This window comes from Candidatus Hydrogenedentota bacterium, from assembly GCA_035450225.1.
In the GTDB taxonomy this organism is placed as follows: domain Bacteria; phylum Hydrogenedentota; class Hydrogenedentia; order Hydrogenedentales; family SLHB01; genus DSVR01.
Genome location: DAOTMJ010000003.1, coordinates 115344 through 173014, shown reverse-complemented (window position 1 = coordinate 173014; position 57671 = coordinate 115344). Strand labels below are relative to the sequence as shown.

Here is a 57671-nt window from a genome sequence, read left to right as displayed (position 1 = left end):
AGTCCCGACATGGAAGAAGCATGAATGGGTGGGACAGGCTGTCCAGCCTGTCCGTCCACGGACACGGCGTGGCATCGGAAAGACAGACTGGACAGTTTGTCCTACGTTTTCCGCGCAAAAGACGCCACGTGCGCGTTCAGAGCCATAATTCGTGACTTTCGAGAAAGTTACAAAGTATTGTCATTCAACCCTTCATCCTAAAAAGGAGTGATTTTTTTCATGAACGACGAAGCGCATCACTCGACCGAACAGGACTTGATTAAGCACCGGCTAAACAAACTGGAACGCATCCGTGGACGCGGCGACGAGCCGTTCAAGTACACGTTTGCGCGTTCCTGCATGATCGCCGAAGCGCGCGCGAAGTATGAGGCCGCGGAAGCCGAAGGGCTGGCGCATGACGCTAACGATATATCGGTTGCGCTGGCGGGGCGCATGACGGCGTTTCGCAGCCACGGCAAGAGCAGCTTTGCCGACCTGCGCGACGAATCCGGACGGATTCAGATCTATCTCAACCAGAAAGCATTAGGCGAAGAGGCGTATGCCGCATTGGATGATCTCGACTTGGGCGATTTCATCGGCGTCCACGGAAAGGTCAAGCGCACACGAACGGGCGAAATCACGGTTTTTGCCGAATCCTATACGATCCTTACGAAGTCGTTGCGCGCGTTGCCGGAAAAGTACCACGGCCTGACGGACATCGAGACGCGCTACCGCCAGCGGTATCTCGACATGGTGTCGAATCCCGAAGTGCTCGACGTGTTCCGCAAACGAATCGGCGTCGTTTCGCATTTGCGCGAATGGCTCACGGCGCGCGGCTTCCTCGAAGTCGAGACGCCCATGCTGCACCCGATTGCCGGCGGCGCCACGGCGCGCCCCTTCATCACCCATCACAACACCTACGACCGCGATCTTTACCTTCGCATCGCGCCGGAACTGTACCTCAAGCGACTGATCGTCGGCGGTTTCGAGCGCGTGTTCGAGATCAATCGCAACTTCCGCAACGAGGGCGTGGACACACGGCACAACCCCGAATTCACGATGATGGAGTTGTACGAGGCCTACCAAGACTACCTTGGCCTGATGGAAGAAACCGAGGAAATGCTGGTTTCCGTCATCGAGAACGTGACGGGCGGATTGTCGTTCGAATACCTGGGCGAAACCATCAACGCACAACGCCCGTGGAAACGTCTCACGCTGCTCGGCGCGATCCGCGAGTTCGCCGGCATTGATCTCGAAAAGACCCGCGACCGCGACGAAGCCGCGGCCATGGCTAAGAGCATAGGCGTTGAGGTTGATTCAACGATGGGCTACGGCAAAATCGTGGACGCCGTCATGAGCGAGAAGGTCCAGCCGAACCTCGTCCAGCCAACCTTCCTTTACGACTATCCGATCGAGATTTCGCCGCTGGCCAAACGCCATCGCAACAATCCGATGCTTACCGAGCGATACCAGGTCTTCATCGGGCGGCTGGAACTGTGCAATGCGTTTTCCGAGTTGAACGACCCGATTGACCAGCGGGAACGCTTCATGGAACAACTCAAGTTGCGCGAACGCGGCGACGACGAAGCGCAACGGCTCGACGAGGATTTCATCACCGCCCTCGAAGTCGGCATGCCGCCAACCGCCGGCCTCGGCGTCGGCATTGATCGCCTCGCAATGCTCCTCACCAACTCCCCAAGTATCCGCGACGTGATCCTGTTTCCGCAGTTGCGCGTTATCTGAAGCGAAGGAATGCGCTTCGGCAAAAAGTGGCATCTCCCCCACTCCGCCGTGATAGACTCGGCGCACATGGAGTACACCGCCAATGGGAGACCACGAACGTCATAACCCGATCATTCCGCCGGAAGGAATGGATAAGGGCGAATTGCTGGAACGCTTGCGCGCCATGGCGGGCGATGACGTCCGATGGCGCGAACATCGCGTGTTTGCGCTCGTTTACGACCTGTCGCCGGAACATTTGGATTTTTTACAGGAAGCCTACGGCCTCTTCTTCGCGACCAACGCCCTGAATCCGATGGCGTTCAAAAGTCTGCGAATCATGGAGCACGAGGTCGTTTCCATGACCGCGAATCTTCTTCACGGCGGCGCGAATGCCGCCGGCGTGATGACCTCGGGCGGAACGGAAAGCCTGCTGTTGCCGGTGCTGGCGTACCGGCAGCGCGCGCGGGCGCGGCGGCCCTGGATTCGCCGCCCCGAAATCCTCGTTCCCGATTCCGCGCATCCCGCCCTCATGAAAGCCGGCGAATATTTCGACGTCCGAATCGTCCGCACGCCGCTTATGCCGGATTTCCGTGTGGATGTGGACGCCATGCGGCGCCGCATCACGTCGAACACGATCGCGATCGTCGGTTCCGCGCCGTGTTATCCCTACGGCGTCATCGATCCGATCGAAGCATTGGCGGATCTCGCGCGCGAACACGGGATAGGCTTGCATGTGGACGCCTGCCTGGGCGGTTTTCTTTTACCATGGGTTGAACGCGCAGGGCATCCGCTTCCGCTGTGGGATTTCCGGGTTCCGGGCGTCACTTCGATTTCCGCCGATGTCCATAAATACGGATACGCGGCGAAAGGCGCATCAGTCATCGTCTACCGCTCGATGGATCTGTTGCGTCATCAGTTTTTCGCGGATGCGGATTGGTGCGGCGGCGTGTACGCGTCCACCTCGCTGCCGGGCACGCGGCCCGGCGGCGCGATTGCGGCGGCATGGGCCTCGCTGATGGCCATCGGGGAAAACGGATTCAAGGACAACGCCCGCCGCATGCTCGCCGTCACCGAACGATTCAAGGAAGGCGTCCAAGGCATTCCGCCGCTCGAAATTTTGGGCCATCCGCCGGTGGGCGTCATGGCCATCGGATCGCATGATCGGAAAATCGGCGCCTTTGCCGTGGCCGATTTTCTCGGCGATCGCGGCTGGCATGTAGACCGGCTACAGCGGCCCGAAAGCATCCATCTCATCCTGAATCCGGGCCACGCGCACATCGCGGAGGACTATTTCAACGATTTGCAGGCGGCGGTCGAATACGTGCGGACGCATCCCGACTCCTCGCTCGAAGGCAGCGCCCCGATGTACGGGCTTGTGGCCAAGGCGCCCATGCGTCGGATGGTCAAGCGCAATGTCCTCCAAGTGCTCGAACGCCTGCATACGAACGACGCTTACACAGACAACGCGACGCACCTCCCCGCCCCCTTGCTGGGCCTGATGCGCCTGCGCGCACGCGTTGCGCGGCTACTGGGCCGTTAGAAAGGATCGCCGCATTGGAAGGCCTCCTTGTCGCGTTTGCGTTCGCGCTCGGCGGATTCGTGCAGACAATCGCCGGGTTCGGCTCGGCGCTTGTGGCGATTCCCCTGGCGACACTCGTTATCAACGTCCGCACGGCGGCTCCGGCCCAAGCGCTTATGGGCTTCGTGGTCACCCTGTCCGTATTGCAACAGAATTGGCGCGGCCTGCGATGGCGCGAAGCGGGGCGCCTGATTGCGGGATCCCTTTTGGGCGTTCCGCTGGGCGCGATCGTGCTGAAATCGTTTCCATCGGGTATTGTGACCGGGTGCATGGGCATCATGCTGATCGGATACGGTCTGTGGCTTGTCCGCGCAAACCTTGACGCCGAAGAAGCATCCCGGACGCAGGAACGGGGTTGGCGCCCCGCGCTATGGGCCGCCACGGTCGGCTGGATCGCAGGTATTCTCGGCGGCGCCTACGCGACGGACGGCCCCCCCCTTATCATGTACGGCACCTACAAGCGCTGGCCGAAGGCCACCTTCAAATCCGTGCTCCAGTGCTGCTTTTTGGTAAACGGCATAAGCATGGTGGTGTGGCACGGAGCCAACGGCCTCATCACGGCCGATGTGGTCCGTGCCGGCATGTTCGCTCTGCCTGGTGCGGTAATCGGCACGATTGCAGGGCGTTACGCGGACCGTTTTATTGACCACGACCGGTTTCAACACCTGCTGCGCGCCTTGATCCTGATACTAGGCATCGTTTTGTTTGCGCAGGCTTTCCGATCTTCTTGATTATTCTTGCGGACTGTCCAGCCAAACCACCGGATTTGGCAATTTTCATTATTTTGTCAGATTGTGGGCCGCAATCCGTTCGTCGGGCTTGCTTTTGGCTTGGAGCAGACTTCGCATGGCTTCCCCTAGAACGTGCTCCGCGCCAAGGGCGCTTCCATTTTGACATGCGACAATGCCTGCGCTAAGCCGGGCCTCGGTCGGAAAATTGGGGTCGGAAAAGGTGGTGGATCCGACCTCGCGCACAATCTTGGTGGCGTATCCCACGGCATCTTCAAGCGGGGAATGGGGCAACACAGCGGCGAAAAGCGTGCCGTCATACCGCCCCAATATGTCGTAGGTGCGCGAATGGTTGCGCAGAGTCATGGCCACTTCCGCCAGCAAATCGTCAAGGGAAACAGGCCCCAGTTCCTCGTCCAGCCCACGAATTTCATCCACATCGAACACGACGCAAGACACTGGGTAATTGTACCGATGGGCCTTTTCCACTTCCTCCTGCAAGCGCTCCAACAGATACCGGCGGTTTCGAAGACCGGTCAGATAATCCGTGTAGGAATTGTCAAGAAAAAAATCATGCTGCGTGCGCAAACGGTCCTGTTGAAGTTTCCGTTGCAGGGCAGCGTCCACGCGAATCATGACCATCGGAAGATTGTAAGGCTTTGTTATATAATCTATTGCGCCAATTTGAAACCCATGGGAAACATCTTCGGGCGCGCCCTTGACCGTTACAAAAATCACCGCGATATCCGCCGTTTTGGGGTCTTCCTTCAACCGTTTGCAGACATCGTAACCACTCATTTTGGGCAGGCAGACGTCAAGCAACATCAAGTCTATTTTTTCCCGTGTACAGACTTCCAGCGCCTCTTCCCCCGTATGCACGGCAAACGCATCGTAGTTGTGCAGTTTCAAACCCTCGCACAACACCGATGCGGTCTCGTAACAATCATCCACAACGCAAACGCGTAATCTCGACACTTCGGACCCTCAACTCCAAATCCGCCTTCCGGTTCGCCTTCCCACTACAGTTTACCTCAAAATGACCTTTTTTCGCAAGTCTTCGATCAAGTCTTTGAATTGTGTGAAATATACGAGTTTCTTGTTGACATTTCAGCGTATATATGGTATGTTCTCCGCCATTCTTGCGGGCGGCTTTTTTCCCGCAATCAGACACGGAAGGCCATGGGATCGAATGAGTACGCAGGATTACAAGAATACGGTCAATCTTCCAGAAACCGCCTTCCCGATGCGCGGCGATCTCGCCAAACGGGAACCGGGCTGGCTGGAATCTTGGGACCGAATGGGGTTATACGAGCGCATTCGCGAGCAGTCCAAGGGACGTCCAAAGTTCGTGCTCCACGATGGTCCGCCCTATGCGAACGGTGAACTCCACGCCGGCACGGCCCTGAACAAGATTTTGAAGGATTTCATTGTCAAGTCGAAGCAAATGAGCGGCTTTGACGCGCCCTATGTGCCGGGTTGGGACTGCCACGGCCTGCCCATCGAATACAAGGTTCTCAGTGATTTGGGCGATGAGGCCAAATCGCTTTCGCAGGTCGAGATACGGCGGCGTTGCCGGGCTTTCGCGTTGAAATACGTGGACATTCATCGCGAGGGATTCAAGCGATTGGGTGTGCTGGGTGACTGGCCGAATCCATATTTGACGCTAAGCCGGGAGTATGTGGCCACCATCATTCGTGTGTTCGGGGAAATGTACCGGACGGGCGCGGTATCGAAAGGCCTCAAGCCCATTTATTGGTGCGCTTCATGTCAGACGGCGCTGGCCGAGGCCGAAGTCGAATACGCAAATCATCGGTCGCCATCCATCTATGTAAAGTTTCCGGCGGTCGCGCCCGTTCCCGGCCTCGACGGTCCCGTGTCCTATGTCATCTGGACCACAACCCCTTGGACGCTTCCGGCGAATCTTGCCATTTGCCTGCATCCCGATTTCGAGTACAGCGCGGTGCGCGCCGGGGATGAAACGCTCATCATGGCGACGTTCCTGGCGCCGGCGGCGCTGGCGGACTGCGGCATCGAGACTTTCGAGACCCTCCGCAAATTCGACGGCAGGGACTTGGAAAATTTGACGTACCGGCACGTGATGTTCCCCGACCGGATCTGTCCGATTATCCTGGGCGATCATGTGACGCTCGATGCGGGGACGGGCTGCGTCCATACCGCGCCGGGGCACGGCCAAGAAGACTATGTCGTCGGCGCGCGTTACGGAATCCCGCCGCTGTCGCCGGTGGACGGCGCGGGAATGTTCACCGCCGAGGCGGGTCCCTATGAGGGATTGAACGTATTCGATGCCAACGCGCGGATCGTTTCCGACTTGCAAGCGTCGGGCGCATTGATGAAGACCGCGTCCATCGATCACAGTTACGCGCATTGCTGGCGGTGCGCGAATCCGGTCATTTATCGCGCGACGCCCCAATGGTTCATTCTGATCGATCACGACAACCTAAGGCAGAGGCTCATCGAAGCCATTGACAAGGTGGAATGGGTGCCGGCTTGGGGCAAGGAACGCATTCGCTCGATGGTCGCGCAACGTCCGGACTGGTGCGTCAGCCGCCAGCGGGCATGGGGCGTGCCGATTCCGGTCTTCTATTGCGAGGCATGCGACGAGGTCTATGCCACGCCGGACAGTTTCGCCAAGATCGAGGCGCTGGCCATGTCGGCGGACGATGGCATTGATCGGTGGTTCGACCGCGAGGCCGCCGAATTGATGCCGGACGGCGCGAAATGCGCCCAGTGCGGCGGCACGCGCTTCCGCAAGGAAACCGATATCCTCGACGTGTGGTTCGATTCCGGCGTGAGCAACCGCGCCGTTTGCGAAAACCGCCCCGATCTGGGTTGGCCGGTGGACATGTATCTCGAAGGCAGCGACCAGCACCGCGGCTGGTTCCAGTCCTCGATTATTCCGGCGGTGGCTGTCAAGGGCGAGCCGCCGTACCGTTCCGTCGTCACCCACGGGTATGTCGTGGACGGCGACGGCAAGAAAATGTCCAAGAAACTGGGCAACACAATGCAGTTGACGGATCTGGTCGGCAAGCTCGGCGCGGACATCGTGCGGCTGTGGGTGGCGAGCGAGGATTACCAGCAGGATATCCGCATCTCGAACGAGATTCTGACACGGCTGCAGGACGCCTATCGTCGCATCCGCAACACGTTCCGCTACATGTTGGCGAACCTGTATGATTTCGGTGCGGAGGACGCCGTGCCGCTTGAACAGTTGGAAGAAGTGGATCGTTGGGCGTTGCACCGGATGCAGTTGTTGCGCGCACGCGTAATCAGGGGATACGAAACCTATGAATTCCACGGGGTTTACCATGCCGTGCATAATTTTTGCGCCGTGGACCTGAGCGCATTCTATTTCGATATTCTCAAGGATCGCCTGTACACGTTCGCGGCCAAGTCGCGCGAACGGCGAGCGGCGCAGACGGCGTTGGCGGACCTGCTCGTTGACCTTCTCAAACTGTTCGCGCCCGTGTTGCCCTATACCTGTGAAGAGGCGTGGCAGCACGTGCCGGCCCATCTCAAAACCACCGACAGCATTCATCTGGAACTCTTCCCGCCGGAAAAACCGCAGCATCTCTTCTCCGGAGAGGCCATCGCCAACTGGGACCGTTTGCTGCGCCTTCGCGCCGTCGTGTCGAAGGAACTTGAGGAGAAGCGCCGGCAGAATCTCATCGGGTCATCTCTTGAGGCTTCCGTGACGTTGTACCCCGGCGATACGCAAACCGAGTCGCTTCTGCGGACCTATGCGGCGCAGTTGCCGTGGGTTTTCATCGTCTCGGCCTGCACAGTAATGCCGGTATCCGATGAAGCGGCCCGGACCGAGGAACGTCTTCTGGCCGTTGCCGAAAAAGCGAAGGGCGCCAAATGCGTCCGTTGCTGGAATTACCGTGAATCGGTGGGCGCCGATGCCGCGCATCCGTCATTGTGCAATCGTTGTGTCGTGCAATTGGGAGAACGATAGGCATGAACAAAAAAGAAGCCAAGAAGTTCGAAAAGTTGTTGCTGGATGATTTGGGTCGCCTAAGCGAGGGCATCCGCAAAATCGAGGAAAGCGCGCTGCACGAATCGGTGCGCGAAACCACCGGCGACCTTTACAGTTACGCGGAAACCGGCACGGACAACTTTGAGCGCGAAACCGCGCTCAACATCGCCACAGGCGAGTCAGAACGCCTCCGTGACGTGACCGACGCGCTCAAGCGCATCGCAAACGGAACGTATGGCGTGTGCGAAGGCTGCGAGGAACAGATTCCCAAGAAACGCCTCGAAGTTTTTCCGGCGGCGCGTTATTGCATCAAGTGCAAGTCGAAACTGGAAAAGGAAGGGACGCTCTAGCCCCGCTTTTCATGAGCCCGAGAAAGAATCAAATCCTTTGGATTTTAACGGTTTTTCTTCTTGTCGTGGTGGTTGACCAGACGACGAAAGCCCTGATTATCGCGTATTATCCCGAAGAAAAAATTCTCCGGATCGGCCCCGAACCGGAATTTTTCCGCATCAGCCACCAGCGCAATCCGGGACTTGTAAACGGGTTGTTCCGGGAAAGTCCGGTAAAGGCGATGGTTGCGCCCATCCTAGCCATGGGCGTTCTGGCTTATCTCTCGTTGCATCTCAACCCGCGATCCAAACTGCAATCCACGGCATTTGGGCTTATCGCGGGCGGCGCCATCGGCAACATGATCGATCGCGTGCGGCTCGGATCCGTAACCGACTTTCTACAGTTTCATTTTTACTTCATCCCGTTCAATTTTCCCTGGAAATATTACCCGGCGTTCAATGTGGCCGATTCCTGCATTTGCACTGGCGTGGTTGTGCTGCTGCTAACATGGTATTTCATCGAGGAACAGCATGTTCCCGACACTGCTTAAAATCGGTCCAATCACCCTGCACTCCTACGGATTGATGATCGCGCTGGGATTTTTGGCCGCCTTATATGGCGCCCAGCGCGACGCACAAAAGCGGGGCATCAATCCGCAGACCATACAGTCAATGGCATTCTGGGCGTTGTTGGCGGGTCTCGCGGGCACCCGGTTGCTTCATATCGCCATGTTTCCGGGCGGCTACTCGTGGCGGGATCCGATCGGCTGGATAGCCATTTGGCGCGGCGGACTGGTATTCCAAGGCGCGCTGCCGGTCGCGGGCATTTACGTCTATCTGGCCTGCCGGCATCACAAAATCCCCTTCTGGCGAGTCGTGGATTGCGTGATGCCCTACATCCCGCTCGCTCACGCCCTGGGCCGGGTAGGCTGCTTTCTCAATGGTTGCTGTTACGGCGCACGAACCAATCTGCCGTGGGGTATTTGTTTTCCACGAGTGCCGTGGAGTTTTTCCGAGCCGGCGAAAGGCAGTCCCGTTTATCTGGATCACTGCCAACGTTACAGCGAATTGTCCATGACGCATGATCACTGGTCTTATCCCGTCCACCCGACCCAACTGTATGGCGTCATTGGGTTGTTGATTCTTTGCGGGATTCTTTTATTCTGGCGCAATCGGCGCCCCTTGTTCGACGGGTTCACCATGCCCGTCTACTTCATGCTGTATGCTGTGGGTCGTTTTCTTGTCGAATTTTTACGCGGAGATCACAATCCGATCGTTTTTAATGCAATCAGCCAGCAGCAATTGTTCAGCATTTTCTATTTCGCCTTTGGCGCCGGACTCCTTTGGGTATTGCATCAACACGAGAAGCGAAAAACCCCTCCCAATAGCTCGCCTGTGCGCCAGTCCAAGTAATTGCCGAAGGTTCCCGGCCGTTGCAGGGTGGAAACGGTCCCCCCCGGACCGAAAACGATTCCACAAGGCGATTCAGCACCTTAAGATCCGGTTTCTATAAAAAAACACAGTGCTGTCCAAAATCATTGCTGTCAAAAAGAATTGTAAAAAAGCATAATACCGCAAGGAGTCACGTTTTACCTCGTTATCCCGATCATTCTGTTCGATATCTGCGTGTATCTGCGTCATCTGCGGATAATCATACGATCCACAGATGACGCAGATACACGCAGATGTAAAACAGGGATGGATGTTCGGGCCAGGCGATGCCAAATTCGAATCCGCATGTCAGTGCTGTCCAAAATAAGTTTGCTCGGGGGAATTTTTTCTTCATTGCGAGAAAGAGGTGTCTTAAGAACGCTATCCCTAAAAAAACAGTTGTCTATTTGTTCAAAATGGCATTCTGCAAGCCGTGATTTGGACACAGATGAAAAAAACAACAAGAAAATCTTGTGCAATGTGTGCAACCGCTAGAAGTTCCATGGTTTAGCGAGTGCGAAAATCGCGGGGTTTTGAGTGCGATGATGATGGCGATGGCGAGCACGATGGCGAGCGCGCGCACGAAGAGCAATTGGGTTGGAGGCGGTACCCACGTCAGGTAAAAATCCACCGGCCCACCTTGTGTACGGCATCCGCACTTTGAGCGATATCCCGACATGCGACGGCCGTTTCCGAATCGTTCAGGAACCGTTTTCCCTTTCGGATTGATTGTCCAAACAGACCGGTTCTTCTTCCCATGCGCCTCGGTGGACAAGGCGGGTGATTTGAAAACCATTTTCGGACACGTCAACACGCGCGAATTCGCCGTGGGTGCCCTTTTCCTGAAACGTGCGCAGAAATGCCCCCAACGACAGATACCGGACATTCGGGTAACGTTCGTCCGTCTCGAAACTGAACCGATGGACGTGACCGCAAATATAGAGGATTTCCCTGTTGGATCGGCCCAGAACCTCGCGGAGGCGTTCGGCGTTTTCAAGACGCCGGAACGGATTCGAGTGATAGCCGCTGGTTGCATGCAGGACAGGATAGTGGGCGGCAACGACCACGCGGGGGCCGCATTCATCGAGCAATTCGGCGACCCGGTCAATTTCCAGGCGCGTAATGCGGCCGCGCGCGGAAAAATGCCGGGGAGCGACAGTCGGCACAAGCAACAGCGGCGTTCCGCCCGGCAACATGGTCAAGGCCGGATATCCCTGAACCGGAATGAACGGGGCGAAAAAATGCTCAAAACGCCGCGTGCGATATGCGCGGAACGTGTATACGTCGTGATTGCCCGGCATCAGATGCACATCCAGTCCGCGCGCATGCAGTTTTTCCACAAATTGAACGGCCATCCGGAATTCGGCGTCCAACGACGTTGAGGAAAAATCCCCCGTGAACACCACGGCGCGCACACCCGTCGCGGCGACGGCATCGGCATAGGCTTCCGCGCGTTCGAGCACGAATTCATGACGCCGGCGCATGACAACGGTGAGATTTCCCCAAAACCGCTTGTTGGCCAAGAGGAACGGGTTGAGTATCACGCGCCAGAAATGAATATCGGCGATATGCGCAAATGCGTCTTTTTTCATCCGCCCGTAATAACCTCATTCAATCGGAAATTTTCAAGGGTTATCGGGGACAACGGTATCAATCCAACCCCGCCAGCATGACTTCAGGCGTCGCCGGTCCGTCAATGACGGATAACGAGGCCGCGTCCACAACCTCATACCGCTGTTGAACGGCTTGGATCATGGATGGGGCCGCGTTGCAGAGAATCATGGGACGCGGCGCGACGAGCGCGGCGGCGGTATGCACGTCTCCAATCGCGCGAATACAAGGCATGTAGTGATGCGTTTCCCACATCGCGTCATCATTGACATCGAACCGGGCGCCGTCAATCACGACACGGCGCACATGGTCGTCAATCGCCGCCGCAAACAGGCTCCAGATTCCGCCTGCATCCAAACCGACGAGATCCACCGTGCCCGACAAATCACGGCGCGACCGCAGATAGGCGAGCGCCGTCAACACGTCCTGCACCCGGCACGCCGTATCCGTGGGCTGGAAGGTGTCGTGGAATTGGCCGGTGACGCGGGGAGGCGTATTTCGGAGAGGCGAAATATGTTCACCCAGCAGGAAGGCATCCATCGTCAGCACCGCCTTGCCCCGGGCGATCAAACCTGATACAAGCGGTCCCGGTCCCCCATTTTCCATGTTCGCAAGGGCGGCTTTGCCCTGCCCGTGAACAATCAGGACCGCATCCTGCACTTCGGGGCCATAGGCCCGATACAACAGCGCGGGCACGGCATCGCCCACCGCCCTGCGCGAGAGAATCCAACGCTCGACCACATATCCGTTTCCGCGCCGTTCCTCAAAACCCGTGCGCTCGCATTCCAGATCATTCACATCGGGAATACGCGCTCCCAGCACCCTCTTGATCGAATCGCCATATTCGGTTTTGAACGCGGCGGTTTCGCTCTTGTTTTTCGGCAGGATCGCATCCCACTTGGCCTTTGTGGACAGGATGGTTTGCGAGACGATCGCCTCGAATGAGGGCAATCCGTCCGGCAGTTTCTTGTCCGGAAACACCCGCAGATCGTCCGTATTCTCGACGGTAAACGCCGGTTCTTCGAATTTCGCGTAGCGTTCCGGTTCGTTCAGCAGCCATTTTCCGAAGAAACGGTACATCGCCTCGCGGCTTTGTTTGTTGTAATTATGATCGGAGTCAATGTGGACGTTTTCGACCCGGTCGCCCGCATCGTACAACGCGTACACGTCACGAATAGAGGGAAACTCGACGCGCGGCGTTTCGCGGGTCCAATCGCCCGTGGCGGACACCATCAACAAGGGGCGCGGCGCGGCCAAGGCGCCGATTTCCATGTTCGAGTTGTCGAAACGGATGATGGGGGCATTCTCGCACAGACAGCCGCCCTGCATGCTATGCGAAATCATGTTGACCGGCGCGGCCACCCTGATGCGCGGATCGACGGCCGTCAGCGCGAATGTCTGCGTGCCGCCGCCGGATGCGCCCGTGCAGCCGATGCGTTCCGGGTCCACATCCGGCAACGATTGCAGGAAGTCCACCGCGCGGATGCCCGACCAGAGTTGGAAGGCAAAGGGATGAATACCCCACAGTTTCCATTCGCGCTTGCCCCAGTTGTGGGCAAACTGCGCGCTGTCGTTGTAGCCGATCATGTCGTGGGAAAACGCGACCATGCCCATCCGCGCGAGGGTGATGCACCGGCCGGGAACGGATCCCCGCGCATCGTCGTTCAGACGGCCATGCTCCCAATGCCCATGAGGATTGACGACGCCGGGGAACGGCCCCGGCTTGCCCAAGGGACGATACAGATTGCCCGTCACAAGGAAGCCGGGCCGGGCCTCGAACCATACCTTTTCCACGCTGTAGTCCCCGCGTTCGATTCGGCCGAAAACGTGCGCGTTCAAAGGCGTCTTTTCCGGCAGGGGAACGAGTCCCGACGACAGCAGAATTCGCTGGCGGATTTCATGCGCGGCGGCTTCCCATTCCTCGCGCGAATGGAACACGGGCATCGTGAAAACGGTATCGGTGTGCCGTTCGCTTTGGGCACGGCGATCATGCACCGAATCGCCGGTGTTCAGGACGCGCATGTCACCCATCGCGGCGCGCGGATCAAACGTTTCCTTTTGGCTCAAGGCGATGCCCGCCACGTTCGGCGCCAATTCAAGCGCCGCCGGGCCGGTCTTCAATTCGACCGCGCCGATCGGAAACCACGCATAGATGGATTTCTTGTCCTTGTCCGCCGGACATTTTCCCTCCAAACGGCGTCCGGCGATGGTAACGCCGGTTTCCTGATTCTCCGGCGCCCAGAGCCATACCTTGTATGTTCCCGCCACGGAAACAGCGATGCCTTCCGCCGGAACGTCGCATGCATTCAACCAAATCACGCCCGATTCTCCCATGGCCGCCATCAGGGCCGCCGCCAGCGCCGTTATCATGAACCCGTTCCTCCTGTTCGATAAAAATCATACGCATCCGGTTCGCGGAAACCAATTTTGCAGGAAAGGGCGATCAGGACTCCCCGGCCCATGCGGAACGCAGTTCGCTGACTTCCAGGCGCACCACCTTGGCCCGGCCATCTCCGCGCAACGCCAGCGAGCGATTGTCCTCCGAAGGGATGACGCCCATCGGCATGTAAATCGCGCCCTCGTTTCCAAACAGTTCAATGGACGTGCGATCCACAAGCAGTTCGAGTTGAATCCGATCGTCTTCCGCCTTCAGCGGGGCCGACTTTTCCGCGCATGCAAGTTCCTGTTTGGCCACATGATGGACGACGGGAATGCCCCGTATGTCGAATGCGATTTCCGACGCGCCGCCCAGTTCGATGTCGGCGACGATATGGAAAAGTTCGCCGCTGAAACCGGCCAACAGATTCGCACCGTCCGAAATGGAACGGTCCGAAAACGTGAAGGTCTCCATGTGCAGGCGTTCAATTTCACGGACGGGACGCGCGAATAAACGCGGGCCTTCGCTCGTGCCGCGCAGGGAGAGTTCGCAGGGAAAGGTCATCATCTGATTGAAGGGCATGCCGGGAATGGCCACCGTTCCCCAGGCGATTTGAATGCGCCGCCCGTCTTCCGGCGGGATATTGTTGAACGTTTGCGATGCGTAAAAACAATTGCCCCAGTTGAAGCGCTGTTTGTAAATTTCCGTCCTGAATTCACGGCCGTCGAATTCGCCGACGCTGTATTCGCCGTTGGCGGCGTACACGACCCATTTTATGCGATCCGTGATGCCGTCCACGGCCATCGGAAAGATTTCCGGACATTCGAAGTATTCCGCGATGCGGCTTTGAAAGGTCCATTGTTTCAGGTCGGGCGACGTATAAAACGCGATCCCGTTTTTCAGGCCCTCCTGTTCGTCATAGACGGCCATGACCCATTGGCCGGTGGGGACATGCCGGATCACTTTGGGGTCGCGGCCTTGGTGCGAAACGACGGGATTGCCCTCGTAATCGGTGAACGTGCGGCCGCGGTCGTTGCTGTATGCGATGCACTCGCCGCGCCCCGTGCTCGTATATATCGCGACTATTACGTCTTCATCGCCATTCTTGAAGCCCGCCGTATTGTCCGCGTCAACAACCGCGCTGCCCGAAAAACACCAGTCGCCGTAGGACTTTGGATACAAGGCTTCCGGCAGTTCCGTCCAGTGGACAAGATCGGCGCTGACGGCGTGTCCCCAGTGCATATTGCCCCAGTTCCACCCATACGGATTATGCTGGTAATAAAGATGATACTCGCCCTTGTGATAGACGAGGCCGTTCGGATCATTGTTCCAGCCCCGGCGCGACGAAAAATGAAATTGCGGCCGCCATTTTTCGCGGTACAGGTTGTCCGCCCCGCGAATAATGTCGTCTTGGACAATCGCATCGAGGGCTTTTGAGTCCTTCGGCATGGCATCCACGTGGATCTCGATTTCATGGCCCGCGAACGGCGCCATGTCGCAGAACACCCAGAAATCCGGCTCCCCTTCGGCAAGTTCGATGTCGAATTCGCGTACAACGCGGTCCGACTGCGCCGTTTCGCCCTTGATCAGGATGCGCATCCGCCGCATTTCGGCGCCGTTTTTGACGGGAAGGTTCAGATATCGCTTTTGCAGTTTCATCCGCATGGCCAACTCCTTTACCGGCGCTTCGTCGCAAAGCATGATGTGGTCCACGTTGATATGGCCCCAGCCGCCCGTGTGGCGATCGATAATTTTCAAGACGGCCCTCTTGCCCGTAAATTCCGAGACGTCCCACGTCTGCCAAGAAAGCCGTTCGCTGCCGCCCGGCTTGTCGTTCGGGCCCGTGGCTGTTCGCACGACCGATCCGTCCACGATCAGATCCATGCAGGTTCGGGCTGGATGTTTGCCGCCACCCATCAAAAAGCACAGCAAGGGGCGCTCGATGACAAAAGGCGGAGAAGTCAACGAGCCGGTCGCGCCGTCGCCCCTGTGATAACTGTTTACCAGCCGTTTGCCCATGTACCCGCCCACGGGCATCTGGCCCGGCAAAGTCCCCTCGGCGGGTCCGGCCCCGAAGGCTTCGCCTTCGACGCGCCAATCCCCATAGGATGCGCTTTCAAAATCGGCGATAAGGATGTCTTCCCTCGGTGCGTCAACCCCGGCGGCAACCAAACACAACGCGCAAATCCCGGCTGCCATCGCCCATCCGGCTCGATTCATTTCGGATCTCCTTGCCGCACGCGCGATCGTTGAGAAGGCCCTCGTGCGGACACCGTGCATGGAACACGGACCCGGCTCAAGCCAACATCTCATCCGCCGGTCCCGGTTTCATCCGATAGTTTTCAGCGTGTAAGCACGGCTTCCCAGACCGATTTCCTCGGCGCACTGGACCTGCAGATACGGATTCTTGCCGTGAATCCGTTCAAAGAGATGATCGCCCTTGCCGAGTTTCATTGATTTCGGCAGCGAACTGGCGATGAAGTCTTCCGTCCGCACAAGGTCAAGACTGGCCTGTTCGACGGCGACAATGTCCGTCGCGGCGAGGATACCGACATCGGGCACGAGCGCGGGCGTCGAAAACCCCCAGCAGTCGCAAAACGGCGTGATGTTGAGCATCACATTGATGAACAACACGCGATTCGGCTCGAACGTGTCGAGAACGGCTTTCGTCGTCAGGGCCATGCCGCGTTGAAAATAATAGGTCCCCTTGCTGTCAATCTTGATCGCGCCCTTCGGACACGCCAATTCGCAGTGGCGGCAGTAGCGGCAATGATGATCGAAGTAGTGCAGATTGCGTGTGGCATCGAAGGTAAGCGTGCCGGGCGACGGACAGTTTTCAATGCAGGCCCGGCAGCGCGTGCACTTGGCCGGATCCCATTTGAATTGCTGGCCCTGAAGGCGGTGAATCTGGGCTCGGCTGTCGCGCGCGACGCAGCCCATCGCAAGGTTTTTGATGGCCGCGCCGAATCCGCTGTTGCCGTGCCCCTTGCCGTGGCTGAGCACGATCATCGCGTCCGCATCAACAATGTTGCCGCACAAGTGGACGCTCTTGAGCGATCGGTAGCCGATCTTGCGCTCATACGAATAGGTGTTCGCGATGCCCGCCGCGGCGATTAGCGGCGCGCCAAGGACTTCCTCGGTGTACCCACGGCCCTTGGCATGGTGCATCGCGCCGGAACCATCCGTGATGAACGGCTTGCCGCCGGCCTTCTTGACGGCTTCGACCACGATGCGAATGAACAGCGGATGGATCGTCGTGAACCCCACATCGGAGCCGACGTGGATCTTGATGGCAACCTGTTTGTCGCGGAACATCTTGTCGAGCGGATATTGCGCAAGTTGTTTTTCGAACTTTACGGGCAGCGTCGCGTGCCTCCGCAGTTCCTTCACCTTACTCGAGGCAAATGTTACAACCGAAGATTTCTTTGCGGGCATTCGATGTCTCCTCACGCACCGGCCTTGGCCTCATCCATGAGCCGGGCGAACCGGTCGAAGAGATAACGGCTGTCATGCGGGCCAGGGGACGCTTCGGGATGGTACTGGACGCTGAAAATGGGATATTCGCGGTGTTCCATGCCTTCGACGGACTGGTCGTTGAGATTCGTGTGCGTAATGCGGACCTTGTCCTGATCGATCGAATTCGGGTCCACGGCAAAACCGTGGTTTTGCGCGCTGATTTCGACCTGTCCGGTGATGTGGTTCAGGACGGGTTGGTTCCCGCCGCGATGACCAAATTTGAGTTTGTACGTCGTGCCGCCGTAGGCGTGGCCGAGGAGTTGGTGGCCCAGACAGATGCCAAAAATAGGCGTCTTTCCAAACAGCCCTTGAATCGTCGGATACAGATACGGCAATGCGGCCGGATCGCCGGGACCGTTCGAGAGGAACACGCCGTCGGGCTTCTGCGCAAGGACTTCGTCGAGACCGGTCGTGGCGGGCATGACGATGACGCGGCAACCGACGGCTTCGAGCCGCCGCATGATGTTGTACTTGATGCCGTAGTCCATGGCGACGACGCGGTACTTGCCGTCGGCGCCGGGATTCCATTCGTATGGCTCGTTGACGCTGACCGCCTTGACGTAATCGCTGCCGGACATGGGCGGCGACGCGAGCGCCTTTTGGACAAGGCTGTCATGATCGAGATCAACGGTGCTGATGACGGAACGCTGCGCGCCTTTGGTCCGCAGGAGCGTCGTAATCTTGCGCGTGTCCACGCCGTCTATCGCGACGACGTTGTGCTTCTTGAGATACTCCGGCAGCGACATCTTCGCCCGCCAGTTGCTCGGCGTCATGCAGCACTCGCGCATGACGAATCCCTCGACAAAGGGCTTGCGCGACTCGACGTCCTCGTCGTTGCAGCCATAGTTGCCGATCAGCGGATAGGTCATCGTGACAATCTGCCCGGCGTATGACGGGTCTGTCAGGATTTCCTGGTAGCCCGTCATGCTGGTGTTGAACACCAGTTCGCCGAAACTCTCGCCTTCCGCGCCAACCGCGTTGCCTTCGAACACGCTCCCGTCTTCGAGCGCCAATACCGCTTTCAAGTGTAATTCCTTCTCTTCAAGCAAGTTGATAAACCACGTTTCCGTCGCACAGGGTCGCCTTGACTTGTCCGCGCAGCGTTTCGCCCGCAAACGGCGTGTTGCGGCTCAACGAAGCAAACACCGCGGGATCCACGGTCCATTCCTTCTTGGGATCAAACACCACGATATCCGCCGGACCGCCTTCCCTCAGCATGCCGATGGGCAGGTTGAGAATGCGGGCAGGAGCGATTGTCATCAATTCGACGGCGCGTTCCAACGAGATTAAATCCGTCTCGACCAGGCCGGTGAGAACCAGGCCAAGCGCGGTTTCAAGCCCGACTATGCCAAACGGCGCGAGATGGAACTCGACGTCCTTGTCGGTGAACGTGTGGGGCGCGTGATCCGTCGCGATGCAGTCTATCGTGCCGTCGGCAATGGCGGCCCGTATGGCCGCCACGTCCGCCGCTTCGCGCAACGGGGGATTCATCTTGGCATTCGTGCTAAACGTCGTTACCGCCTCGTCCGTCAGCATCCAGTAATGCGGCGCGGTCTCGCAGGTCACGCGCACGCCGTTGGCCTTGGCGCGCCGGATAATCTCGACCCCCTCCGCCGTCGTCACATGCTGGATGTGAATCTTCGCGCCGGTCAGGGCGGCAAGCCGGATATTTCGGTCAATGCGGATCTCTTCCATCTCACGCGGCATGCCCGGCAACCCGAGGCGGGTCGAATTATAGCCTTCGTTCATGCAGCCGCCCTCCATGAGCGACGCATCCTCGCAGTGGGCCAGATACGTCAATCCGCACATGTCGGCGTATTCGAGCACGCGGCGCAGAACCCAACTGCTCGCGATGTCCGAACCGTCGTCGGTCACGGCGACCGCGCCGACATCCTTGAGTTCGCCCATCTCGGTCATTTCCTGTCCGGCGCGCTCTTTGGTGGCGCAAGCGCTCGGCCAGATCTTGACACATGCCGTCTCGCGCGCCCGGCGAATCACGAATTCGACCATGCCCGCGTTGTCTATGGGCGGAGCCGTATTCGGCATCGGAACGACGGACGTGTAACCGCCGCGCGCCGCCGCGCGGCTTCCCGACGCAATCGTCTCTTTCGATTCCTGGCCGGGCTCGCGGAAATGGACATGAATATCCACAAATCCGGGGCAAACGACACACCCGGAAGCGTCTATCGTCTTGCCGCCTTTCAGGCCCTTCCCGATGCGCTCGATCCGCGTGCCTTCAATCAGCACGTCGGCCCTCTCGGAACGGGCGGAGGCCGGATCGATTACATGTCCGTTTACGATAACGAGGCTCATGCGCCATCTCCTCCCCGGCCGCTGTTGACGAGCAGGTGCATGATGGCCATGCGCACCGCGACGCCATTCGTCACCTGTCGCAAAATGACACTGCGAGCGCTGTCGGCCACCTCCGCCGCGAGTTCGATGTCACGGTTGATGGGACCGGGGTGCATGACGAGCGCGTGCGGCGGCGCAAGCCGCAGCGACTCCTGATCGACCCGGAACAACCGGATATATTCGCGCACACTTGGAAACAGGCAGTTCTGTTGCCGCTCGAATTGGATGCGCAGCGCATAGATGACATCCGCGTCGCAGATCGCCTCGCGCAAATCGGTCGTCACCACGGCGCCCATTCGCTCGATATGCGGCGGAATCAGCGTGCGCGGACCACACAGCGTAACCTGGGCGCCGAGTTTTGTCAGACACCAGATATTGCTGCGGGCAACGCGACTGTTCGTGATGTCGCCGATGATTGCCACGCGAAGGCCGTCCAGTTGCGCCGCGGGATCCTGCCGCACGGCGCGGATGTGCTCGCGCATCGTAAACGCATCGAGCAGCGCCTGGGTCGGATGCTCGTGACGCCCATCGCCCGCGTTGACGATATGCGATGGATGCCGCTGTGCGAGAATGTGCGGCGCACCCGCGTAACTGTGGCGGATGACGACAATGTCGGTGTGCATGGCCTCGATGTTCGCCAAGGTGTCATGCAGCGTTTCGCCCTTGACCGCGCTCGACGCCGAAGCCGTAATGGACAGGGTGTCCGCGCTCAGGCGCTTGGCGGCCAGTTCGAAGGAGGTCCGGGTCCTGGTGCTGGGTTCGTAAAACCAATTGACCACCAGCCGCCCCTGCAGCAGCGGCACCTTCTTGATGCCGCTTTCGCGCGCCGATACGGCGACGAACTGCGGCGCGGTGTCCAGAATCAGCAGGATTTCTTCCCGCGACAACTCCTCGATGCCGAGAAGATCCTTACGCGTCCATTTTAATCTGGGCGCCTGTGTCACGACCCGCCCTCCCCGTCCGTCAGGGAACGCCGTTCAAGCAACACAATGTCCTGTCCGTCCATTTCCCGCAATCGGACTGAGACCCATTCGTCGGGCCTTGTGGCGACGCTCCATCCAAGGTAATCCGGCTGAATCGGCAACTCGCGCCCGCCGCGATCCACGAGACAGGCCAATTGAATGCGCGCCGGACGGCCGTAATCCATGACTTCATCGAGCGCCGCCCGGATGGTGCGTCCCGCCGCCAGCACATCGTCAACGAGAACGACCGTTTTGCCGTCAATGGGAAAGGCGAAATGCGTCGTGCCGCCGCCAATCTTGACCGTTCCCACGCCCGCCCGCAAATCGTCCCGGTAGAGCGTGGTCGCCAGCGATCCGACCGGCGGAGCCACACCTGTCATTTGATCGATCTGCGCCGCAAGACGCTCCGCCAACGGCCGCCCCCGGCTTAGAATTCCCAAAAAGGCGAGCGAGGACACGTCCTCATTCGCCGCCACGATTTCCTGGGCCATGCGGTGAATCGCGGCGGCCATGGCGATCGCCTCCATCACGACCGTCGTTTCGCACACGGGTCCGTTGTCTGAATTCATGGCCAATCCGCCGTCGTCCGGGCAAAAAAAATCCCAGCCGCATGGCTGAGAACGCTCATTTCATGGCACGCTCCACGGCGTGCGCCCGTCTTACACATGTTGGCACCCACCTTGTCGTTTCCAAGCGATAGGAATTGTATCAGCCCTTTCCGGACAAATCAAAAAACGCCACCTTGTCATCTTCATTCATCCTTGCATGCGGCTCCGCGGTCAAAGCGCCAGGTTCAGCAGGATTCCGGCGGCAAGACTCGCGGTAATCATGACGGCCATGCTCTTGGCAAGGCCGAGGAGGCCGAGTTCGCGGGCAAGAACGATGAACGTGGCGATACACGGAAAGGACATGGCGAGAACGGTCACGCTGATAATCAGTTGTTTCGGCTCGAGGTTCAGCGAACCGAGCATGCCGACGGCGATGTCCTTGCGCAGAAATCCCAGCACCAGCGCGAGCACAGCCTCCTGCGGCAATCCGAATAGCCGCATAACGACGGGACCCAAGGCATCCGCCACGATATCGAACACCCGCACGCGGTTCAGCAGGTTCACGATCAGGACGCCCAAGAGGACAAACGGCACTGCCTCCTTGAAATATTGCTGAATGCGCGTCCACATCTTGAACCCTATCGCACGGGGCGACGGCATACGGTAGGGCGGAATTTCGAGAATGAGTTCCGGACTCATGCCCTTGAGCATCGCGTTCAGAATCCAGCCCAGCACGATCCAGACGAGAAAGAGCGTGCCGTACACGCCCGCAACATACCATGCGCTGTGATGGCCTAGGATGCCCCACATCATGGCCTGGAGACTCGCGCACGGCACCGCAATCGAAACGAGCGTCGCGGCGATCCAGCGTTCGCGGGCGCTTTCGAGGACCCGCGTGGCCATGATACCCGGCACGTTGCAACCCAGCCCCAGCAGCATCGGTATGATCGCCCAGCCGTGCAGCCCCATGCGGTGCATGAGCGTGTCGAGCAGGACGGCCAGGCGCGGAAGATAACCGAAGTCTTCAAGGAGACTAAGCACCAGGTAAAAGGCCAGCACGTAGGGAAACACCATGGTCACCGCAACGTACAGGCCCGTGCTCAACAAACCGAAGGACTGGACGAAATCAATCTCGCCGCCCACGAGTGTGCCGATGAACAGTTCGTGCCAGAATCCAGAAGGATCGAGGCTTGCGCTCAGCCGCACCAGCATCGGTTTCCATAACAAATCGAAGACCGGATCGAAGATGAAAGCGATCAACCCCTCGCCAATCATGCGGATGCCGGCAAAGGCCAGGAAAAGCATGAATGCGGCGATGGGCAGGCCGGTTTCGGTGCGCACGGAAGCGTCGCTCAACAACTCGCCCAAGGTATGATGGCGGTGCGTCAACGTTTGGACTTCGCTGACGATTCGGCCCACCTCGGTCCACCGTTGCTCCTCGGTCATGACGTCATGCACGGGAGTCGGGGCGGCGGCCAGATGTTCCACCAGTTCCTTGATTCCTTCCCCTGTCACGGCCACGGTCGGCACGGCGGGAACGCCGAGGAGTTCCTGCAACTTGCGATGGTCTATTTGTATGCCCTGATGCCGGGCGTCGTCCCATACGTTCAGCGCGACGACCATCGGCAGGCGTTGTTCGAGCAGATGCAGCGTCAGGTGAAGGTTTCGCTCGAGATTCGTCGAATCCACGACATTGATGACCGCATCGGCCTCTTTGAGCATCATGACGGCAATTTCCTCGGCCTTGCAGGCCGCCTCGAGACCGTACACGCCGGGCACGTCTATGAGCAGCGCCTTTTCCGCCCCCAGCATCATGTCGCCTTGGGTGAACTCGACCGTTGTGCCCGGATAGTTGGCCGAGATCGCCCGCACGCCGGTCAGCCGGGAAAAGACGACGCTTTTTCCGACGTTTGGATTGCCCATGAGCAGAATGCGTTTCATTTCGAAATCTCGACGAGAATGTGGTGCGCGACGCCGTGTCCTATGGCCGTTTGCGACCGGCCATGCCGCACGACCACCGGGCCGCTTCCGGCCCGTCCGCTGATCTTCTCGATAAGCACGCCCGGCCGTATGCCAAGCGACTTCAGCCGATGATGAATCTGATGTCCGCCTTCGATGGCCACGACCAGCAACGGCTGGTTGTTTTTCGCCTGATCAAGGGGCACTGGCTTCTCCACGTAAACGACTCGCTTTCTATTGAAGAACAAACCTCGCGGGGCTTGTATTCTCCATGGGTCAATACGGCGGCGCGCCGAACGCGGCAATTGTACTCGCAATCACCGGAAAACTCACGCGCCAGACGCCCGGGCGTCATCCCTCAGAGCTGTTCAAGGAACTCTTCCACGCCAATACCCGCATGGGCAATCAGGGCGCGGAGCGTTCCGACGGAAAGTTCCTTGTGTTGTGGAATTGACAGATTCACGCGCACACCCGGCTTGGTCATGACGAGATGACTCCCCACTTGGCCAACCACATTCCATCCAGCGCGCTGAAAAGCCTTCGCGGCCTGGGAACCGGATATATTGTTCAAGCGCCCCATTCGTTACACGGCCACCATCCGGGGCGGCCCCGACGAGTTCACGGAAAGCGCGGCGGCGGCTTTTTGATCTTCCGCCCAGAGCCACGCCGTGATTGCTTCTCGAATATTGGCCAAGGCCTCTTCTTCCGTTCGGCCCTGTGAAACGCAGCCCGGCAGCGCCGGACATTCCACGACCAGCCATCCGTCTTCCGCTTGTTCGATTTTTACGTGAAAGATCATGGGCAAAGATCCTTTTGTCCTTCGTGCAAACCCATTATAGCATTCATGTGTTCCTTGCCGCCCGCATTCCCTTTGCGCCGAACGCAGCAATTGTACTCGCAATCGCCGGAAAACTCACGCGCCAGACGTCCGCCGGCACATTTTCCGATATCTGAATTTGCAGGCGCCCCGTGCGGCCGCCCTCTTCGAGCAGTTTCTCCGTGCAAAGACGGATGGCGTCCGGTCCCGCGAGATGGACCGATGACGGGAAATTGACGCACAACCGCATCTCCGGCCACTGCGCCACGGCCTCCGCGACGCTTGTGTCGTTGTCCGGCGGCGGCGACATCGAATCGAGGCCGCGCAAAGGCGACTCGGCAATCGCCCGCCATAACGCCTTCAGATCGCCGTCCGCATGAACGAACAGCGGCACGTCGCGTCCGGTTTCCGCGAGCAAGCCGGCCAATTCGTCGTAGGCGCGGACGCAATAGCGGCGGAAATACGTGTCGCCAATGGCGGGCGCCGTAATGTTGTCGGGAAAAACAACGTAAGGTACGGGCGCGCCTGAACGAACCGCTTCGCAAACGACGCGGAATATCCCGTGCTGAACGCGCTCGATTTCAGAAACCACTTCCTGCATCAAATCCGGCCATTCCGCCAGATGGATGCCCAGATCCGCAAGGCAGACCCATTGCACCCATAACTGCTGGTAAGGCGTTCGGGCCACCGACACATGCGGCAAGCCGTCGTCGCCGAGGTCGCGAACGACGCGATAAAGACCTTCGCAATCAAGCCGGACACGCATGTCGCGAAAATACGCCATGAGGATCCGGTAGTCGTCCGGCTCCTTGACGTAGTGGCACGCCGCCGCGGATGTGCCGTATGCCGGTTCGATCAACCGCTCTTCGTAAAGACGGCCTTCGGGCGTAATCAGCGTATTGCGAAAGCCGGGCCGCCCGTCGCGGACAATGTCCTCGCGCACGAAACGGCAGTTGGGCGTGTCGAGGGCATGAACGCACGTCCACACGAGCAGACCCATGTTCCCGCGCCCGATGACGGACCATATCGCCTCGTTCGGCGCGGCGAGTCCGCTGTATTGCACAAACGGGACGCGATCGTGAGGCCGGCCCTGCGCCAGCGCCAGCATCCGTTCCCGCATCGTCATGGCCAATTCGCTCCGATTGGTTCACGGGAAGGAATTGTACATTCCGCGGCAGGCTCATGTCGCGTTTGGGAAATTCCCTTGAATATCACCCTCCTTTGTCGTGTGCCTGATGACTGAACGACGATGGGAATTTGGAACCGGCGGAATGGTACACTTGCGCCCGTGCGGTCGAAACAGACAAAGAAAGGGTTCGACATGGCCAAGGCAGCAGGAAAACGGTTCAAAATTGCGTGTGTGGGCGCGGGGAACGTCGGCGCGTCGGTGGCGCAGTATTGCGCGGAGATGGAATTGGGGGACATCGTCCTCGTGGACGTGGTGGAAGGCCTGCCGCAGGGCAAGGCGCTGGATTTGACGCAGGCGGGTCCCATTCGCGGCTATGACGCCGTTGTGACGGGCAGCAACGATTTCGGCGCCGTGGAAGGCGCGGACGTGGTGGTTGTAACGGCGGGTCTTGCGCGAAAACCCGGCATGACGCGCCTCGATTTGCTCGCGAAAAACGGCGCCATCATCACGGATGTATGCGGCCACATTGCGCGGTGCGCGCCGGAAAGCGTCGTCATCATCGTAACGAATCCGCTCGACGTGATGACGTACGTCGCGTTGCGCAAACTCGGTTTTCCTCCGGAACGGGTGCTCGGCATGGCCGGCTGCCTCGACAGCGCGCGCCTGCGCGCGTTCGTGGCGATGGAACTGGGCGTCAGCGCGAAAAACGTGGACACGATGGTGCTCGGTTCGCATGGTGACGACATGGTGCCGCTGCCGCAATACACGACGGTTTCCGGTATTCCCATCACGCGCCTGCTGCCGCCGGACCGCGTCGAGGCGCTTGTCAAGCGCACCCGCACCGGCGGGGGCGAGATTGTGGCCCTGCTCAAGACCGGCAGCGCCTATTACGCGCCGGGCGCCAGCGCCGCGCGCATGGTGCAGAGCATCGTCCGCGACGAGCGGCAACTCCTACCCTGCGCGGCGTATCTGACCGGCCAATATGGCCTCGAAGACCTCTATATCGGCGTGCCGGTTCGCCTCGGCAAGAACGGCGTCGAGGAAATCGTCGAGTTGGAACTCTCCGAAGACGAGTTGGCCGCCCTGCACCGGTCCGCCGGGGAAGTACGCACCGGTATCAGCGGCCTCAAGGAAGTGGGCGTCTTGTAACGCAGACGCCGAGAGACCGTGGCATGCGTTTCAGGGCCGCCCGAAACCAGGTGAAACGGCCTGCTTGGCCTCATGGTTCCGCGGCGGTTGGGCGGATTCGCATTCGGGTGACGGGCTGCGATAGCCTAGGAACCGATTGGACGTGTGGAGTGGCGCCATGTTCCATCTGGAACGACTGAGACGTCTCCCGTCGAATACGGACGAGTTTGTGGAGGAAATCGCGGACGGAATTTCCGGTCTATATGGTCCGGAATCCGCCGCGTATTATCGCGTGACCGGGCCGAAAATCCTCGGTTCGGCCATTGCCCACAACGGCGTGGATGTTATCGCGGTCACGGACGGCGTCAAGGCCGCGGGCATGCTTATGTCCCATGTGCGTCATCGCACCGGTTATATCTCGTTTCTTCATGTGTTGGGCCGTTACACCGGACGTCATATCGAACGCCGGTTGATTCGGGAAAGCGTGCGCACGCTTCGGGCTCGCGAGGTTGGCGGAATCGTTTACGAAGGTATTGCGTTCGGTTCATTCGATCTGGACGGTGTTTTTTTGCCGCAGGGATTCACCGGCACGGATCGCGCGATTATGATGGCTGCCTTGCGTGACGCCGATTGGAGTCGCCATGCGCCAAAGACGCTCGAGGCGGGACCGGATTCTTTCACCGAGATCGCCCGGACCATCGTGGATGCCTACGAAGACCATCCGGAACAACGGCTGCACGTCGAGGTGCGACGCCCGGCCTTGGCAACCGATTTTCTGCGCCGGGTGGTCGCGGAGGATTACGGTTTCTTCCGGAGCGGTTATTTGCGCGTGGTCCGGAAGGATGAACGATCAGCCGGCGCCAGAACCGTTTCCGGCGTGACCGCCGGCTGCGAGGTCGCTCCCGGACATGGTTTCGTGCTTCAGGTTGCCGTCCGGCGCGACTGTCGGCGCCAAGGGATTGGAACAATGCTGGTGCGCGATTTGATGCACGCGTTCTGGCGGGCGGGCATGCGGCATGCCGCGCTTGGGGTCACGCTCGACAATCCCGCGCGCGCCTTGTATGAAGGGCTGGGATTCCGGATTGTGCGGCCCGTGCGCGTGTACACTTGGTGGCGCCCGGTGCGGAAAAAAGGCGAAGGAAACGAAAACAGATGACGGAAAACGGACCGCTTATCGAATTGCGTGACGTGCACAAGGCCTATCCGGCTGGTCCGGGACCGCTTCCCGTCTTGAAAGGCGTGGATTTCACGCTTTATGCCGGCGAGTGCGCCGCCATAACCGGACCGTCCGGATGCGGCAAGAGCACGCTGCTCAACCTGATGGGGGCGCTCGACGCGCCGACTTCCGGCCAAGTGTTGTTTCGGGGACGAAGCCTCCTGTCGCTCACGCCGATGGAGTCCGCGCAATTCCGAAACCGGGACGTGGGTTTCGTTTTTCAGGCCCACCACCTCCTGCCGCAATGCACGGCGCTTGAAAACGCGATTGTGCCCGCCCTCGTGCATAAAGACGCAAGAAACGCGCGCGAACGCGCCGAAACGCTGCTCGAACGGGTCGGTTTGGCGCACCGAATGGATGCGCGACCGGAACAACTTTCAGGAGGCGAAAGGCAGCGGGTTGCATTCGTGCGCGCCCTGATCAATCGTCCGGCCCTCCTGCTGGCCGACGAGCCAACGGGATCCCTCAACGAGGAAGCGGCGCGCGACATGGCCGATCTGATGCTTGAAATGCAGCGGACGGAACGGATGGCGATCGTTATCGTGACGCATGCCATGCCCATCGCCGAACGGTTCCGGCGCGTTCTCGAACTGAAAGACGGGCGGCTGGTCCCGCAGGGTTGACGCATGACTTTTTTTTCGCTTATCCTGCGCGGCCTTGCCCATCACCGCCGGATGCACGCATCCGTCGCGGCCGGTACGCTGATTGCCTGCGCGGCGCTGTCGGGCGCGCTCCTCGTGGGCGATTCCGTTGACGGGACGCTGCGCGGCATTGCCGTGGCACGGCTCGGGCGCGTGACCTATGCCATAGATTGGGGGCATCGTTTTTTTTCGCAGGATCTGCCGGAAGCCATTCATCGGGAGGAAGGGCGGATTCATGCGGCGGCGGTCCTGGCCCTGCGGGGAATCGCCGCGATTCCCGCCGGATCGAATGTGCCGCCGAATCAAATCAACCAAGCCAACATGATAGGCGTAGGTTCCGAATTCTGGCGCTTTGCCGAGGAAACGCCAGCATTCGGCGCGCTGGGACCACAGGAAGCCGCCATGAACGAGGCGGCCGCACGTCTGCTGGGCGTTGCTGTCGGCGACGACATCGCGCTGCGCATCCCAAAACCTGGACTCATGCCGCGGGATGCACCGCTGGCCGGCAACGAACGCGATGCCTCGATCGCGCTGCTTGTCACCCTCAAAGCCGTATTGACCGATCGCCAGCTGGGCCGGTTCAGCCTTGCGATCAATCAGGCGACTCCCTGCAATGTCTTTCTGGATCGCACATGGCTGCAGGACCAGATGGATCTCGCCGGGCGCGCGAATCTGCTGCTGGCGGACGATGGGGCGGATGCCGAAGCGATCGATGCCGCGCTCGAACGCGCGTGGACCTTGGAGCATATCGGTCTCGCGTTCCGCCGACACCCTTCGGGTTTGGTTCAGCTCGAATCGTCGCGCATTTTCATTGAAGACGAAATCGTCCGCGCCGCCCTCGACGTTCCGGGGACGCGGCCGTCATTGACCTATTTGGCGAATTCCATCTCCAAGGATGGCCGCACGACTCCTTACTCGTTCGTGGCGGCAGGAGGCGTTCCGCCCGATTTGCCCGGAGACGCCGCGATTATCAACTCATGGCTGGCGGAAACAATCGGCGCGGCGGCGGGCGACCGTATCGAAGTTGCCTACATGCAGTTTCAGCCCGACAATGCCTTTGTCGAAAAACGCCGATCGTTCCATGTGTCCAAGGTGGCGTCCATGGACGATTTCGCCATTGAACGGGAACTGGCGCCGCGATTTCCGGGGCTATCCGATGTCGAAAATTGCCGGGATTGGGATATCGGCATGCCGCTTGACGCGGAACGTCTCGACGACGCCGCAAACGAGGCGTATTGGAATACCTATGGACAAACCCCCAAATTGCTGATCCCTTTCGATACCGGGAAGGAACTGTGGGGGACACGATTCGGTTCCGTGATGGCCGTTCGCTTTCCCGCCGCCGCCGGGGACGAAAAAGAACTGGAACGCACGCTGCGCGCGCGCATTGATGAAAAAAAAATCGGGCTGGCATTCGCCGCCGTACGGCAACGCGCACTCGACGGGGTAAATCAGGCCATGGATTTCGGCGGCCTCATGGCGGCCATGAGCGCTTTTCTCATCGGTTCCGCGCTAATCCTGCTGGGATTGCTTTACTCTTTTGGTTTGCAACAGCGCGCCGGGGAAATGGGCACGCTGATGGCCGTGGGATATTCCGCACGACGCATCCGCGCCTTGTTCATGGCCGAAGCCTCTCCGTCGGCCCTGTTTGGCGCGGTCCTCGGCGCGGTCCTCGGCGCGCTTTATGGTATGGGGCTGCTTGTCCTTCTTGTGCGGCTTTGGCCGGATTCCATGGCCGAGACCTCCATCCGTTTTCATGCCCGGGCCGGCACCCTGGTCGAATCGGCCCTCGTCGTGCTGGGATGCACGCTGATCATCCTCTGGTTCGGTGTGAGCCGGGCGGCAAAACATCCTGCCCGCGAACTGCTTTCAAGGGATTACACGGCCATCCCGCCGGCGGCATCCCGAAAACAGAGGCATGGACAGCCCTTTTTCATGGTGTTATGCTTGGCCGGTGCGGCGGCCCTGGGTGCCGCCGCCTTGTCCGGCGCAATAAAAGACCTGCCCGTGGCATTTCTGGGAAGCGGATTTCTTCTTCTGATGGCCGGCCTCGGAGGCCATGCGTGGTTTCTTGGATATCTTGGACATCGCAACACCTTTAGAAATCCCACTTTATGGAAGTTGGCCCTCGCCAATCTCGCACGACGACGCAGCCGGAGCCTTGGGGTTGCCGCGGCAATCGCCTGCGGTTGCTTCCTGGTGTTGTCGGTTTCGGCCATGCGCGAAAACCTCGCCTTGCATGCGGAACGCCGCGATTCCGGCACCGGCGGCTTCCCCATCTATGCCGAAACCAGCATGCCCGTCATGGATGGAGGACGAGCATTCTTGAAAGGCTACATTGGACAGGTGATCCCGCTGCGTGTTCGGGAGGGCGACGACGCCGGATGCCTCAATCTCAACCGGGCGCAAAGTCCACGCCTGTTTGGCGTGAATGCCGAGGTCTTGGGGGCCCTCGATGCGTTCGCGGACAAAAAAACATGGGAGACGCTACTTCATCCATTACAAGATGGACAAATACCCGTAATTGTAGGCGATACAAACACCGCTTTGTGGGGTTTGAATAAAAAAACCGGTCTGGAAGACGGCGAAAATCTGACTATAACGGATGAATCGGGGCAAGAGGTGACCCTGAAACTTGTCGAAAGCCTGCCCATGCGGCTTTCCGTTTTTCAGGGCGCCCTGATTCTTTCCGAATCCGATTTTACGCGTCTCTTTCCGTCCGAAAGCGGACACCGCGCCTTTCTCATCGAAACGCCTCCGGAAAAGGTCCACGAAACGGTATTGCGGCTCAACCGCGAATATAGTCGGATCGGCATGCAGGCCACGAGGACCCTGGATCGCCTGGAAATGTTCTATGGCGTAGAAACCGCCTATCTTGCACTGTTTCTGGTGTTGGGCGGACTCGGCCTGATGCTGGGTGGCGCCGGTGCGGGAATCGTCGCATTGCGCAACCTGCACGAACGCCAATCCGAGATCGCTTTGTTGCACGCCCTTGGATACGATTCCCCTGTCATTTTTCACGTCCTGCTCGTGGAACATGCCGCACTGTGTGGCACGGGCATTTTGATGGGCGCCTGCGCGTCCGCCGCCGCCATCATTCCCATGATCCTCGCAACCCACACGCAAATCTCGCTTTACGCACAGACGGCCGTCTTTGGCGGGATTGCGGCCGTCCATGCCGCCGCCATTTTCGCCGCGCTTCACGGGGTTTTGCGAAAAATACGAAAACCGGACAGTAGGCCCGAAGTGGTCAAATCCTTGGAGAGTTCTTGATGCGCCATCTTGACCGGATACGACGACATCTTCGGGGCAAACTCACCCTTGATCCGTTATCGTATCGGCCCTCTGTCCGTCCAAGCATCTTCCCCAAATAATATTCCGCATCGCACCGGAAAACTACGGTGATCCTGTTCGCGCCTTGGCGGCGCCTGCGCGTTCAAGACCGGCCTTAGCGGGCTCGCACAACGGATTGATTGCGAGCGCCTGGCGAAACAGCCGAATGGCCTCGTCGAATTGGCCGGCCTCGGTTAAAATCGTGCCCAGATTGCAATAGGCGTTTACATATCGCGGGTTGATTTCAATCGCCTTTTGAAAGAACCGCACCCCTTCCTCGATCCGCCCCATGCGCACGAGGGCAAACGCGAGATTGTTCGGGATATCGGCGTTGTGCGGGTCGTTTTCGAGCGCTTCGCGATACTCTTCGACGGCCTCGCTGAAACGTCCCTCGTCCCGCAGCAGATCCCCCATGTTCAGGTGGGCGTTTTTGTCCTTTGGATCGGCGTCAAGGGCACGCTTGTATTGATCCATGGCGCCCTGCTTGTCACCCTGGCGCTCCAACAGCCGCCCGAAATTGTTGCGCGCGAGGGCGAAGACCGGATTGAGGCGCAGCGCTTCCTCGTATTCCTTGCGCGCCGCGGCAAAATCGTTTTTCAAAAAATACTCGTATCCGAGATTGTTGTGTGCGTTGGCATAATCCGGATTGATGCGCAACGCGGTCCGGTACGCCTCGATAGCCTCATCGGAAAGCCCCAGTTGCGACAAGGCCAGCCCCATGTTGTTCGGTATGTCCGCGTTGTTTGGCGCGCGTTCCAAGGCCTTCCGGTAATGCGTGACGGCCTCTTCATATCGCTTCAGGGCAAACAGGGCGTTCCCCCAATTATAATCAGCATTTTTGTCCATCGGATCGGCATTCAGCGCCTCCTGAAAATGCGCAATCGCCTCGCCGGGCCTTCCCTGTTCGATCAACAAATTGCCAAGATTGTTGCGCGCAATGGGCAATCGCGGATTGATGCGCAAAGCCGTTTCGTAACAATGCAACGCCTCCTCGTGCTGTCCTTGCCGGGCGAGTTCATAGCCGAGATTGTTCCATGCAATGTCGTTTTCCGGCTTGAGGCGCAAGGCTTCGCGGTATTCCGCGATTCCCTCCTCGACGCGGCCCAACTTGACCAGCAGGCGTCCGCGCGTCACGTGGCCGTCCGCGTATTTCGGATTGACGGCCAGTTCCTCCGCGTTTGTTTCGAGGGCACGCTCGATTTCACCTTTCTGTTCGTAAGCAATCGCACGCTGGTGATACCAAATGGCGCGATCCGGCTCGTATGAATAGAATTGGATACTGTCCACGCCCCATACGGCCGCACCGGCCGCAATCCAAATTCCCGCCCGGCGGTATTGGCGCGCCCCAAGCATCCGGGCTACGTGCGCCATGCCGAATGCGCCCATCAGCAGCAGGAACGGTATAACCGGAATACGGTAACGTCCCGCCACGAAATAGGGCATGACCGACGCAAAATAGGCCAAGATAAAAAGAAAGATGAGGATATGAAGCGCAAAACGATCGCGCGAAATCCCTTTCCGATTTGCTTTCCATGCCTGGATGGATGCCGCCGTGCCGAGCACAAACACCGCCATAACCGCCGGAAAGCCCGGCATCCACCGCAACAACGGCGAATGACGTTTTTCCCAATGAAGCACCCGATCGTTTGTGGTCTCTGTCGGCCCCCAGAAAATCAGGGCACGCTTCAAGGTCAATTGCAGGGTTTTGAGGGGATGATGGACGATAAAATCCACGGCTTGGTCGTAGAAATAGCGCGATGCCTCCGAAAATTTGATGTTTTCCTTTCCCAGGATTCGTCCGACGCCACGAACGATCGTCGGATAATGAAAGCAGGTCCAGTCCTCGAATCCGGCGATTTCCTTCAGATTGGGAATTTTTGGGGTCACGCAATCGGCGTTGGGATTGTTGCCCGCCCACAGGTTGACGCCGCCATAAGATGACAGAAAGACGAAGTCCCCCGCGACGACGTAGTTGCGAATAATCGGCGGCGCGATCACGCAAACCGTGCCCAAGGTCATCATCAACGACGAGAGGAACCACATGCGCCAGGCTTTTGCCGGCCATAAAAACCACGCGCACCATGCAACGAGAAGCGGTCCGAACAACACGACGTTCGGGCGAAACAACGCGAACGCGCCGAGGGCCAGTCCAACGCCAAGCGCCCTGACGGCGCCGGGCCGGGCGACCCACAAGCGGATTGCATGCATCATAATCAGCGCAATGGCAATGACGAACACGGGATAGGTCAATTCACCCTCGAAATGGATGAAAATCCAGTAGGTGGCCATGAAAGCCGCAGCCACCAGCGCGACCATCCGTCCGAACAACTTGCGTGCAAGGAAAAACATCAGCGCCACATTCACAAGGCCAAGCGTCATCTGCACAATCCGCGGCGCAAGGTAACTCAAGCCGAAGATACGGTAAATGGCCGCCAGAACGTATGGATAGCCGGGTGGGCGCCCATGCGGCGTCGTGCGGATGAGCGGATCGGGATAGCCATCGGGCGGTGTCCAGTTGCCGGTTACCATCCCACGCGCCCAATAATCGTTGAACTGCGGGTCTAGTGCGGGATGATCGAAATCCGGCGATTGCAGTATCAGACCCAGGTAGATCGCGCGCAGCACAAGGCCAATCAGCAGAATCCCCCCAAGCGCCATCCATTCCCGTCGGGACATTGGCCCCGGACCCGACGTCTCCAGAGGGATCGGCGTTGGATCGGAAGGGGCAATGGCTGAACGTTTTGTTTTTCGGGCGGCCTTCATTTTATCCGCCTCCAAGCCGGTCGAGCATATCGCGCGCCAGTTGAAAATCCGGCGCAATGGCCAGTGCGGCCTTGAAATGTTCGATGGCCTTCGCCGTTTGGCCGGCGGCGGCCAGCACAGCCCCGTAATTGTAATGGGCCGCGGCAAATTTCGGATCAAGCGACAACGCCTTTTCAAGGAAGCGAATGCCTTCCTCAATGCGGCCCAGTTTGATCAATGCGCTGGCCAGGCCGTTCGCCGCCATGGCGTTCGACGGATTGATTTCGATCGCTTTTGAATACGCCTCGGCCGCCTCCTGCCAGCGTCCCTGGTTCGAGTAAACGTCCCCCAGATTCGCATTGGCGAACCGGTCGCGCGGATCGATGGCCAGCGCGCGTTGATAGCACCGAATCGCCTCGTCGGGCCGGTTTTGACGATTGTAAAGATTGCCAAGGTTATTCAGGGCAAGCGGATAGTTCGGCGCTATGCGAAGCGCCTCCTCGTACTCCCTTTTCGCCAAATCATCCTTGCCCGCCTGCGCATACAAATAACCCAGGCCGTTGTGTAGGCCGGCGTCTTCGGGCGATATATCCAACCCTTGCCGGTACATGGCGATACCGTCATCGAGCCGGCCCTGGTCCACAAGCATGTTGCCCCAATTGGCATACACCAGGACAAAATCAGGCACAATCCGAAGCGCTTCCCGGTAATGCTTTTCCGCCTCGACATACTCTTTCTTTTCCGCCAACAGCAGTCCGAGATTGTTATGGGCACGGGCATCGTTCGGATCGAGTTCAAGGGCAATCCGATACCGTTCGATGGCCTTTTCCGTGTAGCCGGCATTGGCCAGTTGAACACCAAGGTTATAGTGATAATCCTGTTGCTTCGGGTCATCCTCGACGGCCTTCGCGAAATGCCGGATCGCTTCTTCGTAATGTCCGAGCCGGGCCATCAGATTGCCGAGATTGTTGCGGGCCACCGGCAACGCCGGATCGGACCGCACCGCCTCGCTGTAATGGGCATACGCCTCGTCGAACTTGCCCTGATCCTCGAGAAGAACCCCCAGATTGTTGTGCGCGACCGCATCGTTTGGATTGAGACGCAACGTCTCGTTGTAATGTTCGATCCCTTCCTCGATACGGCCAATCTTGATCAATTCCGCCGCGCCGCTCAACCGGACATCGGGATCGTTTGGATGGCGTTGGAGGGCGGCCATGAGATGCTGGAAAGCCTCGTCCTTGCGGCCCGCCTTCGCGAACAATCGCGCGAGGCGCATGTGCATGTACGATGCCGTTTCGGGCCGGTCGAGAATCGGCCGAGCGGCGGCAATCGCCTCGTCAACCTTGCCCTGGCGCATATACGATTCGGCGCGTTGGTAATGCCACCGCGACAAATCCGGCTCGAAGCCGATATATTGAACGGAAGCCAATCCATACGCCGCGCACAGGGCCGCTGTCCAACCCGCCGCCCTTCGCCGTTCGCCGTTTCTGAAATATTCGCCAATACGGCAAAGGACGTAAGCGCCAAACAAAAACGCAAACGGAATCACCGGAACGCGCGCGCGGCCATTCACGAAAAACGGCAGGAACGACAAGTAATAAGTCAACATGAACAGCAGGATCAATATCGTCAAATCCCGTGCGCGGCTTTCCGCGCCGGGAAGCCCCGTCATAAGCCGTTTTGCGCGCCAATCGAGCGCAAATCGCATCAACCCCACCACCAGCAGCGCCATGACCATCGCGAAACCGGGCAGATACTTCAACGGGGCATAAAAACGCTTTTCATAATGGACCACCTTGTTGCAGGTGATCTCGATGGGTGTCCAGAAAAGAACGGCTTTGACGGCCGCCAGCTTGATGGTGCGCCATGGATGCTCCTTGATGAATTTCAAGGTCTTCCGGACGAAATAGGACGAGGCGCCGGAATGGGTCATATTTTTGATTCCGAGTTCCTTGCCCAAGCCCTTCACCACATTGTTATACACCCACACCGACCAGTTGCCCGTGCCTTCGAGGTCCTGTAAGTACGGCGTCCATGGCGTGACGCCGTCGGAGTCCTCGCCATTCCCGATCAAGAAGTTTTCACCGAAATAGGTGGAGATGGGCACAAATTCGCCCGACACCCGATAGTTGCGGACGGTCACGGGCGCAATACACGCGATTGTCACACATAACAGCGCGGCCCATGAGGCCGGAATGCGCCGCCATTGGCCGCGACGATATGCAACCCATGCCATCCAAAAGGCGATGAACGGCCCGAAAAGCAGAATGTTCGGACGCATCAGCGCATAGCAACCGCAAATCAGCCCCGCCAAGGCGGCCCAACGCGCGCCCAGCCCCCTCCCCCATTCCCACAGCACGTTCATCAGCGCCGCGCCGAGGAAAACAAACAGACAGGGATCGTTCAGTTCGCCTTCCCAGAAAACGAAGACCCAATACGTCGCCATGAAGAATGCGACAATCAGTCCGGCCGTTTCCCCGTGGAGCCGCTTGGCCAAGCGAAACATCAGAAGGATGCTCAAAAGACCAAGGAACATGTTGACAATGCGCGGCGCGAGGTAACTGCACTTCGTGAAGTAATAGATGGCCGCGAGGTAATAGGCGTGCCCCGGAGGACGGAAATACGGCGTCGTCAGCATTTCCGGATCGTTCTCGCCCTCCCGGACTGTCCAGTCACCCGTAACCAACGCGCGGGCATACCAATCCATCACGTCGGGATCCTGCTGTGGCGCGGCGAAATCCGGCGCGTTCAGAATTTCGGCAAGATACCATGCGCGCAGGACAACTCCCACAAGCAGGATTGCCGCGAGAATCCAACGCACAGGCGCCGATCGCGATTCAGACGTCCGTGGGTATGACGCCTCCTTGGACGAAGACGCCACTCGCAATTTATCCTTTTTCTTGCCCATGATCCAAGGCCTTCCTTGCCGCAAGTCCGCATTACAGCATATTTGACGGGACGATACCAACGCCGGCGATCATGCCTCCAAGTCAAAGACCCTGTTCTGGACATTGCAGGGAAGCCGAAAAAGAGGGGGGAATTCCAAACACCGGCTTGCGGCTCTCGACTCTGCCCTTCGGAGCCTCATATCAGATTCAGACTCGCCAACATGCCTGAAAGGCGGCATGGGCGCCGCGTGTGGGGAAGCGACCGTCTGCACGTTTGGGCATGTCGCTCTTGATCGAGCGAGGCGACGGATCAGCGGCAAGATGCCGTTTCTACCATAGGCGCGGCATCCTTGCCACGGTCATTACACGCAGAATTTGGCCTTTCATCCCATACATGCGCTTGGCGTGTTTCACCGGACGATCTTTCCTTTGTTTCTACATCCCATCATTCTTCCCGGCGCTCCTGATAATCCATTGGATGGCCAGCCACGGAAAGAGGAAAAAGGTGATGGCTCCGATTTTGAAGAGTCCCATGAAGCCGTAGACGAGCAGATCGAACTCGTGACGGGTCATGGAAAACCAGCGTGAATGCTGGCCGTACGTAAAATCTCCCGCTGCGACCAGCAAGAGGAACCAGAACAACAACAGCCCCGCGGCCATAACCAGGCAACGCCAAAGCACCGCCGCAATCACACGCAGCGTGCCGATTTGTTCTTTCGTCATCATGGTTGCAGATCCTTTCCGGGGTCCGGCCCGCGTTTGCATCCATGATCCATTATACGTCTTTTCGCGTCGTAATTGTGGTATAATTAGATGAGATTTGAGGGTAAAGCCATGGGTGTCAATGGTGTGGGTCCCGGCAACGGCGCCGTTCAGGCACAGAAGGCGCAACAGGCCCAGCGCGCAACGCGCAGCAAACCGCGTCCCGTTGTGCGCAACACGCAGGATGCGCGCAACGTACAGGATACGCGCAGCACGCAAACCCGCAAGCCGCGTGAGTCCGCGCCTCCGGCCGACCGCGACGTGGGCCGCCGCCTGGATGTGAGGGCTTGAGGGCATGTTCGCGGAAATCGCCATTGGAGCCGTCAATACCGCCATTCAGACGACCCGCGTGCAAAGCGCTTTCCAAGTGGCCGCCGCCCGAAAAAGCATGGATGTCCAACAACTCATTGGACAGGCGGCAATCCAACTCATTCAAAGCGCATCCCTTGATCCCGATATCGGCCGCCATTTGGATGTGTCGGCATAAACCCGGTTCTCCCGCGTCACAATCCAAGCGCCTGTCGCACTTCCTTCGTGAAAGCATCGGCCCGAACCCCTTTTTCCACCATGGCGAGGCACGGCAAATCGGCCACGCGTTCGCGGGATCCGGGCAACGCGAGTTCGGGGTCCAGTTCATACAGCCCCGCAGCAAGAAACGATCGCGCGCGAATGTCGGGGTCCGGTATGCAAAGGTCCTTTTCGGCGACAACCCAATCGTCGAACAACAAAAGGTCAAGATCAATCGTTCGCGCCGCGTAGGGGTCGCCGGAGCGCACGCGCCCCAATTCCGATTCGATGCGGCGAAGGACGTCGAACTTGAGCGGACGCGCTTCCAGATTGGTTTGCGCGCGAATTACGCCGTTCAGATAGGGCGGTTGTTCAGGATGTTTCAGGGGGGGCGTTTGGAGGAATGTTGACACACCGGTGATTCGGACATGGTCCCTCAATCGTTTGATCGCGGATAGAATGTTTATTTCGGGATTGATGTTGGCGCCCACGCCGATATAGGCCGTGCGATCAGCCATGACGCGCGCGGGTAATTTCGACGGCGACGCTCCGCGCAAAGCGCAACGCCCCGGGTTTGTCCACCGAAACGGTCGCGCGCACGACTTTGGGATCTGCAAGGCACAATTCGGCGATGTCTTCCGCGAGGCGCTCGATTAGGAATCGCGACGACGACTCGACCTTTTCGATGATGCGATTCTTGATTCCCTTGTAGTCAACCGTGTCTTCGATGCGGTCCGACCGGCACGCGGCCCGCAAGTCCGATTCCAGGACGATATTGATGATGACGTCCTGCTTGTTTCGGCGCTCCTCGGGATAAATGCCGATGATGCAACGAACGGATAGATCGCGGATATAAATGCGATCCAACGACTCATCAGCAGCCATACATTCCTCCCCGCATATGCCGTCCGCCGTCAACGAAGATCACCTGCCCCGTCACAAAATCGCTGCGCAAAAGATACAAAACGGCCTCGGCCACATCGTCCGGCGATCCATACCGATTCAGCGGATTGGTCGCCGCAAGTTGGGCCAGATATGATTCGTCCTTGCCTTCAGGGGGAAGAATAAGCCCCGGCGCAATGCCGTTTACGCGCACGCACGGCGCAAATTCGACCGCCATCATCCGGGTCAGCGTGAACAACAGACGCTTGCTCAGATGATACGACGCATGCTCCCGATCATAATCCGCGATGCGCGCATCCAGCAGATTCACAATGCCGCCCGGTCGTTTCTGCGCGGCCAGACATCGGCCCAGCAGGAAAGGCGCAAGCGCGTTCAGGTTGACGGCATCGTAGAATGCTTCCGGAGTGACCACGGCCAGCCGATCGGATAGAAACGAGGATGCGCTGTTGATGAGATAATCAATCGGCCCGGCCAGCGCGACGGCCTGCCCGAAGAGATCCGATGCGGTACGCGGATTGCCCAGATCGCCCGGCAAGGTCCATGCACGGACGCCCTGATCGCGCGCGTCCGCCGCGGTTTCCCGCGCCTCCGTCTCGCTTGAGCGATAATGCACAACGACATGCACCCCCTCGCGCGCCAACGTCAGCGCCACCGCGCGTCCAATCCGTTTTCCCGCCCCGGTTATCAGGGCCGTTTTTCCGGCGAGTTCTTCCAGATCAAAATCTCCTTGCCTTAGCCTTCAACCTTATTGCTTTTCCTCCGCAGCCGTTTCAGGCGATAGCGGGGCTTGCGCCGCGGCCTCCTTGATGTCGGCCACCGGAACGACGATAGCCATCATGTTGCCGCTCATTCCGCCCATCATCGCCATTGCCCCCTGTCGCTCGCCCTTGATGGATCGCATGACGAGGACGCCCAGCAGGTTGCCGTCCATGGTGAAAACGGGCGAACCCAAACCGGAATGCGTCGGATCGTTGCCCGGAATGTAGAAGGTCCGCGGCTTGCGCACCACGGCCTGAATGCGTTCGATACTGGCCGAACAGGCCCGGTTGGCGACCTTGCCGAGCCGGTTCAGGGCGATTAGCGGATCAAGTGTCTGCGCTTCGCCGGCGGCCGACAGGTCAACGAATGTCATCGGTTGCGCCGGCGGCGGCGTTGGGCGCACAAACGCCAGATCCAGGTCCTTGTCTCGCAAGACAACCTGCGCGGGAAGTTCCGTGCCGTCGTCAAGCAGCATCTTGACGTCGCCGAGGTTGCTTTCCATCTTGAATTGGTCGCCGATGTCGCCCATGGATGACATCATGTTGTCCAGAAATCCGCCGGGGTCCGTGGACGATAGCGCCAACACGGCCAGTCCGTCCGGCGCGATAACGAATCCCGTCGCTTCTTCCTTGTTCTCGTTTTCCTGCGATCCCATGCCCATCGCGGAAATTTTTTGTTTGATGACCATCTGCACCGTGACCACGGCTTTCTGGTTCTTTTCCAGAATCGCACGGCCCTTGTCCTCGAATTCGCCCGCGATCGCGACCGCTGAAAACGCCACAAACGCCCCTGCCGCCATCCATCCGCCCATTCGTGCAATCCGCCGTTTCATGCGCCATTCCTTTGTTTAGTTGCCATCCCACTTGGGTTCAATTTCAATATAAAGGGTGTAAATACCGCGCACGACGCGCAACACCACCGACTTGGGTTTTTCTTCGGTAATCGCCCTCATTTGCGACCGGAAGGTTTCAACATCGGCCACGGCGGCCCCGTTCATCTCCACGATCAGATCGCCCACGTTCAATCGCCCTAGCGCCGCCCAGCCGCCCGGCTTGACTTCGCTCACCAGGACGCCCTGCTGGTCGTCCTTCCATTGTTCGCGCGCCTTGTCGAAGAAACTGATGTCCCGCACCGATAACTCGAACTGTTCGTCGCGCCATTCCTTCATTTCGCGGACCAGTTTCGGCGCTCTCGGCAACACAACTGGAATCGCCTTTTCCTCCGATCCGCGCAACACGCGCAGCGTCGCCGTGTCGCCGACGCGGTACTGGCGAATCAGCGCCGGCAATTCCTCATAGTGCTCCGGCGCGCTGGCGGTCAGCGGCGTGTCGTCCACGGACGTAATGATATCGCCCACCTGCAATCCCGCCGCCGCCGCTTCGGCGCCCGCATAAACCTGCGTCACACGGAATCCCGTCAATTCCCCACGCCCAATTCGTTCGGCAATGTCGCGGGTCAGAACCTGCGTTTCGCACGGCAGCCACGCCTTCTTGACCTCCAAACCCGGATCCTCGAGATTCTTGATGCCCACCCGCACCACCGTCACATTGCGTTCCGTTTTTCGATCAAACGCGGCCAATACCGGCGTTGGTTCCGTCTTGCCGGCCGTAATTTGTTCCGTCATGGCGATCAATTCGGCCACATTCCGGACCGGTTGGCCGTCCACTTCCACCAGCACATCCTTATCCCGAATCGCCGGTTTGGCATCGCCCGCGCCCCCGCCGGGACGCACCGACCGAATCAACACGCCGTCCCGGTTCTTGCGCTTCATCTCTTTCGCCTGAACCAAGGACAGATCGCTCGCGACAAATCCCCATGCCTTGATTTCGTGATCTTTCAGTTTTGCCGGCTCGCGTTCTTCCGGCGTGACCGTCAATGCAAGTTCCCGCCCTTCCCGCAGGACGACGAGTTCGGCGGGGGCGCCTATCGGCAACGCGGCCACCAGCCGGTTGAAGTCCGGTATCTGTTCCGCAAACCGCACGTTGGTTTCCGCGCCATTCACACGCACAACCAAATCGCCGCTCCGGATGCCGGCCCGCGCCGCAGGCGATTCCTCGATAACCCCTGAAATCAACACGCCGCGATCCGCCGCGGCATGTTTCAGACGGGGCTGCACCGTCACGCCCAGCCACGCGCGAACCACTTTTCCACCGGCGATAATCTGTTCCGAAACATCCTTCACAAGGTTGGACGGAATGGCGCCGCTCAGGCCCATCGAAATCTCGTTGATGCCGATTACCTCACCGGCCGCATTGACCAACGGGCCGCCCGAATTGCCGGGCGCAATGCTTGCGTCGTGGCCGATCCATTTCACCAGCGCGCCGACATCCTCGCCGTCCTCCTTGAACTCGCCCCAGGCACGAAGCCATTCCGGCATAATCATCTCGACATTGCTTACGATGCCCCGTGTCACCGATTGCGATAACGCAAGCGGACTGCCCATCGCAAACACCGTGTCCCCCACCGCCACCCTCGACGAATCCCCGAACGCCGCCATCGGAAATGTCCGGGAAGCGTCCCCGCGCAGCTTGATCACCGAAATGTCCGACAACGGATCCGTGCCCACCAAGTCCGCTTCGATTTCCTCCTTGTCGAGCAACGTGCAAAACAGGCGCGCCGCATGGCCCGCCACATGATGATTCGTCACCACATGCCCCTGGGGCGTGACAATCACCCCGCTGCCCGACGTATCGTATTTCAGTTCGCGCCCTTCCGCGTAATCCGTCCACACGACCTGAATCCGCACCAGTGCCGGCCGCACCCGGTCCATCGCCGCGTACAGCGCCGCATGGTTGCCCTCCTCAATCGCCGTCCCCGATACCTCTTGCGCATGGGCCGCGCACCAAACCATTCCCACCGTTGCAAACAATAAAATCGTCAACCGACGCATGATCAACCTTCCTTGGACATAACTAACCACCGCAAGCATAGCACAGCCGGATGAAAATGCGGAAAATCATCGCGCCCCCCGTACGGAAGCCTGTTTCAGGCATTCAGGACATCTCTTGCGAAACATCCGAGTTACGGGAACAGGCGAATCACCCCGCCGGCGACCACGGCGGAGTGTTCGTCGTAGAGAACCAGGTGCTGGCCGGCGGCGGGAGCGAAAACGGGCGATTCGAATCGCACATCGAGACGGCCCCCCCCGCAACGGACGATTGTGCAGGGTTCCGGTTCGCCGACAGATCGTATTTTGCCGAAAAGGCGGTTGCCGGCATCGAGGCGGCAGGGTTGCAAACAATTAAGCGATTCAGCGGACACCTCGCACACGAAAGCCGCCGCGCGCGGCCCGACGACAACGGTGTTCGTATCCGTCCGAATTTGAAGAACATACAACGGCTCGGAATGGGCGATGCCGAGGCCGCGTCGCTGGCCAACGGTGTAATGGTGCAGGCCGGTGTGCTCGCCCAGCACATGCCCTTCCAAATCAACAATCGGGCCGGGTCGGGCGGTCGTTTCAGCGAACAGGGTCCGGTAATCGCCCTCGTTGGCAAAGCATAATTCCATGCTGTCCGGCTTGCGCGAGGTGCTCAATCCGTGCGCGACGGCGATTTTACGAACCTCCGATTTTGTCATTCCGCCGATCGGCAGGTGCAGGAACGGGATCTTCTCGCGATGGACACCGTACAGGAAATAACTCTGATCGCGGGACCGGTCCACGCCCCGGACCAGGCAATGCGCGCCGTCCCGTTCGACGATTTGCGCATAGTGGCCCGTGGCGAGATTCTGGACGCCGAAAGCGTCGCGGATGGCGTCCCATGCCCACTCGAACTTGACACGCGCGTTGCAATCCACACACGGGCTGGGCGTCTCGCCCCTGAGATACGCCTGCCGGAACGGGCCGATGATCCAGCGATCAAAGGCTTCTTCCACCTCCATGAAATAGTGCGCAATGCCGAGGTCGCGGCACACAAAGGCCGCATCCACGCCGCAGCATGGGCGTCTCCCGCCGCCCTCCGCCAGCCGGGGTATGCGCATGGTGATGCCGAACACCTCGCGTCCAGCTTCGCGCAATGCCAACGCCGCGACGCTGCTGTCCACACCTCCGCTCATCATCACGGCGACGGCGTCGCGGCCCGGTGGTGATGCGTCGCTTCCGGAAGATTGGATAAAAAGTTCGGCGTTCACTGTGTCCGACATGACCTCGCAGTATTTCCCGACGCACTTTTGTTCTTGAGAGCGCCGAGTTCTTGCTTGTATTCACCTGCCCTGAACGCGCCTGGGGAATCTTTAGGGTGCAAAACGTAGGACAGACTGTCCAGTCTGTCTATTCCGAAGACACAACGTCTCCAACGACGGACAGGCTGGACAGCCTGTCTTTTCCGAAGCCACGCCCTGTCCGTATACGGACAGGCTGGACAGCCTGTCCCACGCACTCACCCTTTTTACTGCTCCTGTTGGAACTTCGTATTTAATGCTTCAATACCATTCTGTAATCAGATCAACCGGGAAAACAACCTTTTTCGGATAATTGCAACCTGCAACAAAGTTCGGGCATTCGGTACTCTCATGTTTTGTTATCGCATACCGATCGGGGCCAATGCCATTCGGTCAATGGAAGCCTTTTCGCTATAATGCCTGATGCGGAGACCAATCAAGGAGAATGCGGTGAAACAAGCGGTGCAGTTTGGCGCAGGGAACATCGGGCGCGGATTTCTGGGACAACTTTTCTTTGAGTCCGGGTATCGGACGACGTTCGTTGACGTGGTTCCCGAAGTCGTGGAAGGGCTTCGGGCGCGCGGGGCGTATCCGTTGCGAATCGTTGGGGACGATCCGCGCGAACTGACGATATCGAACGTGACGGCGGTTTCGTCGCTGGATATGAATGCGGTGGCCGAGGCGCTGTCCGAGGCGGATATCGCGGCGACGGCCGTCGGGGTGAACGTGCTGCCACGCATCGCACCCGCGCTGGCGGCGGGGATCGCGCGGCGTTTCGCCCGAACGGACGCCCCACCACTCAATATCATCGTGTGTGAAAATCTCATAGATGCCGGACCTTTCCTGCGCGAACACGTGCGGACGCATCTCGATGCGCGGTTTCACGACGCGCTCGATGAAAAGGTGGGATTCGTCGAGGCATCCATCGGGCGGATGGTTCCCATTATGACGCCGGAACAACGCGCCGAAGACCCGTTGCGGGTATGCGTGGAGGCCTATTGCGACCTGCCGGTGGACGCCAATGGGTTTCGCGGACCGATCCCCCCGCTGGCGCACATGATGCCGCGACCCAATTTCAAGGCTTATGTCGAACGAAAACTCTTTGTGCATAATGCCGGACACGCAACAACGGCTTATCTCGGCTACCTGCGCGGCCACGAGTACATCTGGCAGGCAATTGCCGATCCGCCCATCCGCACGGAAGCGGACGCCGCGATGGCGGAAACGTGCGCGGCCCTGTCCGCGAAACACGGCATGCCGCTTGGGGAATTGCAGGCGCATTGGACGGATCTGATCGAACGGTTTCAAAACAAGGCATTGGGTGATCAAATTCTGCGCGTGGCCGCCGATCCGATCCGGAAATTGGGTCCAAAGGACCGCTTGATTGGTGCGGCGTTGATGTGTTTGGAACAAGGCGTCGAACCGAGCCATGTGGCATTTGCAGCGGCGGCTGCGATGCTGTACGATCCTCCTCACGATGCCGCCGCGTGCCGTTTGCAGGATATTCGTGCTCAGGGCGGTCTCGATGCGGTCCTGAACCAAGTCTGCCAAATCCCCGGGGAATCGCATCTGGCCGGGTTGATCCGGGCGGGCACTGAACGGCTCCGGCAGGAAGGTTGGATCAAATAGGTGTCAGGTTTCGTCCCACAACCCAAGGTCTGTAATTTTACGAGGAATAGTCATGTATGAAGTAAAAATGCCCCAAATGGGTCAAAGCGTTGAAGAAGCATCCATCGTGATGTGGTTCAAAAAAGAAGGCGACCCCGTCAATGCGGGCGAACCCTTGTTTTCGATACAAACGGACAAGGCCGAGGTCGAATGCGAATCCCCCGCAAGCGGCATATTGCGGAAAATCCTCCTCGAACCGGATGTCATGGTTCCGGTGTTGACGGTCGTCGCGTTGATCGGTGAAGCCGACGAACCACTGCCGGAAGAGGGCGGAGGGCGGAGAATGGAGGGCAAAGGAGCACCCGGACCTTCGGTATCCCTCCCCACATCGGGCGTAGCCCGTTTGCAACCTGTCGTCCCCCAACCCCATCCCCCATCCTCCAACCCCAAAGCGGCGTCCCCGCGCGCCAAGGCTCTTGCGGCCGAGCGTGGCGTTGACCTTGGCGGGGTGACCGGCACGGGCGCGGGCGGCCGTATCATGGCGGACGATGTCCTTGCTGCGGCTGTTGATGTCAAGGCGTCACCCGCCGCGCGCCGCCTGGCGGCCAACATGGGCGTCAATCTCGCATCCGTCGAGGGCACGGGGATTGCCGGGAAAATCATGAAAGCCGACGTGACGGCGGCGGCATCGCAACCGAAAGCAACGCCCATCGCCCCCACGCCATCGCCGGGTGGACGCCGCGTGCCGCTGTCGAACATGCGGCGCATCATCGCAAAGCGGATGTGCGAGAGCAAGTTCGCCGCCCCGCATTATTATGTTACCGTCGAGATTGACATGGCCGCCGCCAAGGCGTTCCGGGCATCGCTCAAGGCTTTCAGCGCCTCATTCAACGATTTGGTGCTCTTCGCGACCGTCAAGACGCTGCGCGAATTCCCGAACGTGAACGCCAAGTGGCTCGGCGATGCCATCGAGGAAGTGGCGGACATCAATCTGGGCGTGGCGGTCGCGGTACCGGCCGGTCTTATCGTGCCGGTATTGAAACAAGCACAGAATCTATCGCTCGAAGGCTTGGCATCCGCTTGCAAGGCGCTGATCGAAAAAGCCCGGAACGGCAAACTCTTGCCGGACGACTATATCGGCAACACGTTTACGGTCTCGAACCTGGGTCCATTCGGCGTGGACGATTTCACGGCGATTATCAATCAGCCGGACAGCGCAATCCTGGCGGTGGGCGCGATGAAGGACCGCGTGGTCGCCATTGACGGCGGCATTCATATACGGCCCATCATGAAAATCACGATGTCCAGCGATCACCGCGTCGTGGACGGCGCCGTGGCGGCCCAATTCATGAAACGGTTGAAGGAAATCCTGGAAACGGCGGATTTCTAGGGCTAAAGGCCAAAGGCTTCAGGATATCGGCAAGCGTTTGGCCAATAATCATTCGTGTTTCCCTCTTTTTTAGTGATGGCGGGTTGGAGAAGGAGATTGAAATGCTTTCCTGCGATGTAGTGGTTATAGGCGGCGGTCCGGGCGGGTACGTGGCGGCGATCCGCGCGGCCCAGCGCGGCGCGAAGGTCATTGTCGTCGAGCGGTGGCAATTGGGCGGCGTGTGCCTGAACGCCGGTTGCATTCCAACCAAGACGTTCATCCATACCGCGAACCTCCTTCACAAGGCGCGGCGCGGCGCGGACTTCGGCGTCGAATGCCAGGGCGTTTCCCTGAACATGAAGGCCCTGCTCAAGCACAAGGAGGGGGTAATCAGGCGGAATCGCGCCGGCATCGAAGCCCTTTTCAAATCCCACGGCATCCAAGTCCTCAAGGCCGATGCGCGCGTGATTGCGCCGGGCATTGTGAAAGCGGGTGACGAGGATATCCATGCCCGAAAGATTATTGTGGCCTCCGGGGGACGTCCCGCTCGCCTTCCGGGACTTGAAATTGACGGGAACATGCTGATTGGCAGCACGGAAGCGCTCGACTACGATTTCGTGCCCAAACGTGTCGCGGTCATCGGCGCGGGCGCGATGGGCGCGGAATTCGCCTGCATTTGGAACGCCTTTGGCGCCGAAGTGACGCTGGTCGAGTTGATGCCGAACGTGCTGCCCCGCGCCGACGAGGAACTGACCACGAAACTGGCGGCCTCGTTCAAGAAACGCGGCATTGATGTGCGCACCGGCACCCAAGTCGCCAAGACCGACATTGGGAAAAACACCGTCCGTCTCGAATTGCAAGGCGAAAAACCGGGAGTTGTCGAGGTTGACAAAGTCTTTGTTGGCATAGGGTTGCAATGTAATTCCGAGGCCGTGACCGAAACGCCGGGACTCGGTATCCAGGTAAACAAGCGCGGCGGAATCCCCGTGAACGATCGCATGGAAACCTCCGTGCCGGGTCTGTACGCAATCGGCGACGTCATAGACAAGACATGGCTGGCGCATGGCGCCTCTGCCGAGGGCATCGTGGCGGCGGAAAACGCCACGGGCGGCAACCGGAAAATGGATTATCGCGTCGTGCCGGCCTGCAATTTCACATCACCCGAAGTGGCCTCGGTTGGAATGACCGAGAAAGAAGCGCGGGCGGCGGGCCTTGACGTGAAGACCGGCCGTTTCGCGTTCGTGGCCAGCGGCCGCGCACAGGCCATCGGCGAGACCGACGGCATGGTCAAGATTGTAGGCGACGCCACAACGGACGAAATCGTTGGTGTGCATATCATGGGCCCGGAAGCAGGCGAATTGATCGCCACGGCCGCCGTGGCGATGTCCATGGAAGCCACCGTCGAGGAAATCGTCCATACTATTTTCACGCATCCGACCCTGTCGGAAACCTTGCCGGAAGCCGCCGAAGACTATTTCGGCATGGGCATCCATACGCCCGCCCGGAAACGTTGACGCAGCCGGGGTTATTTTGCCAAGATGACGTAAAAGGCGCGACCGGGCTGCACCATGGCCGCGCCGGAACGGACTGATTCAACAGACGGGAAATGCCATAGTGAACATTCGCTGGCCATCGTGGGATTTTCATATTCCGCGACGATATCGCAAAGCATTTGCGGACGCCGGATGCTTGGCGGCGCTGGCACTGCTGGCGCTGCTGGCGTTTGCCCCCTTGCTGGCCCAGCAAAAAGCGCCGTGCGACACCCGCGCGCTCTTTTTCCAGCCGCCGTGGGAGTCGGCGCGGCCAGAGGGATTGCAACTGCCCGCCGAAACGGACGGTCTGGCCGAAGCCCGTCAATTCGTGCCTTGGCGCATGTTCCTGAATCTGATGGGATTTATCCGGCCATCGCTGATTTGGAGTCCGTTGGAAGGGTGCGGCATGCCCTTTTTCGGACAATGGCGTCCCGCGTGCCTCTCCCCCTTTTCCGTGCCCTTCTATATCTTGCCGTTTGGACTCGCCCTGTATGTGTCGGTCTTCCTCAAACTGATGGTGGCGGGTTGGACAACCTTTTACACGGCGCGCAAACTGGGGTTTGGGCCGCCCGTGGCCATGCTGGCCGCCGTGGCCTACCAGTTCAGTGGGCATGTCTTTTTGCAGTGCGCCGAACCGATCAGCGATGTCGCGCCCCTGCTGCCGCTGCTCTTCCTGACCGTTGAGCGCTTGGCTCTCGGCCAATGGGATCATTGGCCCGTTGGGGCGGTAGTGCTGGCGGCGATGGCCTATGGCGGCGAACCCGAAGCCGTGGCCGGTTCGATCCTCTTCATTCTGGTCTATTTCTTGGCGCGCACGGCATTATATCGCCCCCCTTGGCGGAACACGCTTCGATCCATGGGGACGATCCTGGCCTTTCTGCTGGCGGGCCTCTTCGTGGCGGCATTGCAAATCGTTCCTTACGTGGAACTTATAAGGGAAGTGGTTCCAAAATCCACTCAGATGCAGGAACCGTTTTTCGGATTACCCCACTTTCTTCTGTTCTTCCTTCCCCACTTCCTGAACTGGGATCCTGCGCGCATCCAAACGACCGGCTGGGCATCCGATATCCATTTCCTGAAGATATTGCATGTCGGCGCCGTCTCGCTCTGGCTGTTTCCGCTCTGGTTCGCTCTGCGCCGGTTCGTTTCGGAAGCCCAGCGAAAGCGCGTCGAAGCGATGTTGCTGGCCTGCGGCCTGCTGACCGCGCTTGCCCTCGCTCAGACCCATGTGCCTGCGCTTCGCGCTTCGCGGGCATGGATGGGTCCGCAGCATTTGATTATCGGGAACGCATTGGCGCTGGCGCTCATGGCCGCCGCTGCGGCGGATGAATGGGTTTCGCTCGATCCGCGCCAATGCATGACGACGCTCAAGCGCATGGCGGTCTTTCTGCCGTTGCTGTTTGTGGCGGGGTTCTACTTCCTTTATGCGTGGCGGCACGCATGGTCGTTCGGCGTGTGGCCTTTGTGGATGCAATTGGGTGTCGCCTTTTTCTTTTTCGCCGCGACGGTCGGCTTGCTCGCCTTTACCCTGTTCAAACCTTCGCTGCCGGTTATCGGCTATGGGCTGTCCGCCGTGGCTTTCTGCTCGTTGATGTGGGCCTACAAGCCCGACCTCGTCGGCACGCCATGGCGGCTTGTTTTCCCTGAAACGGAATTTACCTCCACACTGCGCGAGGCCGGTTCTCGTATCGGCGGAAGCGAGGCCCTGCGAAACTGGCCGCTGGCGGGCAATCTCGTGCCGCAGATCTATTCTCCCGGCGGCGCCGTCCTGAAACGGCAAGCCGTTTTCTGGGAACGCGCCAAGGCCGACCCGCTATTGCTTCGGAGGGCGGGCGCTTCCGCGTTGCTGCTCACGAAGGAAGACATTCAAGGCGCATTCGCGTCGGTCCGGCCGATGCTGGCCATCAAGCACGTGTTTTCGAGCGGCGCGATCCTCTTTCAGGATATGGGCGCCAAACCCCGCGCATGGGTCGCCTACGATTGGCGAACAGCGGACACGCTGGATCCGGCGGCCATTGCTTCGGATCTGCCGCCGATTATCGAAGGCGCCGGTCCGCCGCCCCCCCCTTCCACCAGCGAAGGACCGGAAGCAAAAGTGACCATTGCCGTCGAATTCCATAACCGTATCGCGGTTGACGTTGAAACTTCTCGTCCCGGCATGCTCGTCCTCGCCGACACCTACTATCCCGGTTGGAGCGTCCGCGTGGACGGCCAGGCGACCAAAATCCTTCCTTGCGACGGGATGTTCCGCGCCGTGCCCATCGCGGAAGGCAACCACCGCGTTTATTTCCGTTACAATCCCTTGTCGTTGCGCTTGGGATTCTGCACCGGCATCGCCGCAGCTTTGTTTGTCCTTTTTGAAATGCGACATCTCGCCATCCGCGTGGCACGAAAAAAATGGGCCGCCAAAGGACGGGCGTGAAAGGCGCGGGATGAGGGGCAACGACCATCGGCATTTTGTGAAACGGACGCTTCTTCGCTATTACGCCCGCATGAGCGGCCACTTCGGCCCTACGCACTGGTGGCCGGGCGACACCCCGTTTGAAATCGCGATCGGCGCCATTCTGACGCAAAACACCGCATGGACAAACGTGGAAAAAGCCATCGCCAATCTGAAAAGCGCCAAACGGCTCGATCCGCAAGCCATACTTGGCTGTCCGCGCAAACAACTGGAAGAAGCCCTCGTTCCTTCCGGCTATTTTCGGGTCAAGGCCTCCCGTGTTGTAAATTTCTGCCAGTATCTTGTCGATCGGTATGGCGGCGACATGGCCAGGATGGCGCGGCAGCCCTTGGAGACGCTGCGCCCGGAATTGCTGAAAGTCAACGGGATCGGTCCCGAAACGGCGGACGACATTCTTCTGTACGCATGCGAAAAGCCGGTATTCGTCGTGGACGCCTATACCCGGCGCATCTTTAGCCGTCACCATCTGATCCCGGAACACATCGAATACGAGGCACTGCGCGCGTTGTTCGAGCGGCATCTTCCGAAAGACATTCATCTTTTCAAGGAATACCACGGCCTAATCGTCTGGACCGGCAAACACTTCTGCCGCCGGACACCGAAATGCGCGGAATGTCCGTTGGGACGTCTTCTAACAAAGGGATAAGCATGAAAAAGCATTATTCGCGTGATGAATTATTCAACCTTGGGCCTCAACGGGTGTTTTCAGGCGCAAGCCTGAGCCAAATCGTCTTTCCGATCGGCGGGATCGGAACAGGCTCCGTCGGCTTGACGGGGCGGGGCGGATTGAAGGATTGGGAAATTTTCAACCGCCCCAATTTCGGCAGCGTGCTGCCCTGTACGTTTCCCGTCGTCTGGGCGCGCGCGAAAGGCAGGGAACCGGTCTGCCGTGTGCTTGAAGGCCCTGTTCCCCCACCGCATGTCGGCGGCGGCGGTGGAGACCCGCATGCCAGCGGCGAAGGTTTTCCCCACATGGACGGGTGCACGTTCCGCGGCGAGTATCCCTTTGCTCACATCGAGTTCAATAGCCGAAAACTGCCGGTTGCCATTTCCCTCGAGGCATATAATCCCTTCATCCCAAGCAGCGCGGACGACAGCGGGTTTCCGGCGGCCATCTTTCATTACACCATCAGAAACACATCGCGGCATCCCGTTGACGCAACCGTCGCATGGAGCCTTTACAATCCGATCGGAAGCATCGGCGAGGCGGAACGGGACCGTGTCCTCGGACAGGTCGAATTCGGCCTCGGACAAAACGTCAACCTTTTCGTGGAGAAAGGACCTCTCCGTGGTCTGATGTTCACATCGAACAAGTGGCGGGCGGATCACCCGCGTTTCGGTTCTATGGCACTAATGACCCCCTTGAAGAACATTACCTATACCACGCATTGGCTGCGCGAAGGCTGGTTTACGCCGAGACACGATTTTTGGGACACGTTTGCGCCGACAGGCATGTTGCCGTCGCACGAGTATGGTCCCTCGCCGGAAGGTCAGAGCGATGCGGGCGCCTTGGGCGTCCGGGTAAGGCTCAAACCGGGCCAGTCGCAGGTCGTTACCTTTTACCTTTCATGGTTTTTCCCAAATTTTGAAGCCTACTGGCTGGGAAGCGGCGGCAGTTGCGCCTGCCCGTCCGGCGGCTGCGGCGCCGCGAAACCGGTCTGGAAAAATTACTATGCGTCGCAGTTCGACGACGCACTCGACGTCGCGCTGAAACTACACGCCCGCGAACGCGAACTCCACGCGACGACTAAGCGTTTCCACGATGCCCTGTTTTCCAGCACGGCCCCGCCTTATGTCCTCGACGCGGTATCGAGCCAGATGGCGATTCTCAAGACGGCCACCTGCCTGAGGTTGACGGATGGGACCTTTTACGGTTTCGAGGGTTGCGCGCCGGTCGGTGGATGTTGTGAAGGATCCTGCACGCACGTGTGGAATTACCAGCAGGCGCTGGCCTTCCTCTTCCCCGCGCTCGAACGATCGATGCGCACCGCCGATTACACATACAACATGCGCGACGACGGCGGCATGTGTTTCCGGCTCCAACTGCCGATCGGCGCGGCGCCAAACACCTTCCATGCCTGTGCCGACGGCCAAATGGGCGGCATTATCAAAACCTACCGCGACTGGATGATTTCCGGCGATGACGTGTGGCTCAAGCGGCTGTGGCCGCAGGTCCGGCGCGCGCTTGAATTCGCATGGGTGCAATGGGATGCCGACAAGGACGGCGTCATGGATGGAATCCAGCACAACACCTACGACATCGAATTTGTGGGTCCGAATCCCCTAACGGCGTGTTTCTATCTCGGCGCATTGACGGCTGGCGCGGAAATGGCCGAGTTTTTCGGTGAAACTGAAAAAGCCACCGAATACCGCGCCATCGCGCAGCGCGGTCGCGCATGGGTCGAGAAAAATCTGTTCAACGGCGCCTATTTCGAACAACGTCATAATCCGGAAATGGCGCCGCAATTCCAGTTCGGAAAGGGCTGCCTGTCCGATCAGGTTCTTGGGCAATGGTTGACGTCCCTTTCGGGGCTTGGGTACGCAATCGATCCGAAACAGATTCGCAAAACGCTGAAATCCATTTTCCGCTTCAATTGGCGTTCCGACATGCGGGATCATGCAAACATGCAGCGCGTCTACGCCATCAACGACGACGCGGGACTTGTTCTGTGCACGTGGCCAAGGGGCGAACGCCCCGCCGTGCCCTTCCCCTACTGCGACGAAGTCTGGACAGGCTTCGAATACCAGGTCGCGAGTCATTGCATCATGGAGGGGCTCGTCGAAGAAGGATTGACCATCGTCAAAGCCGCGCGCGACCGCCACGACGGCATCAAGCGCAACCCGTGGGACGAATTCGAATGCGGTCATCACTATGCCCGCGCGATGTCATCCTACGGTCTGCTGCTTGCACTGTCCGGCTTCACGTTCAACAAGGGCAACGGCACTGTCGGCTTCGAACCGCGAATTCGTGTGGAACGCTTCAGGACGTTCTGGGCCCTCGACGGAGTCTGGGGAACCTACGAACAAACGCGCAAGCAGGCCGCGCTTCGCGTGCTGCATGGTTCGATCGCCTTGAGCCGCATCGATCTCCCCGCTTTCGCGAAACCGGGGCCGGTCCTCGTTGAAATAGGCAAACGCGCCTTGCGACTCGAAGCCGATGCCGTCGGCTCCGTTACATTCCCAAGAACCATCCACCTGAAAACGGGGCAAACGCTAACCATTGCACGATAGCGAAGGCTCGAGAACGGGAACCTTCTTGAAATCGCGATAGAATCCCCGGTCGCTGGCGAGCAGGCGATCACACTGCACTTTGGCATGGGCCCCAATCAGGAAATCGGCAATGACGCGCGTCCGTTTTCCATCGCGCGTGCAATATTTCCGCCCGCTTGCTCCCTCCAACGCAGCCGCTTCGCGTTCGATGGGTGAAAAGCCGATATCGAGGCGAACCATGCGCACCAGCAACGCTTCCCGGGATGGAAACAGGCTCGCAAGTTCAGCCCACACGACATCGCATACAACACGCCGGCCTTCCCAGCGATTGGGGATACACCGCGGACGTGTCTCAACAGCCCAACGCCAGCTGTGCCGGCTGTGCGTTCTGCCGCACAAACCGCCGCAATTGCGCGCGCTCGTTGTCCTGCAGGTCCACGAATTGAACACCGAAACATTGCAGGCCGTTTTCCGCGCGCCGGGACCAGCGCACCTGCCCCTTGCATTCTATACCGGCAAACGGCAACTGGATGGACACGAGAACGCGATCGCCCGTGGAAACGGGACGCAAGGCGCCGAAACGTGCGCCGTCCGCGCCCAAATCGATGCTGAGCGCGCCGTATGGGGGTTCATCCGCGCCGAACGACAGCCACGCGCATACCGGCCGCGTGGTCCGCGTTCCCTTCCGTTTGTCCTGTGTCATCGTTGTCACCGTTCTCTGTGCGATGCTGATCATCGCATTCAATTTCACTGTATATACCCCGAACCGGCGAAAATGTTCCCTTTTCCGGCGGATTTCTTTATCCAGAAACCAAGCATATCGGCACAAGGTTCGCCCATGGCGATTTTGCGAAGAGGTTTGTTATCGCGCGTTTTTCAACAGCCGCGCGTCAATATCCAACGGTTCGGGTTTGCCGATGCGCAGCCGGGCAAAATCGGGATGACTTGGGTTGATCAGGTAGTTGGATTCGTCGGGCACCACGGCGGAGGGCACTTCAAGAATGGCGGAAATGCCGCCGCGCACCCAGCGTTCGCCGATATTTCGGGTCGCGTTCGCCGCCGGATAAAGCCGCCAATCGCGCGGAAGTTCCTGCCGGGCAATGCTTTTCATCCACTTCCCGTCGAATTCGACAGGGATGCAGACATAGACATTCAACAGCCGTTCCAGCGGCCCATGCACCATCAATTCGAGCATGGCCAGCGATTTCGAACCCGCCGTGTAGACCATGGCCACGCCGGGCGGGTTCCACCGTCCGCCGTACAGACGCGCGCCTTCCCCGTCGAAGGCGTTTTTCGCGTGACGCGCTTGGACAATGCGCCACGCGCGGACAATCACGAGAAGACCCCCTGTTCGATGCGGCCCAGCAGATTCTCGACTTCGCGCGCACCGGGTTCCGTGTCGGCGAATTCGAGCGGGGTTTTCCCGCCCAACGCATGGCTTGGCGCCTTCAGCCACGCGCGAGCCTGCTCGACACCGCCGAGCGTCTCAACCGCCCGGTCAAACAACAAGCCAATGCGAAGCACCCGCTCGGACTCGTCGGTCTTCAGACGGCCTTCACCAGCGGTTTTCCGCCGGACAATCGTCCGCTCGGACATGTTGGTAACCCGCCCGAACACCTGTTGCGACACGCCAAGACTTTTCCGCAAGTCTTCGGCGCACGCAATGGGAAGCCCCCGCTTTACAGATTTTACCGCGTCCGCCGGTCCTCGTAGGGAAAGACCCAGCGATTTTCCCGCCGTGTGTTTTATTGTGTCCGTGCGCGGACGCGCCGGTGTGCCGCGCATTTTTTTCTTTACTGGATGCCTGGACATGCGATTCGAGTCCTTTTACGCCATCTTGCCTGTATTATACCGCCATTTGGCGTAATAAACAACATCCACCCTGCCTTCAAGACCGACTCGGAAAACGTATCCCGAACGTGACATAATGGCTTTTGTTCGCAAGGTCCCCGCCTTACGCGCCGATGTTGCGAACCTGAAAATCGGGCCGCCGACAGCGACATCGCGGCGTGTCGGCCTTTGGATGCGGGACAAACCGCGCCCCTGCGCGGAATGGAGGATCTTGAAATGCCGGGTATGCTTTGCCGTGCCTCAATCGTTGTGGCGTTGGCGCTTGTTCCATGCTTGTCGGTCGCGCAGGAAGCCCCTGTTGTCCTGTATGTGGCGGGGAACGGCAACGACGGCTGGTCGGGCACGTTGAGCGAACCCAACGGCGCCGACGGCCCCCTTAAGAGCATTGAACGCGCGCGCGACGCCATTCGCGCGATGAAGGCGGAAAAGGGATTGCCAAAGGGCGGCGTACGCGTCGAAATTCGCGGGGGCGTGTATTTTCTGGAAAAGACGCTGACGTTTGCCGCCGATGATTCGGGCACGGCCGATTCTCCCCTAGTCTATTCGGGTTTCGGCAGCGAGGAGGCGAGGATCGTCGGGGGGATTCGTGTCGAGGATTTCTCACCTGTTACCGATGCCGGTGTGTTGAATCGCCTCGATCCCTCGGCGCGCGGACACGTCGTGCAAGCTGATCTCAAGGCGATCGGCATCACGGATTTCGGCGCACCATCCGGCGACGGCCTCGAATTGTTCTTCAACGACAAGCCGATGACGCTGTCGCGCTGGCCCAACGACGGTTTTGTGCGCATCAAGGAGTTGGTCGTGGACGACGGCCACAAGATCCACGGCATCCCCGGCAGCACGGTCGGCAAGTTTGTCTATGACGGCGATCGCCCGAAGCGGTGGGTCGGCGAGAAGGACGGCTGGCTGCACGGCTACTGGTTTTGGGACTGGTCGGATCAGCGGCAAAAGATCGAGTCCATAGACACGGAAAAGTCCATTCTGGCGATCACGCCGCCGTATCACAATTACGGTTATCGCAAGGGCCAGTGGTACTATGCCTTCAACCTGCTTTCCGAACTCGATTCCCCCGGCGAATGGCATCTCGACCGCGAGACGGGCATCCTCTATTTCTGGCCGCCCGCGCCGATTGCGGACGGCGAGGCCGTTGTCTCCGTTCTCGACCATGCGATTGTCGCGAAAGACGTGTCGTATCTAACGATTCGCAAGTTGCGGATCGAAGCGACACGCGGGACGGCCATCGCCGTTTCCGGCGGTTCGCACAATCGCGTGGCCGGATGCGTCATCCGCAACGTGGGCGGTTCGGCGGTTTCGATGGGCGATTCGCCGGACAGCGGCGTGTACGGTTGCGATCTATGCCAGATGGGCAAGGGCGGAATCAGCCTGAGCGGCGGCGACCGCGCGACGCTTACCCCCGCGAACATGGTCGCGGAAAACAACCATATCCATCATTACAGCCGCTGGGCGCGGATGTACAACGCGGCCATTTCACTCCATGGCGTCGGCAACCGCGCCGCGCACAATCTCATCCACGACGCGCCGCACATGGCCATCTCGTTTGGAGGCA

General features: G+C 59.3%; 47 protein-coding genes (1 of these 47 only partly in view). 20 read left to right on the top strand and 27 right to left on the bottom strand.

All coding sequences use genetic code 11. The annotated features are described in order from the left end of the window. Positions 1–219: 219 nt before the first annotated feature. The 3 genes from lysS (at position 220) to P5540_03780 (ending at position 4011) form a co-directional block, all read left to right on the top strand. On the top strand, positions 220–1722 hold the full coding sequence (lysS, locus tag P5540_03790; protein HRT63924.1) for a lysine--tRNA ligase: 1503 nt from the start codon (positions 220–222) through the stop codon (positions 1720–1722). An 82-nt stretch (positions 1723–1804) separates the two neighbouring features. Further along, positions 1805–3241 carry an aspartate aminotransferase family protein gene (locus tag P5540_03785; GenBank protein HRT63923.1) on the top strand — a complete coding sequence of 479 codons (1437 nt, stop codon included), beginning with the start codon at positions 1805–1807 and terminating at the stop codon, positions 3239–3241. 14 nt (positions 3242–3255) lie between these two features. Beyond that, positions 3256–4011 (top strand): sulfite exporter TauE/SafE family protein, encoded by a 756-nt coding sequence (locus tag P5540_03780; protein HRT63922.1) that lies wholly within the window; start codon positions 3256–3258, stop codon positions 4009–4011. 48 nt (positions 4012–4059) lie between these two features. On the opposite strand, the gene P5540_03775 is transcribed toward P5540_03780, so the two are convergent. Next, a complete protein-coding gene (locus P5540_03775) occupies positions 4060–4983 on the bottom strand; it encodes a diguanylate cyclase (GenBank protein ID HRT63921.1) in 924 nt (307 codons plus the stop codon). A 214-nt stretch (positions 4984–5197) separates the two neighbouring features. Between P5540_03775 and ileS the strand changes: the two genes are divergently transcribed. From ileS to lgt, 4 genes are read left to right on the top strand one after another with little or no spacing between them, the layout of a single operon-like run. Next, complete coding sequence (gene ileS, locus P5540_03770; protein HRT63920.1) at positions 5198–7984, top strand: isoleucine--tRNA ligase; 2787 nt, start codon at positions 5198–5200, stop codon at positions 7982–7984. A 2-nt stretch (positions 7985–7986) separates the two neighbouring features. Beyond that, positions 7987–8355, top strand: coding sequence for a TraR/DksA C4-type zinc finger protein (locus P5540_03765; protein HRT63919.1), 369 nt, complete (start codon positions 7987–7989; stop codon positions 8353–8355). Positions 8356–8366: 11 nt separating this feature from the next. Further along, on the top strand, positions 8367–8885 hold the full coding sequence (lspA, locus tag P5540_03760) for a signal peptidase II (GenBank protein ID HRT63918.1): 519 nt from the start codon (positions 8367–8369) through the stop codon (positions 8883–8885). Continuing rightward, the gene (lgt, locus tag P5540_03755; GenBank protein ID HRT63917.1) at positions 8866–9747 is read left to right on the top strand and encodes a prolipoprotein diacylglyceryl transferase; all 882 of its coding nucleotides are present in this window, start codon (positions 8866–8868) and stop codon (positions 9745–9747) included. The genes lspA and lgt overlap by 20 nt, the downstream gene beginning before the upstream one ends. A gap of 719 nt (positions 9748–10466) precedes the next feature. Here lgt and P5540_03750 read toward each other — a convergent pair. The 13 genes from P5540_03750 to P5540_03690 all read right to left on the bottom strand — a co-directional run bounded on the left by P5540_03750 (position 10467) and on the right by P5540_03690 (position 25033). Further along, a complete protein-coding gene (locus tag P5540_03750; GenBank protein HRT63916.1) occupies positions 10467–11357 on the bottom strand; it encodes a metallophosphoesterase in 891 nt (296 codons plus the stop codon). Between the two features lie 58 nt (positions 11358–11415). After that, positions 11416–13746, bottom strand: coding sequence for an acetylxylan esterase (locus P5540_03745; protein ID HRT63915.1), 2331 nt, complete (start codon positions 13744–13746; stop codon positions 11416–11418). A gap of 73 nt (positions 13747–13819) precedes the next feature. Continuing rightward, the gene (locus tag P5540_03740) at positions 13820–15973 is read right to left on the bottom strand and encodes a GH32 C-terminal domain-containing protein (protein HRT63914.1); all 2154 of its coding nucleotides are present in this window, start codon (positions 15971–15973) and stop codon (positions 13820–13822) included. 108 nt (positions 15974–16081) lie between these two features. After that, positions 16082–17188, bottom strand: a complete 1107-nt coding sequence (locus P5540_03735; GenBank protein HRT63913.1) for a DUF362 domain-containing protein — start codon at positions 17186–17188, stop codon at positions 16082–16084. Between the two features lie 11 nt (positions 17189–17199). Further along, positions 17200–18294 carry a glutamine-hydrolyzing carbamoyl-phosphate synthase small subunit gene (gene carA, locus P5540_03730; GenBank protein HRT63912.1) on the bottom strand — a complete coding sequence of 365 codons (1095 nt, stop codon included), beginning with the start codon at positions 18292–18294 and terminating at the stop codon, positions 17200–17202. A 16-nt stretch (positions 18295–18310) separates the two neighbouring features. After that, complete coding sequence (locus P5540_03725; protein HRT63911.1) at positions 18311–19582, bottom strand: dihydroorotase; 1272 nt, start codon at positions 19580–19582, stop codon at positions 18311–18313. After that, positions 19579–20565 (bottom strand): aspartate carbamoyltransferase catalytic subunit, encoded by a 987-nt coding sequence (locus P5540_03720; protein ID HRT63910.1) that lies wholly within the window; start codon positions 20563–20565, stop codon positions 19579–19581. Before P5540_03720 ends, P5540_03725 begins: the two co-directional genes overlap by 4 nt. Continuing rightward, a complete protein-coding gene (gene pyrR, locus P5540_03715) occupies positions 20562–21152 on the bottom strand; it encodes a bifunctional pyr operon transcriptional regulator/uracil phosphoribosyltransferase PyrR (GenBank protein ID HRT63909.1) in 591 nt (196 codons plus the stop codon). Before pyrR ends, P5540_03720 begins: the two co-directional genes overlap by 4 nt. 210 nt (positions 21153–21362) lie before the next feature. Further along, positions 21363–23072 (bottom strand): ferrous iron transporter B, encoded by a 1710-nt coding sequence (locus P5540_03710; GenBank protein HRT63908.1) that lies wholly within the window; start codon positions 23070–23072, stop codon positions 21363–21365. Beyond that, positions 23069–23308, bottom strand: a complete 240-nt coding sequence (locus tag P5540_03705; GenBank protein ID HRT63907.1) for a FeoA family protein — start codon at positions 23306–23308, stop codon at positions 23069–23071. Before P5540_03705 ends, P5540_03710 begins: the two co-directional genes overlap by 4 nt. Positions 23309–23448: 140 nt before the next feature. Further along, positions 23449–23670, bottom strand: a complete 222-nt coding sequence (locus tag P5540_03700) for a type II toxin-antitoxin system HicA family toxin (GenBank protein ID HRT63906.1) — start codon at positions 23668–23670, stop codon at positions 23449–23451. 3 nt (positions 23671–23673) lie between these two features. Continuing rightward, positions 23674–23889: a type II toxin-antitoxin system HicB family antitoxin gene (locus P5540_03695; GenBank protein ID HRT63905.1), complete on the bottom strand. Its 216-nt coding sequence runs from the start codon at positions 23887–23889 to the stop codon at positions 23674–23676. Positions 23890–23932: 43 nt separating this feature from the next. Beyond that, positions 23933–25033: a hypothetical protein gene (locus P5540_03690; protein ID HRT63904.1), complete on the bottom strand. Its 1101-nt coding sequence runs from the start codon at positions 25031–25033 to the stop codon at positions 23933–23935. 195 nt (positions 25034–25228) lie between these two features. Here P5540_03690 and mdh point away from each other — a divergent pair, with 195 nt between their 5' ends. From mdh to P5540_03670, 4 genes are all read left to right on the top strand, one after another. After that, on the top strand, positions 25229–26185 hold the full coding sequence (mdh, locus tag P5540_03685; GenBank protein HRT63903.1) for a malate dehydrogenase: 957 nt from the start codon (positions 25229–25231) through the stop codon (positions 26183–26185). A 157-nt stretch (positions 26186–26342) separates the two neighbouring features. Next, complete coding sequence (locus P5540_03680; GenBank protein ID HRT63902.1) at positions 26343–27320, top strand: GNAT family N-acetyltransferase; 978 nt, start codon at positions 26343–26345, stop codon at positions 27318–27320. Further along, entirely contained in the window at positions 27317–28003 is a 687-nt protein-coding gene (locus P5540_03675) for an ABC transporter ATP-binding protein (GenBank protein ID HRT63901.1), read from the top strand. Before P5540_03680 ends, P5540_03675 begins: the two co-directional genes overlap by 4 nt. 3 nt (positions 28004–28006) lie before the next feature. Further along, positions 28007–31294 carry an ABC transporter permease gene (locus P5540_03670; GenBank protein HRT63900.1) on the top strand — a complete coding sequence of 1096 codons (3288 nt, stop codon included), beginning with the start codon at positions 28007–28009 and terminating at the stop codon, positions 31292–31294. Positions 31295–31417: 123 nt separating this feature from the next. Here the strand turns inward: P5540_03670 and P5540_03665 are convergent, their stop codons facing one another. The 3 genes from P5540_03665 to P5540_03655 form a co-directional block, all read right to left on the bottom strand. Continuing rightward, on the bottom strand, positions 31418–34012 hold the full coding sequence (locus P5540_03665; GenBank protein ID HRT63899.1) for a tetratricopeptide repeat protein: 2595 nt from the start codon (positions 34010–34012) through the stop codon (positions 31418–31420). Between the two features lie 106 nt (positions 34013–34118). Next, entirely contained in the window at positions 34119–37004 is a 2886-nt protein-coding gene (locus P5540_03660) for a tetratricopeptide repeat protein (protein HRT63898.1), read from the bottom strand. A gap of 415 nt (positions 37005–37419) precedes the next feature. Beyond that, positions 37420–37710, bottom strand: coding sequence for a hypothetical protein (locus P5540_03655; protein ID HRT63897.1), 291 nt, complete (start codon positions 37708–37710; stop codon positions 37420–37422). 108 nt (positions 37711–37818) lie between these two features. Here P5540_03655 and P5540_03650 point away from each other — a divergent pair, with 108 nt between their 5' ends. Both P5540_03650 and P5540_03645 read left to right on the top strand, forming a co-directional pair. Further along, positions 37819–38037 (top strand): hypothetical protein, encoded by a 219-nt coding sequence (locus tag P5540_03650; protein ID HRT63896.1) that lies wholly within the window; start codon positions 37819–37821, stop codon positions 38035–38037. Positions 38038–38041: 4 nt separating this feature from the next. Continuing rightward, positions 38042–38233 (top strand): YjfB family protein, encoded by a 192-nt coding sequence (locus P5540_03645; GenBank protein ID HRT63895.1) that lies wholly within the window; start codon positions 38042–38044, stop codon positions 38231–38233. A 16-nt stretch (positions 38234–38249) separates the two neighbouring features. Here P5540_03645 and folK read toward each other — a convergent pair whose 3' ends face one another. The 6 genes from folK to mnmA all read right to left on the bottom strand — a co-directional run bounded on the left by folK (position 38250) and on the right by mnmA (position 44055). Next, the gene (gene folK, locus P5540_03640) at positions 38250–38771 is read right to left on the bottom strand and encodes a 2-amino-4-hydroxy-6-hydroxymethyldihydropteridine diphosphokinase (protein HRT63894.1); all 522 of its coding nucleotides are present in this window, start codon (positions 38769–38771) and stop codon (positions 38250–38252) included. Beyond that, entirely contained in the window at positions 38764–39138 is a 375-nt protein-coding gene (gene folB, locus P5540_03635) for a dihydroneopterin aldolase (GenBank protein HRT63893.1), read from the bottom strand. The genes folK and folB overlap by 8 nt, the downstream gene beginning before the upstream one ends. Beyond that, positions 39128–39841 carry an SDR family oxidoreductase gene (locus tag P5540_03630; protein HRT63892.1) on the bottom strand — a complete coding sequence of 238 codons (714 nt, stop codon included), beginning with the start codon at positions 39839–39841 and terminating at the stop codon, positions 39128–39130. The genes folB and P5540_03630 overlap by 11 nt, the downstream gene beginning before the upstream one ends. 60 nt (positions 39842–39901) lie before the next feature. After that, positions 39902–40747 carry a serine protease gene (locus tag P5540_03625; protein HRT63891.1) on the bottom strand — a complete coding sequence of 282 codons (846 nt, stop codon included), beginning with the start codon at positions 40745–40747 and terminating at the stop codon, positions 39902–39904. 15 nt (positions 40748–40762) lie between these two features. Next, complete coding sequence (locus tag P5540_03620; GenBank protein ID HRT63890.1) at positions 40763–42805, bottom strand: PDZ domain-containing protein; 2043 nt, start codon at positions 42803–42805, stop codon at positions 40763–40765. Between the two features lie 131 nt (positions 42806–42936). Beyond that, positions 42937–44055, bottom strand: coding sequence for a tRNA 2-thiouridine(34) synthase MnmA (mnmA, locus tag P5540_03615; GenBank protein HRT63889.1), 1119 nt, complete (start codon positions 44053–44055; stop codon positions 42937–42939). A 468-nt stretch (positions 44056–44523) separates the two neighbouring features. Here mnmA and P5540_03610 point away from each other — a divergent pair, with 468 nt between their 5' ends. The 6 genes from P5540_03610 to P5540_03585 all read left to right on the top strand — a co-directional run bounded on the left by P5540_03610 (position 44524) and on the right by P5540_03585 (position 54274). Continuing rightward, positions 44524–45702 carry a mannitol-1-phosphate 5-dehydrogenase gene (locus tag P5540_03610; GenBank protein HRT63888.1) on the top strand — a complete coding sequence of 393 codons (1179 nt, stop codon included), beginning with the start codon at positions 44524–44526 and terminating at the stop codon, positions 45700–45702. Between the two features lie 52 nt (positions 45703–45754). Further along, positions 45755–47071 (top strand): dihydrolipoamide acetyltransferase family protein, encoded by a 1317-nt coding sequence (locus P5540_03605; GenBank protein ID HRT63887.1) that lies wholly within the window; start codon positions 45755–45757, stop codon positions 47069–47071. Positions 47072–47172: 101 nt separating this feature from the next. Further along, a complete protein-coding gene (lpdA, locus tag P5540_03600; protein ID HRT63886.1) occupies positions 47173–48564 on the top strand; it encodes a dihydrolipoyl dehydrogenase in 1392 nt (463 codons plus the stop codon). A gap of 100 nt (positions 48565–48664) precedes the next feature. After that, positions 48665–51004 carry a YfhO family protein gene (locus P5540_03595; protein ID HRT63885.1) on the top strand — a complete coding sequence of 780 codons (2340 nt, stop codon included), beginning with the start codon at positions 48665–48667 and terminating at the stop codon, positions 51002–51004. 10 nt (positions 51005–51014) lie between these two features. Continuing rightward, positions 51015–51689, top strand: coding sequence for an endonuclease III domain-containing protein (locus tag P5540_03590; protein ID HRT63884.1), 675 nt, complete (start codon positions 51015–51017; stop codon positions 51687–51689). A 2-nt stretch (positions 51690–51691) separates the two neighbouring features. Further along, on the top strand, positions 51692–54274 hold the full coding sequence (locus P5540_03585) for a GH116 family glycosyl-hydrolase (GenBank protein ID HRT63883.1): 2583 nt from the start codon (positions 51692–51694) through the stop codon (positions 54272–54274). Here P5540_03585 and P5540_03580 read toward each other — a convergent pair. The 4 genes from P5540_03580 to P5540_03565 all read right to left on the bottom strand — a co-directional run bounded on the left by P5540_03580 (position 54257) and on the right by P5540_03565 (position 56065). Next, positions 54257–54547: a hypothetical protein gene (locus P5540_03580; GenBank protein ID HRT63882.1), complete on the bottom strand. Its 291-nt coding sequence runs from the start codon at positions 54545–54547 to the stop codon at positions 54257–54259. The two genes, P5540_03585 and P5540_03580, sit on opposite strands and share 18 nt — an antisense overlap. A 58-nt stretch (positions 54548–54605) precedes the next feature. After that, positions 54606–54956, bottom strand: coding sequence for a PilZ domain-containing protein (locus P5540_03575; GenBank protein HRT63881.1), 351 nt, complete (start codon positions 54954–54956; stop codon positions 54606–54608). Between the two features lie 159 nt (positions 54957–55115). Beyond that, the gene (locus tag P5540_03570) at positions 55116–55586 is read right to left on the bottom strand and encodes an RES domain-containing protein (GenBank protein ID HRT63880.1); all 471 of its coding nucleotides are present in this window, start codon (positions 55584–55586) and stop codon (positions 55116–55118) included. Beyond that, on the bottom strand, positions 55586–56065 hold the full coding sequence (locus P5540_03565) for a DUF2384 domain-containing protein (protein ID HRT63879.1): 480 nt from the start codon (positions 56063–56065) through the stop codon (positions 55586–55588). The genes P5540_03570 and P5540_03565 overlap by 1 nt, the downstream gene beginning before the upstream one ends. A 255-nt stretch (positions 56066–56320) precedes the next feature. Here P5540_03565 and P5540_03560 point away from each other — a divergent pair, with 255 nt between their 5' ends. Then, a protein-coding gene (locus tag P5540_03560) for a right-handed parallel beta-helix repeat-containing protein (protein HRT63878.1) crosses the window boundary here: on the top strand, positions 56321–57671 show its 5' portion. Its footprint extends 716 nt past the window's final position; the window shows 1351 of its 2067 coding nt (coding positions 1–1351); the start codon lies at positions 56321–56323; the stop codon falls past the right edge of the window.

What these genes read in the sequence shown, in the direction of transcription:
- P5540_03650 (HRT63896.1), top strand. Translation starts at nt 37,819, where the DNA reads ATGGGTGTCAATGGTGTGGGTCCCGGCAACGGCGCCGTTCAGGCACAG.
- P5540_03620 (HRT63890.1), bottom strand. Translation starts at nt 42,805, where the DNA reads ATGCGTCGGTTGACGATTTTATTGTTTGCAACGGTGGGAATGGTTTGG.
- folB (HRT63893.1), bottom strand. Translation starts at nt 39,138, where the DNA reads ATGGCTGCTGATGAGTCGTTGGATCGCATTTATATCCGCGATCTATCC.
- P5540_03740 (HRT63914.1), bottom strand. Translation starts at nt 15,973, where the DNA reads ATGAATCGAGCCGGATGGGCGATGGCAGCCGGGATTTGCGCGTTGTGT.
- P5540_03670 (HRT63900.1), top strand. Translation starts at nt 28,007, where the DNA reads ATGACTTTTTTTTCGCTTATCCTGCGCGGCCTTGCCCATCACCGCCGG.
- lpdA (HRT63886.1), top strand. Translation starts at nt 47,173, where the DNA reads ATGCTTTCCTGCGATGTAGTGGTTATAGGCGGCGGTCCGGGCGGGTAC.
- lspA (HRT63918.1), top strand. Translation starts at nt 8,367, where the DNA reads ATGAGCCCGAGAAAGAATCAAATCCTTTGGATTTTAACGGTTTTTCTT.
- folK (HRT63894.1), bottom strand. Translation starts at nt 38,771, where the DNA reads ATGGCTGATCGCACGGCCTATATCGGCGTGGGCGCCAACATCAATCCC.
- P5540_03565 (HRT63879.1), bottom strand. Translation starts at nt 56,065, where the DNA reads ATGTCCAGGCATCCAGTAAAGAAAAAAATGCGCGGCACACCGGCGCGT.
- P5540_03575 (HRT63881.1), bottom strand. Translation starts at nt 54,956, where the DNA reads ATGACACAGGACAAACGGAAGGGAACGCGGACCACGCGGCCGGTATGC.
- mdh (HRT63903.1), top strand. Translation starts at nt 25,229, where the DNA reads ATGGCCAAGGCAGCAGGAAAACGGTTCAAAATTGCGTGTGTGGGCGCG.
- P5540_03700 (HRT63906.1), bottom strand. Translation starts at nt 23,670, where the DNA reads ATGGGGCGCTTGAACAATATATCCGGTTCCCAGGCCGCGAAGGCTTTT.
- lysS (HRT63924.1), top strand. Translation starts at nt 220, where the DNA reads ATGAACGACGAAGCGCATCACTCGACCGAACAGGACTTGATTAAGCAC.
- P5540_03785 (HRT63923.1), top strand. Translation starts at nt 1,805, where the DNA reads ATGGGAGACCACGAACGTCATAACCCGATCATTCCGCCGGAAGGAATG.
- P5540_03690 (HRT63904.1), bottom strand. Translation starts at nt 25,033, where the DNA reads ATGACGATGCGGGAACGGATGCTGGCGCTGGCGCAGGGCCGGCCTCAC.
- P5540_03735 (HRT63913.1), bottom strand. Translation starts at nt 17,188, where the DNA reads ATGCCCGCAAAGAAATCTTCGGTTGTAACATTTGCCTCGAGTAAGGTG.
- P5540_03750 (HRT63916.1), bottom strand. Translation starts at nt 11,357, where the DNA reads ATGAAAAAAGACGCATTTGCGCATATCGCCGATATTCATTTCTGGCGC.
- P5540_03585 (HRT63883.1), top strand. Translation starts at nt 51,692, where the DNA reads ATGAAAAAGCATTATTCGCGTGATGAATTATTCAACCTTGGGCCTCAA.
- P5540_03675 (HRT63901.1), top strand. Translation starts at nt 27,317, where the DNA reads ATGACGGAAAACGGACCGCTTATCGAATTGCGTGACGTGCACAAGGCC.
- P5540_03680 (HRT63902.1), top strand. Translation starts at nt 26,343, where the DNA reads ATGTTCCATCTGGAACGACTGAGACGTCTCCCGTCGAATACGGACGAG.
- P5540_03605 (HRT63887.1), top strand. Translation starts at nt 45,755, where the DNA reads ATGTATGAAGTAAAAATGCCCCAAATGGGTCAAAGCGTTGAAGAAGCA.
- P5540_03695 (HRT63905.1), bottom strand. Translation starts at nt 23,889, where the DNA reads ATGATCTTTCACGTAAAAATCGAACAAGCGGAAGACGGATGGCTGGTC.
- P5540_03725 (HRT63911.1), bottom strand. Translation starts at nt 19,582, where the DNA reads ATGAGCCTCGTTATCGTAAACGGACATGTAATCGATCCGGCCTCCGCC.
- pyrR (HRT63909.1), bottom strand. Translation starts at nt 21,152, where the DNA reads ATGAATTCAGACAACGGACCCGTGTGCGAAACGACGGTCGTGATGGAG.
- P5540_03645 (HRT63895.1), top strand. Translation starts at nt 38,042, where the DNA reads ATGTTCGCGGAAATCGCCATTGGAGCCGTCAATACCGCCATTCAGACG.
- P5540_03710 (HRT63908.1), bottom strand. Translation starts at nt 23,072, where the DNA reads ATGAAACGCATTCTGCTCATGGGCAATCCAAACGTCGGAAAAAGCGTC.
- mnmA (HRT63889.1), bottom strand. Translation starts at nt 44,055, where the DNA reads ATGTCGGACACAGTGAACGCCGAACTTTTTATCCAATCTTCCGGAAGC.
- P5540_03655 (HRT63897.1), bottom strand. Translation starts at nt 37,710, where the DNA reads ATGATGACGAAAGAACAAATCGGCACGCTGCGTGTGATTGCGGCGGTG.
- P5540_03660 (HRT63898.1), bottom strand. Translation starts at nt 37,004, where the DNA reads ATGGGCAAGAAAAAGGATAAATTGCGAGTGGCGTCTTCGTCCAAGGAG.
- P5540_03590 (HRT63884.1), top strand. Translation starts at nt 51,015, where the DNA reads ATGAGGGGCAACGACCATCGGCATTTTGTGAAACGGACGCTTCTTCGC.
- P5540_03665 (HRT63899.1), bottom strand. Translation starts at nt 34,012, where the DNA reads ATGGCGCTTGGGGGGATTCTGCTGATTGGCCTTGTGCTGCGCGCGATC.
- P5540_03625 (HRT63891.1), bottom strand. Translation starts at nt 40,747, where the DNA reads ATGAAACGGCGGATTGCACGAATGGGCGGATGGATGGCGGCAGGGGCG.
- lgt (HRT63917.1), top strand. Translation starts at nt 8,866, where the DNA reads ATGTTCCCGACACTGCTTAAAATCGGTCCAATCACCCTGCACTCCTAC.
- P5540_03745 (HRT63915.1), bottom strand. Translation starts at nt 13,746, where the DNA reads ATGATAACGGCGCTGGCGGCGGCCCTGATGGCGGCCATGGGAGAATCG.
- ileS (HRT63920.1), top strand. Translation starts at nt 5,198, where the DNA reads ATGAGTACGCAGGATTACAAGAATACGGTCAATCTTCCAGAAACCGCC.
- P5540_03765 (HRT63919.1), top strand. Translation starts at nt 7,987, where the DNA reads ATGAACAAAAAAGAAGCCAAGAAGTTCGAAAAGTTGTTGCTGGATGAT.